Annotated in this window: 33 protein-coding genes (1 of these 33 running past the window's edge); 17 read left to right on the top strand and 16 right to left on the bottom strand. The window is 60.1% G+C overall.

The annotated features are described in order from the left end of the window. Positions 1–827: the 3' portion of a dihydroorotase gene (locus WAW39_RS24665; RefSeq protein WP_422321819.1), read on the top strand. The gene continues 268 nt to the left of window position 1, outside the view; only the last 827 of its 1,095 coding nucleotides appear in the window; the start codon falls outside the window, past its left edge; it ends in the stop codon at positions 825–827. A gap of 83 nt (positions 828–910) precedes the next feature. Next, positions 911–2,758, top strand: coding sequence for a CocE/NonD family hydrolase (locus WAW39_RS24660; protein WP_422321818.1), 1,848 nt, complete (start codon positions 911–913; stop codon positions 2,756–2,758). A 12-nt stretch (positions 2,759–2,770) separates the two neighbouring features. Here WAW39_RS24660 and WAW39_RS24655 read toward each other — a convergent pair whose 3' ends face one another. The 5 genes from WAW39_RS24655 to WAW39_RS24635 form a co-directional block, all read right to left on the bottom strand. Beyond that, positions 2,771–3,745, bottom strand: coding sequence for a hypothetical protein (locus WAW39_RS24655; protein WP_422321817.1), 975 nt, complete (start codon positions 3,743–3,745; stop codon positions 2,771–2,773). A gap of 193 nt (positions 3,746–3,938) precedes the next feature. After that, positions 3,939–5,327: a DUF1549 and DUF1553 domain-containing protein gene (locus tag WAW39_RS24650; RefSeq protein ID WP_422321837.1), complete on the bottom strand. Its 1,389-nt coding sequence runs from the start codon at positions 5,325–5,327 to the stop codon at positions 3,939–3,941. Further along, positions 5,305–5,778 carry a DUF1549 domain-containing protein gene (locus WAW39_RS24645; protein WP_422321816.1) on the bottom strand — a complete coding sequence of 158 codons (474 nt, stop codon included), beginning with the start codon at positions 5,776–5,778 and terminating at the stop codon, positions 5,305–5,307. The genes WAW39_RS24650 and WAW39_RS24645 overlap by 23 nt, the downstream gene beginning before the upstream one ends. Further along, positions 5,775–7,148, bottom strand: a complete 1,374-nt coding sequence (locus WAW39_RS24640) for a DUF1501 domain-containing protein (RefSeq protein ID WP_422321815.1) — start codon at positions 7,146–7,148, stop codon at positions 5,775–5,777. The genes WAW39_RS24645 and WAW39_RS24640 overlap by 4 nt, the downstream gene beginning before the upstream one ends. 85 nt (positions 7,149–7,233) lie before the next feature. After that, complete coding sequence (locus WAW39_RS24635; RefSeq protein ID WP_422321814.1) at positions 7,234–7,725, bottom strand: GNAT family N-acetyltransferase; 492 nt, start codon at positions 7,723–7,725, stop codon at positions 7,234–7,236. A 187-nt stretch (positions 7,726–7,912) separates the two neighbouring features. Between WAW39_RS24635 and WAW39_RS24630 the strand changes: the two genes are divergently transcribed. The 3 genes from WAW39_RS24630 to WAW39_RS24620 all read left to right on the top strand — a co-directional run bounded on the left by WAW39_RS24630 (position 7,913) and on the right by WAW39_RS24620 (position 10,836). Then, the gene (locus tag WAW39_RS24630; protein WP_422321813.1) at positions 7,913–8,995 is read left to right on the top strand and encodes a Gfo/Idh/MocA family protein; all 1,083 of its coding nucleotides are present in this window, start codon (positions 7,913–7,915) and stop codon (positions 8,993–8,995) included. Between the two features lie 77 nt (positions 8,996–9,072). Continuing rightward, on the top strand, positions 9,073–9,465 hold the full coding sequence (locus WAW39_RS24625) for a hypothetical protein (RefSeq protein ID WP_422321812.1): 393 nt from the start codon (positions 9,073–9,075) through the stop codon (positions 9,463–9,465). Positions 9,466–9,549: 84 nt separating this feature from the next. Further along, entirely contained in the window at positions 9,550–10,836 is a 1,287-nt protein-coding gene (locus WAW39_RS24620; protein WP_422321811.1) for an RNA polymerase sigma factor, read from the top strand. 71 nt (positions 10,837–10,907) lie between these two features. Here WAW39_RS24620 and WAW39_RS24615 read toward each other — a convergent pair whose 3' ends face one another. From WAW39_RS24615 to WAW39_RS24605, 3 genes are all read right to left on the bottom strand, one after another. Further along, entirely contained in the window at positions 10,908–12,134 is a 1,227-nt protein-coding gene (locus WAW39_RS24615) for a Gfo/Idh/MocA family protein (protein ID WP_422321810.1), read from the bottom strand. A gap of 286 nt (positions 12,135–12,420) precedes the next feature. Continuing rightward, positions 12,421–13,242 (bottom strand): helix-turn-helix domain-containing protein, encoded by an 822-nt coding sequence (locus tag WAW39_RS24610; protein WP_422321809.1) that lies wholly within the window; start codon positions 13,240–13,242, stop codon positions 12,421–12,423. Between the two features lie 587 nt (positions 13,243–13,829). Further along, a complete protein-coding gene (locus WAW39_RS24605) occupies positions 13,830–15,287 on the bottom strand; it encodes an AlkA N-terminal domain-containing protein (RefSeq protein ID WP_422321836.1) in 1,458 nt (485 codons plus the stop codon). 176 nt (positions 15,288–15,463) lie between these two features. Between WAW39_RS24605 and WAW39_RS24600 the strand changes: the two genes are divergently transcribed. Continuing rightward, a complete protein-coding gene (locus WAW39_RS24600; RefSeq protein WP_422321808.1) occupies positions 15,464–15,937 on the top strand; it encodes a methylated-DNA--[protein]-cysteine S-methyltransferase in 474 nt (157 codons plus the stop codon). 9 nt (positions 15,938–15,946) lie between these two features. Here WAW39_RS24600 and pbpC read toward each other — a convergent pair whose 3' ends face one another. Then, complete coding sequence (gene pbpC, locus WAW39_RS24595) at positions 15,947–18,265, bottom strand: penicillin-binding protein 1C (RefSeq protein WP_422321807.1); 2,319 nt, start codon at positions 18,263–18,265, stop codon at positions 15,947–15,949. A 5-nt stretch (positions 18,266–18,270) separates the two neighbouring features. Beyond that, positions 18,271–24,129: an alpha-2-macroglobulin gene (locus WAW39_RS24590; RefSeq protein ID WP_422321806.1), complete on the bottom strand. Its 5,859-nt coding sequence runs from the start codon at positions 24,127–24,129 to the stop codon at positions 18,271–18,273. Positions 24,130–24,299: 170 nt separating this feature from the next. Here WAW39_RS24590 and WAW39_RS24585 point away from each other — a divergent pair, with 170 nt between their 5' ends. From WAW39_RS24585 to WAW39_RS24565, 5 genes are all read left to right on the top strand, one after another. Next, positions 24,300–25,268, top strand: coding sequence for a hypothetical protein (locus WAW39_RS24585; RefSeq protein ID WP_422321805.1), 969 nt, complete (start codon positions 24,300–24,302; stop codon positions 25,266–25,268). Positions 25,269–25,369: 101 nt separating this feature from the next. Then, complete coding sequence (locus tag WAW39_RS24580) at positions 25,370–28,054, top strand: DUF1592 domain-containing protein (protein WP_422321804.1); 2,685 nt, start codon at positions 25,370–25,372, stop codon at positions 28,052–28,054. A gap of 20 nt (positions 28,055–28,074) precedes the next feature. Continuing rightward, positions 28,075–29,373: a DUF1552 domain-containing protein gene (locus WAW39_RS24575; RefSeq protein WP_422321803.1), complete on the top strand. Its 1,299-nt coding sequence runs from the start codon at positions 28,075–28,077 to the stop codon at positions 29,371–29,373. Positions 29,374–29,390: 17 nt separating this feature from the next. After that, complete coding sequence (locus tag WAW39_RS24570) at positions 29,391–30,494, top strand: hypothetical protein (RefSeq protein ID WP_422321802.1); 1,104 nt, start codon at positions 29,391–29,393, stop codon at positions 30,492–30,494. A gap of 59 nt (positions 30,495–30,553) precedes the next feature. Then, on the top strand, positions 30,554–31,444 hold the full coding sequence (locus WAW39_RS24565; protein ID WP_422321801.1) for a ThuA domain-containing protein: 891 nt from the start codon (positions 30,554–30,556) through the stop codon (positions 31,442–31,444). Positions 31,445–31,703: 259 nt separating this feature from the next. Here the strand turns inward: WAW39_RS24565 and WAW39_RS24560 are convergent, their stop codons facing one another. The 3 genes from WAW39_RS24560 to WAW39_RS24550 form a co-directional block, all read right to left on the bottom strand. Next, the gene (locus WAW39_RS24560) at positions 31,704–34,190 is read right to left on the bottom strand and encodes a DUF1592 domain-containing protein (RefSeq protein WP_422321800.1); all 2,487 of its coding nucleotides are present in this window, start codon (positions 34,188–34,190) and stop codon (positions 31,704–31,706) included. A 5-nt stretch (positions 34,191–34,195) separates the two neighbouring features. Further along, positions 34,196–35,467 (bottom strand): DUF1552 domain-containing protein, encoded by a 1,272-nt coding sequence (locus WAW39_RS24555; RefSeq protein WP_422321799.1) that lies wholly within the window; start codon positions 35,465–35,467, stop codon positions 34,196–34,198. Positions 35,468–35,530: 63 nt separating this feature from the next. Beyond that, positions 35,531–36,853: a hypothetical protein gene (locus tag WAW39_RS24550; RefSeq protein WP_422321798.1), complete on the bottom strand. Its 1,323-nt coding sequence runs from the start codon at positions 36,851–36,853 to the stop codon at positions 35,531–35,533. Positions 36,854–36,964: 111 nt separating this feature from the next. Between WAW39_RS24550 and WAW39_RS24545 the strand changes: the two genes are divergently transcribed. The 4 genes from WAW39_RS24545 (at position 36,965) to WAW39_RS24530 (ending at position 47,144) form a co-directional block, all read left to right on the top strand. After that, positions 36,965–37,753: a 3-keto-disaccharide hydrolase gene (locus tag WAW39_RS24545; RefSeq protein WP_422321797.1), complete on the top strand. Its 789-nt coding sequence runs from the start codon at positions 36,965–36,967 to the stop codon at positions 37,751–37,753. Between the two features lie 15 nt (positions 37,754–37,768). Further along, the gene (locus WAW39_RS24540; RefSeq protein ID WP_422321796.1) at positions 37,769–39,265 is read left to right on the top strand and encodes a sulfatase; all 1,497 of its coding nucleotides are present in this window, start codon (positions 37,769–37,771) and stop codon (positions 39,263–39,265) included. An 89-nt stretch (positions 39,266–39,354) separates the two neighbouring features. Continuing rightward, complete coding sequence (locus WAW39_RS24535; protein ID WP_422321795.1) at positions 39,355–43,833, top strand: PVC-type heme-binding CxxCH protein; 4,479 nt, start codon at positions 39,355–39,357, stop codon at positions 43,831–43,833. Between the two features lie 122 nt (positions 43,834–43,955). Further along, positions 43,956–47,144, top strand: a complete 3,189-nt coding sequence (locus WAW39_RS24530) for a PVC-type heme-binding CxxCH protein (RefSeq protein ID WP_422321794.1) — start codon at positions 43,956–43,958, stop codon at positions 47,142–47,144. A gap of 19 nt (positions 47,145–47,163) precedes the next feature. Here WAW39_RS24530 and WAW39_RS24525 read toward each other — a convergent pair whose 3' ends face one another. Both WAW39_RS24525 and WAW39_RS24520 read right to left on the bottom strand, forming a co-directional pair. Next, positions 47,164–47,955: a hypothetical protein gene (locus tag WAW39_RS24525; RefSeq protein ID WP_422321793.1), complete on the bottom strand. Its 792-nt coding sequence runs from the start codon at positions 47,953–47,955 to the stop codon at positions 47,164–47,166. A gap of 8 nt (positions 47,956–47,963) precedes the next feature. Continuing rightward, on the bottom strand, positions 47,964–50,606 hold the full coding sequence (locus WAW39_RS24520) for a DEAD/DEAH box helicase (RefSeq protein ID WP_422321792.1): 2,643 nt from the start codon (positions 50,604–50,606) through the stop codon (positions 47,964–47,966). Between the two features lie 141 nt (positions 50,607–50,747). Here WAW39_RS24520 and WAW39_RS24515 point away from each other — a divergent pair, with 141 nt between their 5' ends. Then, complete coding sequence (locus tag WAW39_RS24515) at positions 50,748–54,269, top strand: DEAD/DEAH box helicase (protein WP_422321791.1); 3,522 nt, start codon at positions 50,748–50,750, stop codon at positions 54,267–54,269. A gap of 558 nt (positions 54,270–54,827) precedes the next feature. Here the strand turns inward: WAW39_RS24515 and WAW39_RS24510 are convergent. Further along, entirely contained in the window at positions 54,828–57,209 is a 2,382-nt protein-coding gene (locus WAW39_RS24510) for a DUF1549 domain-containing protein (RefSeq protein ID WP_422321790.1), read from the bottom strand. 258 nt (positions 57,210–57,467) lie between these two features. Between WAW39_RS24510 and WAW39_RS24505 the strand changes: the two genes are divergently transcribed. Then, positions 57,468–57,671, top strand: a 204-nt coding sequence (locus WAW39_RS24505; protein WP_422321789.1) for a transposase, incomplete at its 3' end; no start/stop codon positions are given.

Raw genomic sequence — 57,671 nt, 5'->3', positions numbered from 1 at the left:
CAGCGATGATTGCGGAAGGTGCGGCCTCGGGTCTGCTGCGTGCCTGCAAATATTACCCGCCGCACGGCACCACGAATGCGGAACACGGGATGCCGATGGATGACCTGATCGGCGGGGAAGTGCTGCGCGCGATGGAGGAACACGGCATCGTGCTGTGCATTCACGGGGAACAGCACGCACTGAGCGGTCCTGATTACATCGATGCGCAGCAGAATGCGGAGACGCGGTTTTACACGGAGCGGATGCCGCGCTTGATCGCGGCGCATCCCAAGCTGCGGATTGTGTGCGAGCACATCACCACACGCACAGCGGCGGAGTTTGTGGCGCGCGCGCCGGAGCATGTGGGCGCGACGATCACCCCACAGCATCTGCTGTACACGTTGGGGCACCTGATCCAGGGGCTGAAGTACCATCTCTACTGTCTGCCCATTGTGAAGTTTCGGGATGACCGCGCAGCCTTGCGGCAGGCGGTTACGACTGCGGGGCAGACGAAGTATTTCGCGGGCACGGACAGCGCGCCGCACACGACGAAGGCGACGGCCTGCGGCTGCGCGGCGGGCTGCTTCACAGGAGGCTGTGCGCCGCAGCTCTACGCGATGGCGTTTGAAGAGGCGGGCGTGGATCTCGGCACGGCGGAGGGTCGGGCGCTGCTGGAGCGTTTTCTCTGCCTCAATGGCCCGGCGTTTTATGGCTTTCCGCCATCGGAGAAGAACTTCCAGATGGAGAAGGAGGCGCAGCCAATGACGCTGCTGGAGACACCTGCGGGGCCGGTGACGCCGCTGCCGGTGGGGATGGGCATGGAGCTGACGTGGCGGATGGTGGGGTAATGCAATGCCTGCGCTACTGAGAATGCGCCCAGCTTGTCATATGAACGCGTGTGTGAGATCACTCAGCAGCCTACACGTTATCTATGAAAAATTCGTTCCTGCTGCTAGCTGCCTCGGTGTCTCTTCTTTCGTGCCATGCTTCGGCGGATGAGGCGCTGGCAGGGAAGATGCGGGCCTTGTTTACAATGGCGGATGTGGATCACAACCGTGCGCTCTCCACCGAGGAGCAGGCGCGGGCGGTTGAGTTTGTGAAGAAGACCTATGGCGAGCAGTGGGCGCTGCAGATCGAAGGGATGCTGAAACGTGCTGCGGCAGACAAAGTGGTGACGTCTGAGAGCTGGCTGAAGCAGGTTGGGGAACACACGCGGCCGGTGGAGAAGAAGACCGAGAAGCTTGCGATGAGAGATGGAGTCAAGCTGGCGACGGACATTTTCCTGCCGCGTGGGGAGGAGCCCTTTCCGGTCATTCTCGCGCGCACGCCTTACAGCCGGGTGAAGGGCAGCGGAAGCGGAGCTGGCTTCACCGCTGCCGGTTATGCTTTCATCATTCAGGACATGCGCGGACGCTTTGATTCCGAAGGGGAAAACATCCCCTTCGTCGGCTGCGGCTGGGGTGAGCATCAGGATGGCCTGGACACGGTGGAGTGGATCAAAAAACAGCCGTGGTGCAATGGCAGCATCGCCACCATCGGTGGCTCGGCAGGCGGCATCACGCAGAACCTGCTGGCAGGCGCGGCACCCGGGGCCTTGAAGGCGCAGTACATCAGCGTGGCGCCGGCGGACATGTACACGGACGTGAGCTACATCGGCAGCGCGTTTCGCAAGGCTGACGTGGAGAACTGGACGCAAGGGAACAAGTTTGATCCGAGGGCGCTCTCGATCATGCACGAGCACCCGAGCTACGATGCCTACTGGCGCGGGAACGACACGAACACGAAGTTTGAGGTGATGAATGTGCCCGCAGTGAACATCGGCGGTTGGTTTGACATGTTTGCGCAGGGGACACTTGATCAATTTGTGGGACGGCAGCAACGCGGTGCGCCGGGCTCCAAAGGCACGCAGAAGCTCATCATGGGACCCTGGCATCATGGCATTGGGCAGATGCCTGCCGGGCAGCTTACCTTTCCGAATGCGAAGCCGCCGCAGCAGTACAACTCGGGCCGCTGGTTTGACCATTACCTGAAGGGCATCCAGAACGGCATCGAGAAAGAACCTGCCGTGGCCTATTACGTGATGGGAGACACCAGCACGCCCGGCGCTCCGGGCAATGAATGGCGCTATGCCAATGACTGGCCCATCCCGGCGAAGGAGACGCCTGTGTATTTCATGGCGGATAAGAAACTGGCACTGGAAGCTCCCGCTTCAGGAGCCGCCCACCACGAGTACACCTTTGATCCCGCCCACCCATGCCCCACCATCGGCGGCAACAACCTTACCATCGAGCGTGGGCCGATGGATCAACGCAAGGTCGAGAGCCGCGAGGACGCTTTGGTGTTCACCAGTGAGGCGTTCGACAAGCCGGTGGAAATCACCGGTCGTCTGTGGGCAAAGATTTTCGTCTCCTCCAGCGCGGCGGACACGGACCTCTCCGTGCGCATTTGCGATGTGTATCCCGACGGCCGCAGCATGCTCATGGCCGAAGGCATCCAGCGCCTGCGCTACCGCAAATCCCGCGAGAAGCCCGAGCCGCTGGCGCCCGGGCAGATCGAGGAAGTCACCGTCGATTGCTGGTCCACCAGCCTCATCGTCAACACCGGCCACCGTGTCCGTGTGATGATCACCTCCAGCAACTTCCCCCGCTTCGATGTGAATCCCGGCACTGGAAAGCCCTGGAGCGATGACGGGGAGAAGATGAAGCAGACAAACCGCATTTATTGTGATGTGGAGCATCCGTCACGGTTGCTGGTGCCGGTGGTGGGAGAGGCAGATTAATTTAAAGACCGCTCACAAGCCCAGATCACCCTCAGCCATGATGGTATGCTTGGGGGCCTGACGGAGGGGTTCGGGTAAAAGGAAGAAGTGACAGACGTGCTGGTTGCGGGAGAGGATGGCGGGGGGCGGATCCCAGGTGAGGTCGTCTGGGAAGGCGGCGGCGGTGACGAGGACGGCACCGCCGGGGAGCAGGCCGGGCTCTTTGACGAGGAGGCCTATCAGGGCGTAAAGTTCAGATTTGTCCCCTTGGGTGGTGAAACTTTCCAGCACATCCCAACTTCGCATGCCACGTACAGGCCGGGGGGTGACGAGGAGGTAGGAGCTGAGCACACCCGCAGCATCGACAAGGCCGAGGAAATGATGCTTGCGCGTGGGGGCGCTGCAAAACCACCGCAGGTAATCGGGGGTGATCCATTTCTCAATGCGATCTGCGCGCTGGTAGGGGCGTGCGATGGAAGTGACTTGGGCGGGATCAGTTACCACGCGCTTGTTCGAAGGCAGGGAGGGCCACCAAGAGTGTCCATACACATGTGAAGCGAGTCCAGCAGGGAAGAAGCGACGTGTCACAGTCTGCTCCGCGCGTGCTCCCATCTTGAACAGAGCCTCCTGAACACGGGGGCTGGGGGTGGTGTGGGTGATCATCTGCTGCTCCGCGACCTCGCGCTGCTGCAGGAAGACGAGTGCCGCTGCTTTGGGGAAGTGCTCGTCTACGCAGAAGGTGGTGGCGTACACGGTCTGACAGATCCGCTCCTGCCAGACATGCAGGGCGGGGATGGATCCGCCGTAGGCCACCAAGCGCCCTTCCGCATGTGCCCAGCGCCCGCGTTCAGGGTTGATTGCTGCGGCGGGGTTTTCATCCCACCAGTGGCGCAGGCGCTGCTCCCAGCTGTGGCCGTTTTGCGGGGGTAGCTGCCGGTTCAGAAATTCGACCAGCTCCGACCGTGCCGTGGGGGTGTCGGGGTAGGGGCTGATGTCGAGTTTTGGCATGAGGTTCGCTGGGAATTGCTAAGATCCACCAGCAGACCTGTCATTCAAGTGGCTTGATTCAATACGGTATTTATAAAATGCGTCATGTTATGCGCTACTCCAATTCTAGGGCAAATGCCTTTGTAGCAGGGCGGCTGGCGGAAACTCCTGATAATGAACGCGCCGCTTTCCTGCCGGGTGGTTCGTGCATTGATCAGTCCACGTACACAAACTCGTTGGAGTTCAGCAGGGCAAGGCAGTAATCTGACAAAGCCTCACGAAAGCCAGGAGTGAGGGATGTTTGTTGGAGCAGGAATTTCTGGCCGATCTCGATCTCTTGCGACGTGGGCTGGCGTGAGAGGCAGCGCAGGGTGGCGGCGGTGATGAGGGCGGTGGGATCGGAGCCGTGCTGTTCGTTCAATTGCGTGGCGATCTTTACGGCGATGCTGTGGGCGAACTCGGAATTGAGCAGCATGAGGGCCTGTGGCGCGGTGGTGGAGTCACTGCGGCGGGCGCAGGAGATCTGGGCATCCGGGCGGTCAAAAAGCTCGAAGAGCGGGTGGCGCAGATTGCGCCGGGCGAAGGTGTAGATGCTGCGGCGGGTGTGCTCGGTCACGTCCTTGGAGGCTTCAGCCTGGCTCTTGATCAGGGTGCTGCCGATCTCCTTGGGCAGGGGCAGTTTCACGCCGGGGCCGCCGGTTTTGAGATTGAGCTGGCCGCTGACGCTGAGCATGGCATCGCGCAGCATTTCTCCGGTGAGACGCGTTGGAGCGGAGGTCTTCTGCCGATAGGTTCGTGACATCACGATGGCCTTGTGCAGGCGTTTGAGACTCCAGTTTTGGCGCGGCAGTTCAGCGGCCAGCCAGTCGAGCAGGGCAGGATTCGTGGGGGCTTCACCCTGATGACCGAGATCCCCGGGAATGGCGGCGAGTGGTTTGCCAAAGTGCTGCTGCCAGAGGCGGTTGGCCATGGTGCGGAGAAAAAGGGGATTGTCTTTGCTGGCGAGCCATTGCGCGAGTGCGGCTCGGTCGGCCTTGGGTGGTGAAACACCAAAGACGCGGGGAATGGCGGGCTGAATTTCGGGGCCGGGACGTTTGAAATCACCACGCACGAAGACGGTGCTGGCGGGGATGCCTTCAGTGAAGATGCGGACGGCGGGGCCGAGGGGCTTGCTGTTTTTGGTCAGCACGGTGTTGTCGAAGAAGGCGCGCAGGCGGTAGAAGTCGGCCTGGCTGATGGGATCGTAGGGATGATCATGGCACTGGGCGCAGCCGACGGTCAGGCCAAGGCCCACGGCACCGACGGTGGTGGCGATGTCATTGAGCAGGACGTGGCGGCGCTCGTTTTGATTGTTGAGGTCCGGCATGTCCGGGCAGGAGAAGAGGAAGCCGGTGGCGGTTTCGTCTCCCATCAAATCTCCTGCGATCTGATGCTGCACGAAGGCATCGAACGGCATGTCGCGATTGAGTGCGTCGATGACCCAGTCGCGGTATTGCCAGGCACGGTTGCGTTCGGCGTCGTATTCGAAGCCATCGGTGTCCGCGTAGCGTGCGAGGTCGAGCCACCATTGGGCCCAGTGCTCACCGTAGCGGGGAGAAGCCAGCAGGCGGTCGACTAGTTGCTCGATGCTTGATTCTGGATGCTGGATGCTGGATGCAAGCTTTCGAAAAAGCTGCGACTTCCTCGGGAGTGGGGGGCAGGCCGGTGAGATCGAATGTGATGCGGCGGATGAGTGTGGCGGGATCTGCGGGCGGCGATGCAGGCTTGGCGAGATCGTCGATGCCTGTTTTGCCGGGTGTGGTTTGCAGGGGTTTGAAAGCCCAGTGCTCTTGATCCTTCGCGGTGATCTTTGGCTCATCCTTCACGGGATCGGCGGAGGCGTGAATGGAGACAGCGTGGGTGCAGAGGGGGACGAAGAAGAGACTTAAAGCGAGGGCAATGAAGAGACGCTGAGGACGTTCGGATTTGCCGCAGAGGGGCAGAGAGGCAGAGGGGGCAGAGCTTTTGGAAATGCTCTGCTCTTGTGCTCCTTTGATCTCATCCATCTTATTCATGAGAGGATGCCTTTGACGACACCGCTGCCTTCCACGCCGGTGAGGCGTTGATCGAGACCGTTGAGGCGGAAGGTGAGGCGCTCATGATCGATGCCGAGAAGGTGCAGGATGGTGGCGTGGAGATCGTGGATGTGGACTTTGTCCTGCGCGGCGCGCAGGCCGAATTCATCCGTGGCACCGTGGATGTGGCCATGCTTCACACCGGCACCCATGAGCACCGTGGTGAAGCCCCAGGGGTTGTGATCACGACCCACGCCTTTTTCGCTCATGGGCATGCGGCCAAATTCGCCGCCCCAGATGACAAGCGTGTCTTCAAGCAGGCCGCGCTGTTTGAGATCGCGCAGCAGGCCGGCCACGGGCTTGTCGGTGAGGGCGCAGTAGTCGGTGTGGTTCTTGAGCACGTTTTCGTGCGCGTCCAAGCCATTCGTATCGCCAGAGTAGAGCTGCACAAAGCGTACGCCGCGCTCGATCATGCGCCGTGCCAGCAGGCAGCGGGTGCCGAATTCTTTCGTGGTGGCGTCATCGATACCATAGAGTATTTTCGTGGCCTCGGTTTCGTGTGAGATGTCCACCGCCTCCGGTGCTGCGCTTTGCATGCGGAAGGCGAGCTCGTAGCTGCGGATGCGGGCGTCGAGCTCGCTGTCGGCGGCGTGATTGGCAAGATGCTGCGCATTCATCTGCTGGATGAGATCCAGCGTGGCGCGCTGGCGTGCGCTGCTGTGCGGTCCTTGCAGATCCAAGATGGGACTGCCGCCCGCACGCATGGTCGTGCCCTGATAGGTGGCCGGCAGGTAGCCGCTGCCCCACGCGGGTGGTCCGCCCTTCAAGCCGCCGCCGGGATCAGGCATGACTACGAAGGCGGGCATGTCGGCGTTTTCAGAGCCAAGGCCATACGACACCCAGCTTCCCATGCTCGGCTTGCCCATCTGGATGGATCCCGTGTTCATCTGATAGACGGACTGCGGATGATTCACGCTGTCGCCATGGCAGCTGCGGATGACGCACATCTCGTCTGCCAGTTCCGCCATGTGCGGGAGAAAGTCGCTGACCTCGATGCCGCTCTGGCCGTACTTGCGGAAGGGCTTCACCGGTGCGAGCAGCGGATTCTGCGCGACCTTGCGACGTGTCTCGACGGCTCCGTAGCTGTCTGGCAAAGGTTTGCCTGCTTGGCGGATGAGCTCGGGCTTCGGGTCAAACAGATCCACGTGGCTCGGTCCGCCGTGCATGAAGAGCCAGATCACCCGCTTCGCCTTTGCCGGGAAATGCGGGCGCGAATCCGCCAGCAGATCCGACAGGGCTACGCTGGACAAGCCCATGGCCGTGCTGCTGAGGAAGCGGCGGCGGGACAGGGGAGCGAGGTCGCTGGGCATGGCGTGAAGACGTTGGCAGTGGGCCCGTTCTAGCGGGTTGCTTGGAAACGTCAAGACTACGGAATGCGTACGGCTTCGTGAGCAGCTACAGCATCTTCTGCATCCACAGCACATCCAGCCAGCGGCCGTGCTTGTGGCCTACTTCCTTGAGATGGGAGACTTTGACGAAACCGAATTTGGCATGCAGGGCGATGCTGCCCGCTTGATCCGCATCGATGCCGCCGAGAACGGTGTGATGACCGATTTTTTTGGCGAGTTCAATGAGTTCTCCGAGCAGCAGGGAGCCGAGGCCTTTGCCCTGATGCTCGTGGTGTAGATAGACGGAGTCCTCCACGCTGTGGCAGTAGGCCTGGCGCGGATGGAAGCGGCTGAGCGAACCCCAGCCGATGACGATTCCATCTTCCTCGGCCACGATCACGGGATGCTCCGGGCCGTGCGCGTCAAACCAGTCCTGCCGTTCCTGGGCCGTACTGGGCACCGTTTGATAGGTGCAGGTGCTGTGCTCCACGTAGTGGTTGTAAATGGCGTTGATGGCCGGGAGGTCTTCAACGGTGGCAGGGCGGAGGGTGGCGGACATGAGGCAGGAAGCTGTAGGTGCAGGACGAATGGCAGGTGCGGCGGCGTAGCGCAAGCCTCCGGCTTGCAGGGTTGGTGCGGTGGCGATCAGCCCGCTCTGTTTTCAAATCTTGACTCGGTGGCGGGGAATCTCCATTCTCGCGACCTTCAGTCAGAATTCACCAATCACTTAACGAACACATTTATTTATGGCCATCAAAGTCGGAGTTATCGGAGCAGGCGGCATGTTGCAGTATCACGCGGCGGGGTTCCGCCAGGCTGGCGCGGAGATCGTGGCCGTGGCCGATGCGGCCCCCGGAGCAGCAGCCAGGGCGGCGGAGAAGTATGGCATCGCCACATCGTATGAATCTGTGGAAGCCATGCTGAAGGGTAGCCCGGAGATCAAGGCAGTGAGCGTCATCGTCCCGAATAAATTTCACAAGCCGCTCGCCATCCAGTGCCTCAAGGCCGGCAAGCACGTCTTCTCCGAGAAGCCGCCGGCGCTGAATGCGAAAGAAGTGAAGGAAATCATCGCTGCTGCGGAGAAGGCCGGCAAGAAGGTGCTCTTCAACTTCAACAACCGCGCGCGTCCTGAGTCCCAGGCGATGATGAAGTACATCAAGGACGGCGTGGTGGGCAAGATCAACTCCGCGCAGGCCAAGTGGATTCGCCGCACGGGCATTCCCGGCTTTGGCGGCTGGTTCACCACCAAGGAACTGGCCGGTGGTGGAGCGCTCATCGACCTGCTTCACATGGTGGATCTGGCCATGTATTTCATGGGCTACCCTGAGCCTGCCCACGTGATGGGACAGGTCTTTACGGACTTCATTCAGGACAAGCAGTTTAAGGGCCCCTGGGGCATTCCGGACCGCGTGGGCGGCACCACCGATGTGGAAAACGCCGCGCACGGTTTCGTGACCTTCAAGACCGGACAGGTGCTCAGCCTTCAGGTCTCCTGGGCGGAGATGATCAAGCGCGAGGAAGTCTCCGTGGTCTTCCAGGGCACCAAGGCCGGTGGCAAGGTGGAGCGTCTCTTCGGCATCGATGGTCTGGACAACACCGCCATCGACACCTGCGAGCTCTACGTGCAGGAAAACGGCAACAGCGTGAACCGCAGCATCACCGTGCCAGCCTGTGAAGACATGGGCCGCATCGGTTCCGCCACGAACTTCATCGAGGCCATTGAAGGCAAGGCTGCCGCCCTGAACACCCCCGAGCAGGCTCTGCGCCTGATGCAGGTGATCGACGCGATCTACGCCTCCGCCAAGAACGGCAAGCCCGTGGCGATCTGAGTATTGAGTGATTTGTCAAAGCGGGGAGAACGAGCGCAGGCTTGTTCTCCCCGTTTTGTTTTGAGATGATCTGAGTCATGAAAAAGCTGACGCCTCTTCTACCACGTCATCGAAAGGCGGCGGGCTTTGCCCCGTCGGGGCTTATTGAGATGCTGCTCCTGGCCTACATCGTGGCGGCTGTCTTAAATTTGGCCTTGGGAAACTGGATCTTCGCGACGGCAATGATGGCACCGTTGGCCGGGCTTTTCTTCTGGATACAGTATACAGACCGAAGGGGCCGCTGCAGGATAGGTGATCAGGTTCGCTTGAGCATGGGATCTCATGCAGGAAAGGAAGGAGTGATCATCGGAGCGAATGAAACTGGAACGAGATTCACGGTGCAGATGTCTTCCTCGGATCATCCCGATCCCCTGGACTTTTCCGGCTATCAGCTCACGAAGATGAAACCGGTGGCTCTGCCATCTTCGTGACCCTTTGGGCGCGAATTCTCCCAGAAAAAATCCAATTGGCTGCATAAGTCACACATCGGAGGTGTCTTCTCTGCACACAGCATCATGGACTCGCATCTGCTCTCACGCTACCATCGCCATGGCGATGCGGCTGCATTCGGAGTGCTGGTGCGGGAGCATGCGGGCATGGTCTTTGCCACGGCGAAGCGGGTGACGGGAGACGCTGCGCTGGCTGAGGACGTGGCGCAGGAAACGTTTCTCGAACTGGCGCGCAGCGGGCAGGACACAGTGCAGTCTGTGGCGGCGTGGCTGCACCGCGTGGCCTGGCGCAAGGCGTGCAACATGACCAGGGGGGAATCGCGCCGCAGGCGGAATGAGCAGCAGGCAGCCGCGGAACTGCAGTCGGACAATTTCGAAGCAGCATGGGAAGATCTGGAGCCGCAGATCGATGCCGCGCTGAATGATCTCCCAGCTGCGCTGCGGGAACTGCTGGTGGCGCATTTCCTTGAAGGCCGCGCACAGCAGGAACTGGCCCTGCACATGGGAGTGAGCCAGTCCACCGTGTCGCGCCAGCTTGAAGCGGGAGTTAGCGAGTTGCGTGTGCGCTTGCGCAGCCAGGGGGTGATCTGCGGCGCGGGCCTGGCAGTGCTGCTAGGCGCTCAAAGCGCGCAGGCATCGCCCGCATCGCTTCTTCATTCCCTCGGTAAACTTGCCCTCAGTGGTGCCGGTGCTGGCAGCACGGCTTCGACCTCGGCCATCACTTCCACCGCCCTCATCACCATGAGCACCACCACCAAAATCCTGCTTGCCGCCACGGCTGCTGCGGTCCTCACCGTGCCCTTGGCAATTCAACAATGGCCAGTGAAGAATCCGCGCCCGCAGATGGCTCCCGCAAAACCGCCGGTGCAGGTCCAGCAGGCTGCGGTGGGCCCGACGCAGCCTGCTGCAAGCCCACGCCATTACCGGCCTGCACCGGTGTCCGCAAAGACAAGGCAAAGGGTGGACGCCATCTTGAAACGCCACGCCGGCATGTCAGCAGAGCAGTTGAAGAAGAGCAAGGAGCTCAATCAGCTCATGGATCGTTTCATCGCCGTGCTGAGTGCGCCGGACTTTCAGTCGCGCTTTGAAGAGCGTATCGCGGCTCTGCCCGCCAAGGGAGAGCGCGGCATGGTGACCATGAATTTCAACCTGCTCGATGATGCCAAAAGCCGCGCCTGGCTGGAGGCTGCGGTTTCGGAGGATGAAGAGCTCATGCAGGAATGGGTGCTCAACACTCTTGACGATGCCATTTTTGAGTTCGCCTTCGATCCCGACCTCGAACGCACCAGCAACGGGGTGAGCGTGCTGCCCAAGCCTGCACCAGCCGCAGTGCCGGCGGAAACGGATGAGTGAGGCATGTGCAAAAAAAAGCGATGCCAGCTCACACCGGCATCGCCTCATGATTTCAGCTTTCAGACCTGCACTTACGAGAGCCCGCCGCGGTCGCTGCTCAGCGTGGCATCGCCGTATTTCCCGCGTGTGGTCGGGGTGTAGTCCAGCGGAGTCCAGGCGGCGTTGTTCGCGGAAGAGGCGACGACGGCCTCGATGAAGGCCATGCCGGCCACGCCTTCTTCGATGGTCGGGTAGTCCATGTCCAGCGGGTTGGGGGTGGTGCCGTTGATGACGGCGCGCACGTGGTTGGCAAAGTTGCGGTAGATGTTCGCAAAGCCTTCCAGATAGCCTTCGGGATGGCCGGAGGGTGTGCGGGTGGCGGCGGCGGCGGCGCTGCCGAGGTAGCCGAGGCCGGTGCGGTAGATCTGCTTGGGCTTGTCCAGGGAGGTGACGATCATCGTGTTCGGATCGAGCTGGGACCACTCGATGCCGCCGAGGGAGCCATAGACGCGCAGGCTGAGATTGTTCTCACAGCCGATGCTGATCTGGCTGGAGTGCAGCACACCTTTGGCACCGTTGGTGAAGCGCAGCAGCACGTTGCCATCGTCTTCCAGACGGCGACCTTCCTTGGCCAGGAAGATGGTGAGGTCGGCGGCAAGTTCCTTGATGTGCAAACCGGTGACGTATTCGGCGAGGTTGATCGCATGCGTGCCGATGTCCCCCATGCAGCCGGCGGCGCCGCAGATGGCGGGGTCCACGCGCCAGGAGGCCTGCTTCTGCCCGGTGTTTTCCAGCATGGTGGCCAGCCAGCCCTGCGGGTATTCGACGACGACTTTGCGGATCTCGCCGAGCTTGCCTTCTTCGATCATCTGCCGGGCCTGGCGCATGAGCGGGTAGCCGGTGTAGTTGTAGGTCACGCCGTAGAGCTTGCCGGTGGCCTTCACGATCTCCGCCAGTTCCTTGGCTTGGGCGAGGTTGAAGGTGGCGGGCTTGTCGGAGAGCACGTGGAAGCCGGCCTCCAGCGCGGCTTTGGCGGCAGGGAAGTGCAGGTGGTTCGGCGTGACGATGGAGACGAAGTCCATGCGCTTGTCCGCAGGGAGGGCGGCCTCGGTGCGGATCATCTCTTCGTAGTTGGCGTAGCAGCGCTCGGCGGGCAGGAAGAAATCGGCACCGCTGTCCTTGGAGCGCTGGGGGTCCGAGGAAAAAGCGCCGCAGACGAGTTCAATCTGCTGATCGATCGATGCTGCAATGCGATGAACGCCGCCAATGAAGGCGCCGCGTCCGCCGCCGATCATGCCATAACGAATTTTCCGGCTCATAAACAAATTTTCGGGGTTCTAGGTTCTCGGTTCAGGGTTGGGAAGAGTGAAACGCGAGTGTGCGCAGAGGGTGCGGAGGGTCAAGTGCATCCGCGCGCCGGGTGGAGAACATGAGGGGGGAATCCTGTTTCCTCCATGCCTATGATCCCCTCTTCCACGTTCTGGCCAGCCACCTCCCCATCCGGGCACAAAAAACCCCGGAGAGGGTAGCCCAACGCGCTCAGGCGGCCTCTCCGGGGCAATTGTCGTCGAAACACCGCAGAGCGGTGCGCATGGCGACAAAGGGTTATGCGGCCATCAGGGCCGGACCGCTGTGCTTCATGCGGCTGCGGAATTCCGTGGGGGATTCATCAGCGATGCGGCGGAAGCTGCGGTTGAAGTGGGACAGGCTCTGGAAGCCCACGTCATAGGCCACTTCGGTGATGCGGGCTGCCGGCTTCATGAGCATGCGCTTGGCCTTTTCCACGCGGGCGCGGTTCACGAAGTCCGTGAAGGTCAGGCCGGTGGCGCGCTTGAAGAGCTTGCAGAAGTGGAAGGGGCTCACGTTCACCGCGCTGGCCACGGCTTCAAGGGACATCGGCTCGGCCAGATGGGCGTGGATGAAGGTCTTGGCATTGCGCACGGCTTCGGGCTCATGCGTGGCGGTGGCAAACAGCATGCGGTGCGCGCTGTCTCCCAGCTGAAGAGCAAAGGACTGCAGGATGGCCACGGCGGCCTCATAGCGTGCGGGCTCCATGACGGGGGCGTGTTCAAAGTGTATCTTGGCACCACGGATTTCTGCAGCGGTGCGGTTGTCATCCAAGAGAGCCTTGGCCACGGGGGCGAAGTTTTCGGCATTGGCAGGCTGGAGGCGCACGGCGCCAGTGAGCATGATGGCGATGGTGTTTTTTCCCACGCGCACCGGAACCTGCGTTTCCACCACACCGGCCACGCCCTTTCGTGTGATGATGCTGTCGATGGGAGAGTCATCCTTGGTGGCTTCCAGACTCAGGGGCAGGCTGGTCAGCGTGTGGAAGGCTTTTTGATAATGCTGGAACAGTTCGCTCTCCGCGAGGTTTTGGATGAAACGTTGGCGGGGGGAGGTGTGGGCAGTTGAGGTGGTGTTCATAGCGCGTTCGTGGTTTGTGTTCACGGCTGCTATGATGCCCTCCCGCAGAATTTGCGATATTGTCGTCCGATACGGTACGTGCCGTCGTGTACGACCGCAATTTTGGCATAGTGGTTTCCAGTAGTACTGACTGTTCCTTGTGCCGGGTGCGTGGATATTGCTGTGTGGTTCAGTCCGTTATGACCCTATGCGACCGGAACCCTGAGGCCAAGGTTTGCTGGCTGAACGCCATTCCATTCACGCCCGGCATCAGGCAGGTGAGCCCGATGGTCTTCGGCGCTGCTCAGGTGCCATGTCAAACATCACCGTCAGGTGCCGACGGTCCACCGTGCAATACGCCCCCGGATGAATGGTGAGCTCACGGGCACGCTTCCAGTCTGGCGCAAACAATACGTCCCCACCGCACACGGGGCAGAGCAGGCGCAGCGTTTCTTGAGGTGTTGCCCATAGTATTTCCAAGAAAGCGGGATCGGTTTTAAAAATGAGTTCTTCCATCGGGGCTCGCCAAGCGTGCTATTCGGGCCACGCTAGGCAGAGATGAACATAGCAGAGAGCGTGCAATGTATGAGCGCCAATGAAGCTGAAGTTCATTTTGCTGCTGGGTTGTTCCACACATGCATCACGGCATAGCTCCGCCACGGACGCCAGGGCTGGGACAGTTCCTCAGCCTGCTTTGCGGTGACGCCTCCCAGGTTGTTGCGCACGGCGATGTCTTCTTTGGGAAAAGCATCCGGCCAGCGCAGGGCACGCATGGCGATGTAATGCGCGGTCCAGGGGCCGATGCCGGGAAGGGCTACCAGTTGAGCAATGGCGGTTTCGGGATGGGAGCCGGGGGCGAGCTTGAGGCAGCCGGAGTGGAAACCTTTGGCCAGAGTGAGGATGCAGGCGGAGCGGGTGCGGATGATGCCGAGGCGGGCGATGTCATCGAGGCTCGCACGGGAGACATGGTGAGCCTGGGGTGTCAGGCGAGTAAGCTCGGGAAACGGAGTCTCGATTTTCTCACCGAAGGCTTCGGCATAACGGCAGGCGATCTTCGTCGCTGCCTGTACGGTGATCTGCTGGCCCAGGATGGCGCGCACGGCCAGTTCAAAACCATCGAACGCACCCGGCACACGCAGTCCGGGATTTTGCGAAACGCTTTTTCTCAAAGTGGCATCCAGCATCAAATGCGTGGCGATGATATCGGGACGGGCGGCGAGATCAAACATGTGGCGCAGCCGACCCAGCAGCGCTGGCAGGACAGGCGTGAGTGAATGAGTGAACTCCACCTGCAGGGCATTCTTTTCCGGCGTGTTCGACACTTTGATCCAGCCGGTGTGGTTGCCGAGACGCACGGTGCGTGAATAGGTGCCGTCGGCGACGAACTCCACCTCGCGGATCGTGCGTGCGGCGAGAAATTTGAGCATGCTCTGCCAGTCATAGGGCGGGCGGTAGCCGAGCTGCAGCGTGGAGGTGTCGGTGGCGTGCATCTTGCCCGGATTCGCGGCTGCCTCTTTGCGCAGGCGGGTGGGCGGCATGCGGTAATGGCGGCTGAAGGCGTCATTGAACCGGCGCAGGCTGGAAAAGCCGCTGGCAAACGCGATCTCGATCACCGGCAGTCGAGTGTCAGTCAGAAGCTGTTTGGCCAAAAGCAGACGGCGGGTCTGGATCAGTTCAATGGGCGAAACGCCGAGTTCCTTCTGCACGATGCGCCGCAACTGGCGCGAGCTGAGGTCTAACTCAGCGGCGATCTCTTCCAAACCTGCACCTTCATCCGCGACTCCCTCGTCTATGCGGAGCATGATCAAATCTGCCAGCCGATGCGCGTGGTCCACCGGAGCATGCCCGGGGGCCAGTTCTGGCCGGCAGCGCAGGCAGGGGCGGAAAGCTGCCTTCTCCGCAGCGCCTGCACTTTCAAAGAAGAGGCAGTTCTCCCGTTTTGGCACTTTCACCGGACAGATGGGACGGCAGTAGATGCCCGTGGAGGTGACGCCCACGAAAAACACGCCGTCAAAGCGTGAGTCACGGGATTTCAGCGCGGTGTAGGCGGCATGGTCATCGATCAGGTTCATGGGGTGCAGCAGGCTAGTCCATGCAGGCCTTCTGGACTCGCCGTTTTCGGACATGAGGTTATTTTATCTTCATGTCCGAAAATGGCCAGCAGCCGTTGCCAGTGTGAGCCATGATCTGCCCGAACGAAAACCGCACTGATATGACATCCCACAGTTATTTCTATAAAACCATGACATCTCCGGTGGGCCTGCTCACGCTCGTGGCGAATGATCACGCACTGGCGGCGGTGCTATGGGAAAACGATGATCCGAAACGCGTGCGCCTCAGCCCGCTGCATAAAGACACCAAGCATCCGGTGCTGCTGGAGGCGGAGCGGCAGCTGCAGGATTACTTCGCAGGCAAGCGCGAGACGTTTTCACTGAAGCTCGATTTCAACGGCACTGAGTTTCAAAAAAAGGTCTGGCAGGCGTTGCTGACCATTCCCTTTGGAGAGACGCGGAGCTATGCGCAGATCGCGGAGCAGATTGGAAATCCCAGTGCTGTGCGCGCCGTGGGTGCGGCCAATGGCAAGAACCCCATCTCGATCATCGCGCCCTGCCATCGGGTGATCGGCTCCAATGGCAAGCTGACTGGGTTTGCGGGGGGCATGGAAGCAAAGGCGTTTTTGCTGAAGCTGGAGACGAAAGATTTTTTCCTGCAATAGCTGCGAACCTCACGGCACCATCTCCACGCGCACCTCCACCGCAGCGCTGCGGCCTTGATCATCCAGTACATGCACGCGCCATTTGCCGGCGGCGGCGGCCCACATGATTGGCGTGGCTGGGTCACTGGCCCCGAGAAAACGCGGTCCGGCAAACCAGAAGACGCGGTTCACGCCGGGAGCGGTATCTGCACGGAGTGGGATTTTCTGCCGTGCTGCATCGGAGGCTTGCAGGGTGTACACCAAGGCGGCACGTGGTGAAACAATCTTCGGCACAGCGCCTGCATCGGCCGCGACAAGTGATTCGGCGTTCGCTTCCAATGGTGGCGGTGTTTTGCGCGGCACACCAGCCAGCTTGAACATCTCCAGCAGGTCCGGCGGCCAGAATTCGAAGACCTCGTGTTTCAGCGCACGCTTGCCATCATCACGCGCCACGCGCAGTCCGCTGGCGGCATCGATCAGGACTTCGCGATGGATGTCGCAAGGCGTGATGGGTGACACACCGGGAATGAAGCCACCCTGCACACGATGCTGGCAGTGAGGTGTGGGCAGCTGCCCGGAGACCGCGCACAGTTCCACCTGCGAGACACCCGCAGGCGGCTTTTCTCGCTTCATTGGCAGGCGCAGATGCCGGAACGTTTCAAACAGCAGTGGTGCGGCGCACTCGCGGGCGATGAAGGCGGGATTGGCCTTGCCATTGAAATTGCCGATCCAGACCACGAGCACATAGTCGCCACGCATGCCAGCGGCCCAGGCATCGCGAAATCCATGTGAGGTGCCTGTCTTCCATGTGACTGCCGGGTCATCCATCACAAGCTCGCCTTCACGTGTGCGCAGCATCTCGCGGGTGAGATAACGTGCCTCATCAGTGAGCAGCGGCTTGGCTTCCATGGCCTGCTCCGCATTGAAATAGATGAGCCGCCGAGCGCTGCCATCGCTCGCCAGCAAAGCATAGAGTTCGGCAAGCTCCTCCATTGAAACCTCTCCACCGCCGAGCGGCAGTGAAAGACCATAAAACTCCGCAGGCTGCGGCAGCGCCACGCCCGCCTCTTTGAGAAAGCCGTACAGGCCGGGGGCATCCAGCTGTTGTGCCAGAGCGACGGCGGGAATGTTGCGGCTGTGATACAGCGCATCTCCGGCTGAGATTGGGCCGGCAAAGTTGCGGTCAAAATTCTCCGGGTTGTAGCTGCCGAAGGACATGCGCCCGTCGCGCAGCAGTGTGTGGGGATGGATCAGCCCATGCTGCATTGCCAGTGCATAGATGAAGGGCTTCAGTGCTGATCCCGGCGAACGCCGCGCCAGCACACCATCCACCTGGCCTTGAATCTTGCTGTCGAGAAAGCGGCTGGAACCCACATAGGCCAGCACTTCGCGTGAAGGCGCATGCACCAGCAGCGCGCATGCATTGGTGATGCCCACCTCGCGCTTGCGCTGCACGTAATCATTCACCGCCTGCTCCACGCCTAGCTGCCGGTTTACATCCAGCGTGCAGCGCAGCGGCACCCCGGAGCTGGAGCGATCTTCCACCGGCTTTCCGGCAAACAATCGCCGTGCCAGATGGGGAGCCTCGCGGGGCACCGGCATCAGCTGCCGTAGCGTGAACGCCGCATCCAATGGGTCGGCAGGCTGGCCGCGTTCTTCGCGCAAACGATCCCACAGCCGGTGCTGAGCGGCAGCCAGGCTCGCATTGTCACCCGTCGTGCGTGGCCGCCGAGTCGTTGGACTTTGGGGTAGCACGGAGAGTGCCACGGCCTCGCGCAGGGTGAGTTCCTTTGCCGGTTTGCCACACCATAGCAGGCCTGCCGCGCCCACGCCTTCCACATTCCCGCCATACGGTGCCTGATTGAGATAAGCCTCCAGGATATCATCTTTCGAATGGTGTTTTTCGATCTGCACTGCACGCAGCATCTGCCACGCCTTGCCCCAGGGAGTGCGTGTATGTAGATCGTAACGCAGACGCGCCAGCTGCATGGTGATGGTGGAGCCGCCGCCGCGTGCCGAACCTGAAACCACACCCCAAGCCGCGCGCAGCATGGAGAGCGGATTCACTCCCGGATGATCGTAAAAATGCCGGTCCTCCAGCGTCAATGTCGCCTCGATCAAGGCAGGGCTGATCTCTGCCAGCGGCGTGTAGCGGCGATACTTGCCATCTGGCGTCAGCGCGAGATGCAGCAGCCTGCCATGGCGATCCTCCAGCGTGCGCGAGAAACGAAACTCAGGTGGGTACAGCTCCGGCTGCGGCAGCAGCAGCCAGACCACCGCCACCAGCAGAAGTGCCGCGCCCGACCAGCGCAGGAAACGCATTCGCAGCAGACGGTGAAGCGTACGCATGGCCGTTACTCCACATTCACCTTCCCGCCGCCGTCGCGTCCTTTGGTGCCGCGATCGTACATGCTTTCGGCGAACACCGGCGGAATCACGTAACTGCCTGCGGCGATGGGTTTGATGCGATAGCTGAAGGTCTTCACTTCACCCTTGCGCAGGCGGCAGAAGAACACGTTGCGGTCTTCGCGCACATCCACGTAGTCCGCTCCCGGCATCGTCCCGCGTCCGGGTTTGAGTCCGTTGGGTTCCAGCTCAAAGCTTCCGGGCATCAGATCCAGCACGGCGATGTTGCTCAGCGCATTGGGAGAAACATTGCGCACGGTCAGGCGCACCAGCGCACCTTCACCGACTTTGAGCTTCGCCACCGCTTTGCCGTCTGCTCCGATGATTTCGCGGAACACTTCCAGGCCATCCGCGATGCGCTGAGTCGGCAGGCCAGTGTCAAACCCCGCTTCCGTCACCTGATAAAACGCACCCAGATCGCGACCGCCGCCTTGCGCGAGTCCGAAGCGCAGACCACCCGCCTGCGCGCTGAAACTGCTCTGGATCAGTCCGGTGGTTTCCGGCACCAGCGGGATGGGAGTGCCGCCTGCGCGGGACAGTTCAGTCAGTGAGACTCGCACGCCCGATTGCTTGGCGAGATCCGAGTAGGCCTTGAGCGCGAGAATCGTGGTGGCGGCGCTGATGGTGTTGAAGCGATTGCGTGCCAGCGGCTCGGTGACAATGGCGAGATCATCGTAGCCAAAGTTTCCAGCCAGTTCCGGGAAGTGCTTGCAGGCCACGGCGAAGCCCTCCGCCTGGCTCACCTGCGGATCGAGATAGTACCAGCCGTTCCACGCTCCCAGCGCCTTGCCTTTGCGCACCGCCGCCCAGTAGTCCTGCATCAGCACCACGGCTTCCGGGCGCTTCTGCAGCAGTGCATACGTGCCTGCGAGATACGCGGCGGTGAGATGGCCGCGCCATGCCTCTTGATGTTTCTGGCGCAGGTTGTCGCGCAGATTCAGCACAAAGGTGGAGGTGTTTTCGCCTTGGCGAGTGAGCAGATAAATCGCCGCCGCTTGGATGGCCGCGTCATCGAGGCTGTCCACCTGGCTGCGTGCCATCTGCTGCAGGCGATTGCGTGCGCCTTCGAGCAGTGCGGAGGGCACCGCATGCCCTGCATCACGCGCTTCCGTGAGGAAGCGTGTCACATAGACCGACAGGTAGTCCATGCCTGTATCGGCATCTGAATCCCAGTAGCCAAAGCCGCCGCTGGAATTCTGGCGGCTGCGCAACAGGGCAAAGGCATCATCCAGCTGCCGTGCGGACTCGGCTGCATCAAAACCAAAGTCTACCTCCTTCGCCAGCAGCAGGCGTGAGACAGCACGGCTGGTGATCTGCTCGGAGCAGCCATAGGGATACTCGTGCAGGTAGGACTCCAAACCACGCGCAAGACCCAGCGGCAGGGCGGACACGTTCGCGTTCAGTTTGCGATATTGCGGGAACATCTCGCGTGTGATCTTCACCTCATGCGTCTTCTCACGGAAGTAACCGCTCTGCACGTTGGTGATGAAGGGCGCAGCAGGCCGCACGCTCAGTGTGGCACGCCGCAGCACCACCTGACCGGCGGCTTCCGCTTTGAAGGTGATCTCCGCCCCGCCGAGTTCCTCTTTCACCCGGATGCGGAAGCGTACCGTGTCTTCCTTGCCAGCAGCCACATTGACCGCGCCCTGCGGTGTGGCGATCACTTCCAGATGCGGCGTGACCTGCGCCACGATGCTGATCGGCGCATTCGCCTCTGCACCTTCGAGATTGTTCGCCACGGTGAGCGAGGCGGTGAATTCATCTCCCGGCGCGGCAAAGAACGGCACATTGGGCGTCAGCACCAGCGGGCCGCGCACGATGCTGCTCGTTTCAGCGCGGCCCACCGCATCCTCAGCCACGGCGACGGCCATGACGTTGAGTTTGCCGGCGAAGTAATCCGGCACCGTGTAGCTGACTTCCTGGCGTTCGGGGCCTGCGGTGATCAATCCCGACCAGAACACCACTGGTGGTTCTTTGCGACGCTTGAACGGATTCAGGTTCAGGCGCAGCGGCTTGTCGGCATCGCCCCCAAAGGCCTTGTTCTGCGCGATGAGAGAGAACTCCGGCAGGATCAGGTCCATGAGCTGCTCTGTCTCGACTTCGAGCGCGCGTTTGCGGTTCAGGTAGGCGAGCGGGTCCGGCAGCTTGTAATCCGTGATCTGGTGGATGCCCGCATCCACGGCATAGATGACGATGCGGCATGGCTTCGCAGTTTGGTAGCCGATCTTCATGACATCCCCCGGCTTCACTTTTTCAGGTGCGTCGATCTTCACCTCGATGCGTCGCTTGTCGGGATTCGCCACGAAATGCTCCACCGCATAGCTCAGCGGGGAGGTGAAGATTTCCTTCGAATCAAGCGCCCGCACAAAGGAGGCGTTCACATAGGCGGAGCCTTCGATGTCATTTGGCACTGTGATGTGCTGCACGCTCGAGGTCGTGCCCGCCTTGAACCACTGCCAGCCGAGCACGCGCTCGCGCTCGATGGTGATGAGGCCCGCGCCGGTGTAGGTGGCGCTCAGGCTCGCTTCCAAAGCTTCACCGCTGTTCCAGGTGCCGCGCGCCAGTTTGATGCCCAGCTCTGCATCACGCTCCATGCTGCGGTCCAGGTCTCCCTTGCCCACTACGGTGAATGCTGTGGCGCAGACGACGTTGTTTTCCGGGTCGCGCAATTCGAGGCGGAATTCACCCGCCGCATTCGTAGGCAGCGCGTAACTGGCTCCTTCCGCCGGCAGAGAAAAACGGGCCTCCGAAACCATGGATTCACGCTGCGTCGAGACATAGGCATAGCTGCCGCTTTCCAGCTTGGTGAGCACGGACACGTGTTTGATCTGAATCAGACGCGCCATGAGATCCTTCGGCACATAGGGTTTCAAATCCGGTCCCACCGCCATGAAGCGCACATTGGCCGCTGTGTCCTTGCCAAGGTAGTCGAGCTTGGTATCCGGCTTGTAGCCGATGACGTACGGCAGCGCGGCGACGAGGAAGTTTTTCCCACTGCGCACACTGCGTCCGCCATCGGCTTCAAAGCCTTCGATCAGCAGGCTCACCTGGAAGCAGCTCTTGTCGAAACGTTCCAGTGCCAGATCAAACTGCGCCGTACCAGCGTCATCCGTCTTCTGCTCGCCGAGATTGATCTTCTGGCCGGCCTCCGTCTCCTCGGTGTCTTCCGCTTCCGGCAGCCGGTTATGGAAGATGAAATCGGGGAACTGCGCAAAGGCGAAAGCCCCCGGGCTTAATTCCATGCGCGCTTTGAGCAGACGCTTCGCTGCCGGAAATCCAAACAAGGTTTGCAGAGAAACGTCCGCCTTGATGTCACTCGGCTGCAGCCATCCGGCGAGTTCGTTGCCGGTGAGCGTCACATCGATCTTCATGCGATCCGGCTGGAAATCCTCCACCTTGAACAAGCTCTGCCCAAGACGGATGCGCGCATCAATGCCTTTGACCAGATACAGCCGCGCAATGTAGCGGCCCGTGGGATCAGACTCATCGGTCTTCATCTTCACATCCATGAAGCCGTCCGCGGACAGCACGATCTTCTGGGTGTCGATCACTTCGTCCTTCGCATTGACCAAATCCATCTCCAGAGGCAGCCCCGCGAGGCCCGCGGCCCAGTCACGGCGCTTGAGCACCGCACTCACATGGATGTCATCTCCGGGACGATACACACCGCGTTCCGTGAACACGAAAGCCTCCAGCGCCTCCTGTTCCGATGCCTGCACGCCGCCGATGTCGAAACGCGAAAAATCCAGCAGGCGGTCGGGGCGCTCGAACGGCAGGAAGGACAAATCATTGCCCAGCGTGGCGACGATGGCCACAGGGCGCTTCTCCCGCTGAAAATTGCTGACGTCCGGCAGCAGCACATGACCGTCGGCGGTGGTTTGCTGCAGCAGATACTCGCCGTTTTTCGCCATCACCGTAATCACAGCGCCGTTCACCGGTTCGCCGCTCTGGATGCTCTGCACAAACACATCGCGCGAGCCGTTTGCGTTCGTTTTCACCATCAGGCCCAGATCGGTGACGAGCACAAAGCGGTTTGTCGTTGCCTGGCCCATGACCCGCCAATCGTCCTCCACGGCATCGCCTTCCATGGTCTTCTTGCTTTCCGGGGTAGGTTGCACGCCTTCCGCGGTGAGGAAAAACAATCCGCGCGAAGCATCCGCATCGGCGGGATCCGGCGCCTGCAAGGCGCTGGCGAAATCGATCACCGAGTAGCAGGCCTGAAATTCGTTCTTCATCGCCACCGGCTGCACACGGCGCAGGAAGTGGGCGATGTTGGATTCATCAAAGCTGTCGTTCATTGTGAAGTAGGGATTGGCGAAGTCGCCTTCCGTCATCACCACCAAGTGGTTGACCTGCCGAGCAGGCACACGCGCCATTTTCACCCGCAGAAACGGCACGCCGCGTGACTGCAGCGACAGCTTGCGTTCGCCATTGAGAGCCAGGATGCCGCCCTTGCCCAGCAACTGCACTTCCTTCGGGAAGCGTGGTGCTGATTTAAAGGTGCGAAACTCCCGGCTGAGCCGGAAGCCGCCCAGCGCCTCCACTCCCTGCGTGATGCGCACAAACAGCCGCCCCTGCTTCTCCGTGAGAAATTTGAATGCATGCCGCGTCGTCGCCGGGTGATCATCGCTCAGCTCCAGCTCGACCGGTTTCAATGACACGGGCGCATACTGCCGCAGCACATCCTCCGTCACATCATATTCCCTTGGAGGTACGCGCCGGCCATTCACATCCGTGATCCGAAAATTCGGCGGCTCCTGCCAGACACCGAGATGTTTGAGCAGATTCTCTGTCGTGACATAGCCCTCGGTGTTGATGAACAGAAACTGTTCCGGCTCGCCATCATCGGCTTTCAGAATCTCGGTGTTTGCATCGGCGATCTTGAAGCCGCTGTCCACGTCTGGCACGCGCACCTTGGAGATGATGTCGGCCGCCAGCGAGTTGCCGCCGACCGTGCTGATGAGTTCCTTGTGCAGGGTGATCTTCACGAAGTCCTCCTTCGCCGGCACCTGGATCCGCGCGGTGCGAATCCAGAACTCGCGCTGGAGCTTTCCTTCCGTGACCGAGAACAGCGCATCCGGCTTCTGCCCTTTCCAGTCGAAGATCTTCGCGCCACCCACCACCTCCAGTGAGACCAACTGCTCGATCTGCGCCTTGTCGAGCGGATGCGTTGAGCTGAGACCCACCACGACGTTTTGCATCGAAGGATCGCGTGGATCGATCTCAAATTCTGAACTGGTCACTGAGAGCACCAGCGGCTGTGTCTTCCCCTTCCAGACGGGTTCTTTCACCACCACTTCCTTGGGCAGCTGTGCCGGATCAAGCCGCACAGTGTACTCCTGACCAGCTGGCCAGTCCTTGGCTGGAGTGAAGACCAGCAGCTTGTCGGTGCTCCATGTCCACACGCCAGAATGCGCAGGCGTGAGTGTGACGCCGGCAGCCGCTTTGCCCACAACCTCCAATTTGGCCACCGAGACATTAAACTGCACCGCCATCGGCTGTGGCTGCGGTTTGTTTTTGATGATCGGTGTGAGCGCCGGCATCAGGAGCAGCCCCTTTGCCTCACGCACTTCAGTGCGCACCTGAGGGCGAGGCCGATGCGCTTCTCTATAATGGCGCACTTGCGGCACGATCAGAAACATCAGCCCGGTGATCACGATGGCGAGAGCATAGCAGCCCGGATGTTTCCGTGCCTGGTCATCCGCCGCAGAGGCAAGACGAGGCACCCAACTAGGCGGCTGGTAGTGAAATTGCCCAAACAAAGCACGCATCAAGCGCGCAACCCATGAACCGGAGGAGTCGGACATATATGTATAAATTGGTGACTGAGAGTAATCGACCGGCTTTCCCGTGCGCGGGGAATCTTGAGCCAAAAATTGAATTTTATTCCCTTGATTCTATCCAGGTTCCCGCACGGCCTCCCCCGACAGTTCGGGGGTGCTGCATGAACTCTCTCGCAGCGCCGTATGACTGGCCAATGCCCCATCGCACCCTGCTCTCCAGCCTTGCCGCCCTGTCCCTCTCCGCTCTTGCCGCGGACACGCCTCAGGCCAAGCCCATCCCTGTGATCACACCGGGCCAGGTGATCATCCCGTTTGAAAAAATGCGCCGCATCTGGGGCGAGCTCATCAGCCTGGACCTCGTCACGCGAACCGGCAAGTTTCGCAACGAGAGCAACGACGAAGTGATGAACTTCACCGTCATGCCGTATGCCGAGTTGCTGCACCATGCCACGCTCGGTGACTTGCAGGATTTCAGAGCGGGCGAGCGCGCCATCTTCCGTCTGCATGTGGATGAAAAAGAGCAGTGGGTCTGGCTCACCTACATCCAGGACGAGATGAACATGATGAACGGCCACAAGGAATACTTCTATGTGGACCAGATCGACGCCGCAGCGGGCAAACTCACCTGCACGTGGGCAAACGCTGACCAAAGCTTCGTGCGTGAAAAGAACGTCGTAATCGAAACCGATAAAGACACCCGCTTTTGGAAAGCAGCGGAGCCTGCGAAATTCAGCGACATCAAGTCCGGAGATAAACTCCGCACCAAGACGCACGGAATAGGCAAAGGCAAAACCCGCATGGCTTGGGAAGTCTTTCTCGATGACGAAAGGCTACTCAAATTTCAGGCGGAGCAGAAGGCCGTGCACGCTAAGCGAATCCTCGAAGAAGGTGCTCCTGGCTACGTCGATGCATCAAGCGGCACCCAGCTCACACTGACGCTCTTCAACGAAGGCGAGGAGCAGATCAAACGCCTCAAACAAGGCACAACCGTCCAGGTCGCTCCTGCAGGTGTGGATCGCAAGCCCACTGCCGCTCGCATCACCGGCAAAGTCTCCACGCTCGGGAAAAACGGCCGCCAAACTCAGGTCACTCTCGAACTGACCGCCAGTGGAGAAAAGTTTCAGCCTTCTGGCATCGCGCGACTGTGGGTGGTGCAACCGTGACGGGGCCTCTTCTGATTGATTTGAAGCAGCGTTTTTTCGTCCGGTTTTGACGCTGATGGCGAGATACATTGATCGTCCCACTGCGTTTGTTTCTTCCCCTGATGAACCGTCCGTTTCTGCTCCTCGCCGCCCTGCTGTCTGCCTATTCTCCCGCTCACGCCGCTGACCGCGCTGTGATGGATCAACGTCACAAGGCATTGTTTCAGGAGACTTGTGTTTCCTGCCACGGCCCGGAAAAGCAGAAAGGGAAGTTCCGCGTGGATGATCTTCCATTTGAGATCAAGGACATCGAAACGGCGGAGAAGTGGCAGAAGGTGCTCAATCAGATGAACTCGGGCGACATGCCGCCGGAGGATGAGAAACAACCGGCCAATGCCGCGAAGGCCGATTTTCTCGATGATCTGGCGAATGTGATGGTCGCGGCGCGGCGCACTTTGGGAGATCAGAATGGTGTCATCACCATGCGGCGGCTGAACCGTCGTGAATACAAGAACACGTTGCGGGAGCTGCTGGGCGTGGACGTCAATGTATCCGACCTTCCCGCAGACAGCGGCGCGGGTGGTTTTGATACGGTGGGAGCAAACCTATTCATGTCGGCAAACCAGTTTGAGCAATACCAGTTGCTGGGACGCGAGGCGGTGGAGGAAGCGTTTGCGTGGCAGGCAGCAGCAGGCGTGGAGAAAAAGCTGCACTACGAAGCGGAGACGACGACGCCCATCGTGAAGAAGTTTGTGGAGTATCAAATCGATGCCAAAGCCCGAGCGGAACGCTGGGTCAAAGCAGTGGAGGAAGCAGCGGCCAAGCCTGAGAACAAGGACATCGTCGCGAAGATCCGCAAGGAGTCGAAGAATGACAGCATCTTCCGCCGCGAATGGGCCCGGATTCCCGGCGCACCGAACCCACGCACCTTTGGCTTCGACAAGAAGGGCGAAAACGACGCCGATCTGGCCAACGATTCACTGGGCGCAGGCTGGCTGAAGTATCACCAGTATTACATGGCGCAGCCTGCTGTGGACCAGGGGGCCTATCTAGGCACGCAGACACGGCATCCGGCGGAGCTGAACGTGAACTACATCGAGCTGCTGGTGCCGTTTGACTGGCCGGTGGGCGATTACATCGTGCGCGTGAAGGCCGCAGCGACCAAGGATGCCCCACCGGAGCGGCGCTTCCTCGACTTCGGCATCTATGCCCGGACGGGTCGTGTCATGGCCACCCATGAAATCACGGGCACGATCGAAAAGCCGCAGGTGATCGAAATTCCGCTGACTCTGACACGCAGCAACATGACGCGGGAGAACCGGCTGCTGTTTGTGCGTGAAAAGGGCAGCTGGGATACCAATGAAGAAGGCGGTCGCAAACGTGCTGAGGCGGTGAAGCGCAATGGCATCGGGCCGGAGCTGACGCTGTGGGTGGACTGGATCGAAGTGGAACGTGTGCTGAAAGTCGACAAACCCAAGCCGCCCGGCATTGCAGCACTTGGCATTCCATTGGATGACAAATCTCCTGCGCCTGCCGCGCCCGAACTGCGCACGGCGTTGGAGCGGTTTGCCACCGAGGCATTCCGTGGCACAACGCCACCGGCAAACTACATTGACCGCCTGCTCAGCCTCTATGATGTGCGTCGCAAGGCGGGTGACAAGCACAGCGCGGCGTTGAAAGAGGCGCTGGCCGTGGTGCTGTCATCGCCTATGTATCTCTACCTCGCGGAACCCACACCAGACGAAAAGCGTCGGCAGTTGACGGGAATGGAACTTGCCACCCGTTTGTCCTATTTCCTTTGGAGCGCACCGCCTGATAAGCAGCTGCTGGATCTGGGACGGAATGGTGATTTGCAAAAGCCGGAGGTGCTCGCCGCGCAGACGGAACGCCTGCTCAATGATCCGCGTTCCGCAGATTTCCTCGAAGCCTTCACGCATCAGTGGCTTGGGCTGGATCGGATCGATTTTTTTGAGGTCAATCGTTCACTGTATCCGCGCTTTGACACCGGCACGAAGGTCGCGGCCAAAGGGGAAATCCATGAAACCATGGCGCACATCATGCGAAACAACGCCAGCCTGCGCGACCTCCTGAAGTCTGATTACGTGATGATCAACCGCGTGCTCGCCCATTACTACGGCATCCCGGGAGTGAGGGGAGATGGTTATGAAAAAGTGTCACTGCCCAGAGACTCGCCACGTGGCGGATTGCTCGGCATGGCGGCCATCCATTTCATGGGTGGCAATGGTGAGCGCACCAGCCCCGTCGAACGCGGCGCCTGGGTGCTGCGCAAACTGCTGCATGATCCGCCACCACCCGCCCCTGCCAACGTTCCTGCGATCACGCGCCTCGCCAGCAAAGTGCTCACCACGCATGAGCGTTTGCTCGCGCATCAGGAAGACCCGCAGTGCGCCAGCTGCCACCGCAAGATCGACCCCATCGGCTTTGGCTTGGAAAACTTCGATGCAGCCGGACAGTGGCGCACCGAAGACAGCTACATGGCCATCGACGCAAACGGCAAACCCGATCCCAAGAGCAAAAAGACCTGGACCATCGAAGCCGTCGCCGCGCTCTACAAAGGCCCGGCGTTCAAAGACTTCTTTGGGCTGCGCGATATCATCGCCTCCAAATCAGACGCCTTTGCCCGCAGCTTCAGCGAGGCCTTGATTGAGTTTGCTATGGGCCGTCCGCCGGGCTTCCGGGATCAACCACTTATAGCCGGCATGATTCAGCAGGCCGGTAAAAAAGACCTCGCCATTCGCGAGTTCATTCACGCATTGGTCGCAAGTCAGGAGTTCCATACGAAGTAATCTCTCAACGAAAAAGCATCATGAGCACCTCACCCATCCGGCGCCGCCACTTCCTTCAATCCAGCACCGCGCTCATTGCCCTGCCGGCACTGGAGTCTCTCGGCTTCCGTCGCTTTGCCTCGGCGGCTGCTCCAGCAGCTCCACCAAAGCGGCTGGTCTTTCTCGGCTTCGGCTGGGGGATCACGACAGAGAGCTGGTTTCCGGACATCAAACAACCCGGTGCGGATTACACCCTGCCTGAAGGATTGAAGCCGCTGGCACGGCACAAGGCGGACTTCAGCGTCGTGCAGGGGCTTTGGAACAAGTACAGCAATGACGGCCACTGGGGCAGCACCATGTGGCTCACGGGGGCGAATCGCTTTGGCGAGCCGGGACAAAACTTTCACAACAGCATCTCCGCAGATCAGGTGGCGGCGGCAAAGCTCGGACTCGACACGCGTTTTGCCTCATTGCAGCTTAATGGTAGCGAGAACGCTGAAGCTTCAGGGCATGGCCCCGGGCTTTCGATGGCATGGGATGTCAGCGGCAAACCCATTGGCGGGCACAAGGGCCCCGTGGAAGCCTACCACCGGCTCTTTTCCAAAGACACCATGCCCATCGAGCAGCAGAAAGCCATGCTGGCGCAGAAGCGCAGCGTGCTCGACACGGTGATGGAGAATGCCCGCGTCATGCAGCGCGGCCTTGGCAAAACGGACAAGGGCAAGCTCGATGAATACTTCCAGGGCATCCGCGACATCGAAACACGTCTGAGCAAGGACGAGCAGTGGATCGGCGTGCCGCAGCCCAAGGCACCCATTCCTGAGCCAGCCCCCGGCCTCGCTGGAAAAGAAGAGATCAAGATCATGTATGACATCATGCTCGCGGCGATGCAGACAGACAGCACCCGTGTGCTCACCTACCGCCAGCCGGTCAGCACGCTGCTCACAAGCATCGGCATCAAGGTGGCCCCGCATGACATGAGCCATTACCACTCGACCATGGGTGAAAAGTTGGAAGCTTCCAAGCAGCGCGACCTCACGCAGAGCGATCTGCTCGCGGGATTCATCGACAAACTCAAAGCCACCAAGGAAGCCGACGGCAGCCGTCTCTTTGACAATATTGCCCTGGCCTACGGCAGCAATATCCGCACCGAGCACAGCCTGGACAACTGCCCCACGCTGCTCACGGGTGGTGGCGCAGGCATCAAGCTGGGCCACAACATCGTCGCGCCGAAAGACACGCCGCTGTGCAATGCGTGGCTGACGCTCCTCCATGGTCTGGGCGTGAACGTCGAGCGCCATGGAGACAGCTCCGGCGTGCTGAAAGAGCTCATCGCCTAGACTCACTCACCCATTTCATGAAGCCGTTTTTTCTCGTCGCCGCATTGCTGCTGGCAAATCTCCACGCCGCTGACATTGAGCTCACTGAGACGCTGCAACTGCCCGAGTGCCACAGCCTCGGCTGGGTGCGGGGCAACACTCAGGTGAAGGGCCAGAAGAACTGGGATGGTGTGCTCGATGAAGCCAAATGGGGCACGCCCTCGCCGCAGCAGGCTGTTGAAAGAAGCTGGGACTGGAAGCTCACCGATGAGCAATGGCAGCAGGCCGTTAAGGAAAAAGGCGAAGGCAAAAAGGAGGATGTGAAGTTTGACCTCTGGGTGCCAGAGCAGACCACCGTTGCCAAGGGGATCGTCGTCATGTCCGGTCATGGCAGCGGCGAGGCGCTCTACAAACATCCAGAGCTGCGCAAGATCGCCCGCCAGCTGCATCTCGCGATTTTCAAATTCGTGGGCAATCCCATGCAGCGCGGCTTCTGGCCACGGAGCCTGCTCTATGAGCGGCTGAAGACCTTCGGGCAAAGAGCCCAGCACCCTGAGCTCGAAAATGCGCCGCTTTTTCTCTACGGCCACTCAAACGGCACCGGCTTCTCTGCCATTTTTTCCGCTGAAAGCAGCCGCGTCTGGGGCTGGGTTTCCATGCGGCCGGGGACCACGTATCAAGTCTATCAACCCGGTGCGGCTCAAATCCCCGGATTGGTGATCTTCGGCGAGGTCGATGACTTCTTCGCCCGCCCCTCCAAAGCTGAGAACATGGGTGTCGTGGAAGCCATGAGGAAGAAGCACAACGCGCTGTGGAACTATGCCGTCGAACCGAAGACAGGCCACGGCCCCGGTGACAAAACCTGGCCGCTGGTGTTCTCCTTCTTGCGGCACACTTTCGCTGCCCGAGTTCCTGCGGATGTGGACCCACTCCAAGGTCCGGTGAAGCTCACTGCTCTAGCAGTTGAGAGCGGATCTCTCGGCAAAAACTGGGATGTCACGCAGGGCGGCTATCAAACCCTGGCCACGGCACCCTTCGCCACATTCTCTGGGGATAAAGCCACCGCCTCCTGGCTCATCAATGCCGACTATGCTGCTGACTGGCAGATGTTTCAGCGCGATGGCCAGATCACCCGGCCGTGAAGATTGGGAGACATTTCCCGGTGAGTGCGTTCGTTTAGACTGCCTTCCACCTACCCACCATGATTTCCCGCTCACGTTTTCTTCTCTCTCTCGCTGCTGCAGGCCTGTGCACTTCTTCCTCTTGGGCTGCTGACAGCGTCAAAATTGTCCTCGTCGCCGGCAAGGTGAAGGAGGTGGACAAGGTCGGGCATCATGATTACCTCGGCGGCTGCCGCCTGATGCAGGCGCTGCTGAAGCAGACACCGGGAGTGGATGCGGTGCTGGTGAACGAAGAATGGCCTGCCGATGAGAAGGTGTTTGAGGGCGCGGCTGCCGTTGTCTTTTACACCGATGGCGGCGGCAAGCAGGCCTACCTCGCCTCACCGGAGCATGTGGCCACCGTGCAAAAGATGGCGGATGGCAAAACCGGACTGGTGAACATTCATCAGGCGGTGGAGTTCACACCGGCGTTTGCGCAGCAGTCGATGAACTGGATTGGTGGTGTGTATAATGCGCTCTCAAGTCGCGGCCACTGGGACAGCGTGCATGACACCTTTCCCAAGCACGCCATCAACAGCGGTGTCACTCCGTGGAAGATCAATGACGGCTGGCTGAACCATTTTCAATTTCCAGCGGAGATGAAGGGCATCACGCCGCTGGTCTGGTCCGGTAAAGAGAAGCTGGGCTCGCCCGAAGGTGGCGACAAGGATGTGGTGGCGTGGACTTACGACCGCCCAAGCGGCGGGCGTTCCTTCAGCTTCAGCGGACTGGATGCGCACTCAGCCTGGGAGCAGGCAGGCATGCGCCAGTTGGTGATTAATGGGGTGCTTTGGTCTGCGGGTGTGGAGATTCCGGCAGCAGGTGCCAAGTGCGAGGCGGACAAGGCGCTGATTGATTCTTTTCTGACGCCTCGTGTGGCGCCGCCGAAGAAGGTGAAGGCTGAGGCGGCTGCGACGCCAGCGGTGAAGTAGGAAGCCAAGATCCGGCTACTCCAGCGCTCACGCGAGTGCGAAGCGTCTTGGAGTGCGTGCGGCAAGCCTGGGCGCGACGCCGCCTTTCGCAGGCCGGACGGCGGGATGGGAACTGTGAATGTTCAATACCCCGCGAAAGCGGTGTCGATGATGCAGGCTTGCGCCGTGCATCTCTGCCACCGCACTCCAAGACGCTGACGCGTTGATTGAATGCCCGCAGGCGGGAGAACAAACACGGACGTTCGTTTTACTATCAAGGTTACCGCGAGCGAAACACCTCGCTCATCAGGCACTCGGTGAGAAGAGTGTTCAGGCCGAGGCCCTGCTTTTTCACTTTGTCGTGAAGCTTGTCGATGATGAAGTCATCGTTGAGCTCCATGGTGCGGCCGGTGGTGTAGGTGAGGATCTGTCGGATCAGGTGCCGGCTGAAAAGATCGGCACGGGTGTCCTGGATGAGTTTCTTGAAGCTGGCGAAGTCGGTGTAGGTCTCGCCGGAGGGGAATTCGCCCGTGGTGTCAATGCTGGGCGCGGGGGCTTTTTTATTGGTCTTCGGGTAAGTACTGCGCCAGCGGCCGACGGGGTCGAAGGATTCGAGACTGAAACCGAGTGGATCAATCTTGCGGTGGCACTCGGCGCAGGCGGCGTCGGCGCGGTGTTTGGCAAGGCGGTCGCGAATGGTGGTGGCTCCGCTGACATCGGGATCAATGGCGGGCACCACATCCGGCGGCGGTGGCGGTGGGACGCCCAGAATGTTTTCTGTGACCCACACACCGCGCGTGACGGGCGAGGTCTCGACACCGTTCGCGCTGACGGTGAGCACGGCAGCCATGCCCATGAGACCGCCACGATGCGCATTGCCTTTGAGGCTGACCTTTTGGAAGCCATCGGCCAGGCGCAGCGTCTTCTGCTCGGGCAGTTCGTAGAGTTTGGCCAGTTTCTTGTCCACGAAGCTGTGGTCGCAGTCGATGAACTGAATGACGGAGCCGTTGGTCTTCAGCAGATCGCGGAAAAAAAGCTGGGCCTCGGTTTTCATGGAGGTGGGAAGGTCCTCCGCATAGTAGGCACGCACCACTTCGCGCGGCGGCGGCATGCCGCCGAGTTCACGGAGGTTCAGCCAGCTGTCCAGAAAGCCGTTCACAAAGCCGCTGATGCGTTCATCGGACAGCATGCGCTGGATCTGCTTTTTCAGCTCGGCATCCTGTGTGAGCTTGCCTGACTTCGCGGAGGCGAGCAGCGCTTCATCCGGCGGAGCAGCCCAAAGGGCAAAGGAAAGGCGCGAAGCGAGATCGTAGGGACTCAGCGCTTTCGCGGACTCCTCAGTGATTTCGCTCAGGTAGAGAAAGGAGGGGGAGCAGAGGATCAGTTTCAGCGCATCAAGCGCGGCCTGGCGCGGTGAGGCTTTTTCGGCCAGCCGTTTGTCGTAAAGAGCGCGGATGGGCTTGCGGTCTGCATCGGTGAGCGGACGGCGGTACGCTTTTTCGGCAAAAGCCTGGAGCTGTTCCATCGCGTGCTCTGCCTGAAAACCGTCTTTGCCAAACACTGCAATTTCCTCGGCACCACCGTTTTTCTCGGGCACCGGGCCGTTGATCTTGATCTCGCTGATGCGGATGTGCGGCAGCTTGCCTTCCAGCAAGATGTGGGCGCGGCCGACGCCGGAGGATCCCGTATCCGCCTTGAACTCGTCCTTGTAGCGTTTGTTGATCGTCACCACCGAGGCACGGGATTCATACGGACCGTTCGGGAAGATGAAGCGCGGTGTCTGCCCGGCCTCCAGCCAAACGCGGAATTTGAACCAGGTGGGCGTGTTGTCCGGCACCACGGTGCTGGCCAGCAGCGGCTCAATGGCCTGTGGATAATGAATGTGGCCTTTGGTGACATCTCCCGGCACGACCCCGAGGATGAAGGGTTCAGAGAAATCGATGCCAAAGATGGTGGGATCGTAGTGAGTGTCCCGGTGCATCGCGGCGGCTTCCACTTCGATGTCATAAAGACCGGAGACGGGCACCCCCTGCTTGAAGTCCTCAATGTGGCCGTAGCCGCCCTGGCGGGTGTCGGTGTTCGGCTGCTCGTAGAGGCAGAGGTAGCGAAAGTTGAAGGCTGACTTGTGCGAGCCGGTCAGCTCTTCGTATTGCACGAAGTGGCTGTTGAAGCGCCAGCTCTTCGGCTCGGTCGCCGGTTTGCCGAGTCGCGTCTCGACGAGGCGGTTCGCGGACTGGAAGTATTGATCCACGAGAAAGCCCGAAGTCACCAGTGACTTGCCGATGTTGTCCATGTGCTGGCTCGTCTTCTCCTTCGGGAAATCGGCGGTGAGGCCCAGTGTATCCACCCGGCGGCCAAACAACACGGCGAGAGTGTTTTCATACTCGCGGCTGGAGAGGCGACGCATGACCGTGCGGCTGCCAGTGCTCTGAAATTTGCCATAGGCGGCCACCGTGCCCTCGCGCAACGCGCGGATCATGGCGAGGCGCTCGTCATCCGTGGGCTGATCCGCCTTTTTCGGCGGCATCTCCTTCAAGGTCAGCTGGTCGATGATGTCACGCGCATCAATGAGATCAGGGACGGATTTCAGCGGCAGCGCAAACTTCTCAAAGGCACGATCGCCCTTTTGTACATCCGCGTCATGGCACTCCAGGCAGTACTTCCCAAGGAACTGCTGGGCAATCTTGGGTGCCTCGTCAGCCGACTTAGCAGTGGTAAGGAACGCGAAGCAAAGCAGCGTGCTGAGACGCGTGGTCGGAGCCATCATGCTCATCACGCGAAACGCCCGGTGCTGTTGCCAAAGGACTCCGTTTCCACACCCATCTTCTGCGCGATGTCCACGAAGAGATTGCAGAGCGGCACTTTGTTGATGCCCTCACGCGGCACTTCGCGGAATTCGCCGTGCTTGTAGCCGCCGCCCGCGAGGATCACGGGCAGGTCGGAGTTCTTGTGCGAATTGCCATCGCCCATGCCGCTGCCGAAGAGAACCGTGGTGGAGTCCAGCAGCGTGCGGTCGCCATCGTTCATCTTCGAGAGACGTGTGACGAATTTGCCAAAGTGCTCGATCTGATACTTCTCCAGCGTGATAAGGCTCGCGATGGCTTCCGGGTCATTGCCGTGGTGGGAGAGGCCGTGCCAGTCTTTCTTGATGCCGAGATGCTGCGGCATGAAGTCACCACCGATTTCCAGCGTGGCGATGCGCGTGCTGTCCGTCTGCAGGGCCAGAGCGATCAGCTCATAGAGAATCGGCAGGTCTTCCACGGCGTTGTGATTCGCGGGCTTGTCAAAAGGGGCCTTGGGCTTCGGCTGGGCAACCCAGCGCTGGCGCAGTTCCAGGCGCTTCTCCACATCGCGCACGGAAGTGAGATACTCATCCAACTTGTCCTTGTCCTCTTTGTTGACCCGCTTGGAGAGGCGGTTGGCCTCGTCCATCACCGAATCGAGAATGGATGACTGTACCCGGTTTTCCTGCACCCGGCGTGCCTGACGTTCCGTGGAGTCACTGACGAATAGCTTCTCAAACAACTGCGACGGATTCGTGACGGGAGGCACGCGCACGCCCGACTTCGTCCAGGCGATCTGGCAGCCGCCGTGAATGCCGCCTTCCGAGCCGACGGTCAGCGAAGGAAACCGCGTCTCGAAGCCGATCTCGTCCGCGAGATACTGGTCGATGGTCACATTGCCATCCGGGCGGTTTTGCGCCTCGGAGTTCAGCACCCCGGAAAGAAACGAATGCACTGCAAAGTGCCCGCCTTTCACGCCATGGTCCAAGCCACGAAAGACCGTCATCTGGCTGCGATTTTCCCAGAGCGGCTCCAGCAGTGTGGTTTTCTCATAGTCGCGGCCCTTGGTGGTCGGAAAAAGCTGCTTCGTCTGATAGCCCAGCAGGTTGCCAATCGCCACAAACCGACGCGCTCCGGCACCTGCTCCTTTGGCGGTCTTAACGGCGGAATTACCGCCCACAGTGCCAGCCATGAGTGAGGGTAGTCCCGGCAGGGCGAGGGAGGTGCCCAGAGATTGGAGAATGAAACGGCGTCTGTTCATGATTTGGGGGTCTGACTAATACGTAGCCAGAGCACCCCGTGTTGCAGCAGGAAACACGCCCTTTTACTCGGATTTCAGCCCCGCCGTGTTGACCGCGATCACGCGATACTGGTGCTTTTTACCGGCCTCAGGCGCTTTATCGGTGAAAATCATCTCGACCAGCGGGTTGGTGGGCGTGTCGCTGTATTGCAGACCCTGGAAAACCGGACGGCCAAAGGGGTTCTTCGGCTGCTCCGGCACGGTGCCGATCTCTTTGCCATCGCGCTCGATGATGAAATGGGCCAGACCGCTTTCGAGATCGGCTTTTGCCTTCCAGGTAAGCACGTTGTCTTTCACCTGCAGCCCAGTTGGCGCAGGCGGCGGGGTGGTGTCGGGGACGGTGGTGTCTTTGACATAGACCTCCCAGTCCTTGGCGACCGCCTCATTCGGCAGCCACACGGACTTGTCTTTTTCGCCCGTAAACTTGGCAGCAGGCACGGCTTCAGTGCTCAGCAACGCTGCAAGCCAGGCATTTTTCGTCGGCATCGGCTTCAGCGCACCTCCGCTCTTTTCCGGCAGTCTTGCGGTGAGGCAGGCATCCAGCCAGCGGATGGTGAAATAGCGCTGATTGCCGCACTCATGCGTGGTCAGTGGGTCCACTGACACGCCGATGAGACCACCCTTCGCACGCACGGCGGTGAAGAACGTTTCGTTCGAAGCCCAGGCTCCGGCAAAGCGCCCTTCCTTGACCGTCACACCTTCCTTGGTGCCCAGGTTGCACATGATCGGCACCCCAGCGACCGCATCAGACAGAGTGTAAATCTTGATCGTGGGCCGGGCCGGATTGGCCTCCAGCATCGGCACGCCTGAGCGCAAGCACGCTGCTGCGACACGATCCGGATGCAGCAGTGTCATGCCACCCGCCCAATGACCGCCGCCACTGTGCCCCCACAGCGCCCACGGCACCTTGGCGAGTTCGGGATGGCCGGACTTAGCACCGAGATCCGTCAACGCCTTTTGAAACGCCGCATCCGATCCATTGCGGGGATCACACCACATTTGGCAATCAGCCTTCTCCGGCTGCTCATAGGATGGGGCCAGCAGGGCGCAGTCATGCTTTCTAGCCAGCGCCTGCCAGTGCAGGTCATAGGCACCTGTGAGACCGGATTTGCACGAGCCTTCACCGCAGCCGTGTTGGTGCACGATCACCCCGCGCAAGGACTTCACGCCGGGCGGAACCCACACGGTGTAATTCACCGGAAAGATCAATTCCCCGGGCTGGGTGGAGGCCTCATAGCGCACGCGGTAGTAGGGCGGATCAGCCGCAGGAAACACATCATAGGGCGGCTGCTGCGCAGACAACGAAGCTGTCAGCACGAAAAAAGAGAGGAGGGCAAGGGATCGCATGGAAGCAAACCAACAGGGAATGAAGTGAAAAAGTTGCAAGCGAGACGAGAAATCACAGTGCAGCGCCCGTTCTTCCTGCCCCCCCCCCGATCCAATTCCCCACCACGCCTCATGAAACCTGCAGCACTTTTTTCCCTTTTCATTTTCGCCGTCGCTGCTTCCGCTGAGGACGGCTTCACCTCCCTGTTCAATGGCAAGGACCTCACCGGTTGGGATGGCGACCCCAAACTTTGGAAGGTGGAAAATGGCGAAGTCATTGGCACCTGCACCGGGCCGGATGCCATGCCAAACAACTCCTTTCTCATCTGGCGCGGCGGCCAGGTGAAGGACTTCGAACTGCACGCCACCGTGCGCGTGGAAGGCGACAACAATTCCGGCATTCAATACCGCAGCCGAGAGCTGCCCGAGGTCGCCCCGTGGGTCATCACCGGGTATCAGATCGACATTCATCCCGCCATCGAACACACAGGCATGACCTATGAGGAAAAAGGGCGCGGCATTTTCGGCCTCAATGGCACCAACGTCATGCTCGACACCTCAGGCGCACTCTGGAAGCTTTCCGAGCATGAGCCGGTGAAGGTGGATGTGTCGCAGTGGAATGAGTACACCATCATCGCACGCGGAAACCACCTGGTGCACAAGATCAACGGCAAGGTCACCTCCGAACTGACTGACTACGATGTGAGCAAGCGCGCCCTCGCAGGCCTGCTGGCCATTCAGCTTCATCGCGGCAATGCGAACAGCGTACACATCAAAGACCTCCGCCTCAAAGTGCTCCCGGTCACGGAACCGCAGTCCTTTGATCCCGCAAAACTTCCCGCTGGAGCGGTGAAGATCGAGAAGCCACGGACGAAGAGCCCGCAAGGCACCGGGCCTGTGGTGCCGCCGACGAAGAAGTGAATCACTGCTGCTCTGATGAAACGCCTCCTTCTGTCCCTCCTCGCGGCAAGCTGCATGCCGCAGGAATCATTCACCGCAGAGCCACGTCCGAACATCATCCTGATGATGGGTGACGATCACGGCTGGGAGGAGACAGGTTACAACGGCCATCCCCATGTGAAAACGCCGGTGCTTGATGACATGGCCGCGACGTGTTTTCGCTTCGAAAACTTCTACGCCGCGCATCCGAGTTGCTCGCCCACGCGCGCCAGCTTTATGACGGGTCGTCATCCGAACCGCATGGGCACCTTCAATCCCGGCTTCTCAATCCGCCCGGAAGAAGTTACGATCGCTCAAATCCTCGGCAAGGCCGGTTACCACTGCGGCCATTTCGGCAAATGGCATCTTGGCCCGGTCAAAGCATCTTCGCCGACGAGCCCCGGCGCGATGGGATTTCATGAGTGGGTGTCACACGACAACTTTTTCGAGCTGAACCCGTCCCTCTCGCGCAACGGCGGCCCGCCTGAAGTCATTCGGGGCGAAGGCTCCGCCGTCGTCATCGATGAAGCCATCAAGTTCATCGACCGCGCTAGCAAGAATGGGAAACCCTTCTTCACCGTCGTGTGGTTTGGCTCACCGCATGAGCCCTACAGCGGCCTGCCAGAAGATCTCGCGCTGTATGATGACCTGCCGGCCAAATATAAAGACAAGAAGGTCAGGCTCACCTCCAATGAAACCGGCGGCCCGACCACACGTCCGCAGGGTGAAGTGCTGCGCGAACGCTATGCCGAAATCACCGCGATGGACCGCTCCATCGGCACGCTGAGAAAGCATCTCGCCGCCAGTGGCCTGCGCGACAACACCCTGCTCTTTTACTGCGGCGACAATGGCACTTCTCCAGATGCTTCACTCGTCCTCCCTCACCGTGGTGTGAAAGGCCAGGTCTACGAAGGCGGCGTGCTTGTTCCTGGTCTCATCGAATGGCCTGCTCGCATTCCCCAGCCGCGCAGAGCGAAAGTCCGCGCCACCACCAGCGACCTCCTGCCCACGCTCTGCGCCCTCACCAGTCAGCCGCTGCCAGATCGTCCCATCGATGGCACCGACCTCCTGCCGGTGATTGATGGAAAAATGACCGAGCGCCCCAAGCCGCTTTGGGTTTGGCAATTCGACGCCGCTCATCTCGACAAGGCCGAGCCCTACATCGACCAGCAGCTGCAGCAAGGCACCACACCTCTTGCCAAAAAGGCAGCAGGCAAAGCCACGCGCGACTTCAGCAACTTTCGCCACACCACCATCACCGACGCCGATTACCTCGGCCCACGTGCCATCATCGACGGTCGCTACAAGCTGGTGATCCATGAGCCGAAGAAGGGCGCGCCGAAACAGGAACTCTTCGATCTCGCTGAAGACCCCGCCGAGAAAACGAATCTGCTGGAGCACCAGCCCGACATCGCCAAAAAGCTGCAGTCAGAACTTCACGACTGGCAGCAGTCCGTGCTGCACAGCCTCACCGGTTCGGACTATCGCAAGTAGGGATATTGCTCGTCTCAAAAATTTATTGTCCGGTTTCACTGCCCACCGCGAGATACCATACCGCAACTCCACGTTTGTTCCAACCTGTTATGACCAACCCTGCCGCACTTCTCCTCACCCTGTTCTCGCTCGTGACCTTCGCGAGCGCCGCACCACTTGTCTTTGAAGGCACCGAAGGGCCTGGCAAAGGAAAACACATCGTCTTCTTGGCTGGAGACCATGAATACCGCTCCGAAGAGTCGATGCCGGCTATCGCACGTCTGCTGGCCAAACATCAGGGCTTCAAGTGCACCGTGCTGTTTGATATCGACAAAGAAGGCGACATCGTGGCGGGCGAAGTCGCGAACATGCCGGGGATGGAGGCGCTGGACACGGCGGATCTCGCGGTGGTCTTCCTGCGCTTTCAGCAGTTCCCGGCGGAGCAGATGAAGCACTTTGACGCCTACCTTGCCCGTGGCGGCCCGGTGGTCGGACTGCGCACGGCCACGCATGGTTTCAAGACGACGAAGGATGATCCCTACGCGAAGTATTCTTATGACAGCAAGGTCGCCAGCTATGAGTTGGGCTTTGGCCATCAGGTGCTCGGTCAGACCTGGGTCGGCCACTACGGCACCAATCACAAGCAGAGCACTCGCATCGCCATCGTGCCGGACAAGGCTGCGCATCCGATCCTCCGTGGTGTGAAGGACATCTGGGTGCAGGCGGGCGGCTATGTGGGCAACCCAACGGATGGCGAGATTTTGACGATGGCCCAGCCACTCAATGGCATGACGCAAGATTCACCTGCGGACGCCACCAAGCCGCCGATGCCCAGCGAGTGGACGCGCACCTACAAGTCAGCTTCCGGCAAAACGGGCCGCGTCTTCACCACGCTGTACGGCACATCGGAAGACATCACGAATGAAGGCTATCGTCGCATGATCGTGAACGGCATCTTCTGGACGCTGGGCTTGGAAGACTCGATCAAGCCCGATCTCGATGTGTCCTTCGTCGGTCCCTTCAAGCCAAACACCTTTGGCGGCGGTGCCTATGCCCATGGCGTCAAACCTGAGATGTATGCAGGCTTCACCTCGCAGATTCCAGCGAACAACAACACGAAGCGCGCCGCCAATAAATCAAAGCCGGAAGAGAAGTCGGCGGCAAAAGCGACGACCGATGCAGCATCCAAGGTGACCATCGCCACAGGCAAGCCTGCACGCTATGTGCGCATTGAGCTTCCCGGTGACAAACGCTGCCTGCAAATCGCAGAGATCGAAGTGATGAGCAGCGGCAAGAACGTGGTGAAGGGCGGCAAGGCAACACAATCAACCACAACCAACGGCGGCGCACCAGAACGGGCCATTGATGGCAACAAGGACCCGGAATGGGGCAAGGGTGGCCAGACGCATACGAAAGAGAACCAGCCGAATCCATGGTGGGAAGTCGATCTGGGCTCCAGCCATGCCATCGACACGATCGGACTTTGGAGCCGCCGGGGCTTTTCGGACCGTTTGGGCGACTTCACGCTCCAGTTGCTTGATGAAGCTCGCAAACCGGTGTTTGAGATCAAAAACGTCGCCGGTCCGGATTCGATGACCATCGATGTCAAAGGCGGCAGTAAACTAACCTACCTCACCTTTGACGGCAAGCCGGGCAAGCCTGCGCAGAAGAACTCCGGCGGCGGCGCTGCTCCTGTGAAGGAACCTGAACTGGCCGAAGTGCCTTCGGACTACAAAGACCCTGCGCCATTCGCTTTTGGCAAAGGTGACGTCGTCGCCATCCTCGGCAACGGCCTGCCTGACCGCATGCAGCACGATGGCTGGATGGAAACCCTGCTGCAAAGCCAGCTGCCGGACATGCAGGTGCATTTTCGCAACATGAGCACGAGCGGCGACCGCCCGAACAGCTACCCCCGCAGCAGCGGCGCGACGCACATGACGGACTACCTGCGCCATGTGCAGGCGGACGTCGTGTTCGGCTTCTTTGGCTACAACGAATCCTATGACAACAAGCCTGAAGAGTTTCAGAAGCAGCTCGTCGAGTTCGTGAAGAAGACCCGGGGCAGCAAGGCGAACGGTAAATCCTTCCCACGCATCGTTCTCTTCAGCCCCATCGCGCATGAAGACACGCGCAATGTGAACGTGCCAGACGGCAAGGTGCACAACGCGCAGCTCGAAGCTTACACGAAAGCCACTGAGGCAGCCGCGAAAGAAGCGGGCGTGGCATTTGTGGACCTGTATCACCCATCGCTGGAGCTGTTCAAAGCCGCGAAGGAGCCTCTCACCATCAATGGCGTTCATCTCTCCATTGAAGGAAATCGCCAGCTCGCAGAAGTCATCGCAAAGGCGCTGATCGGCAAGCAGGTGACCGCATCGCCCTCCATGGAACCGCTGCGCGAAGCCGTGATGGACAAAGACCTTCACTGGTACAACCGCTACCACGCCTCCGACGGCAACGACGTCTGGGGCAGCCGTTCCACGCTGAGCTTCACCAATGGCCAGACCAATGCCGTCGTGCTGCAGCATGAGCTTTCCATGCTCGACGTCATGACCGCGAACCGCGACGAGCGCGTGTGGGCTCGCATCATCGGTGGCGACAAAAAAATCGACGACAGCAACGTGCCGAAACCCGTGCCCGTCATCTCCAACGTGGGAGGCGGCAGCAAGAGCAGCAGCGCACAGAAGGAAGGCATCCTGAAATACATCAGCGGTGAAGAGGCCATCAAACACATGGCGGTGAAAAAAGGCTTTGAGGTTCATCTGTTCGCCGATGAATTGCGTTTCCCGCAGATCGCCAACCCGGTGCAGATGCAGTTCGACACCAAGGGGCGCCTGTGGGTTGCCGCATGGCCGACCTATCCGAAGTGGGAACCGCTGAAGGAGATGAACGATGCTCTGGTCATCCTCCACGACGACAACAACGACGGCAGTGCTGATCGCGCCACGGAATTTGCCCGTGTGCAGAATCCGCTTGGATTTGAGTTCTGGAACGGCGGAGTGCTCGTCACGCGCCAGTCAGAGATCCTCTTTCTCAAGGATACCGATGGCGACGACAAAGCGGACGTGCAGACCATCATGCTCATGGGCCTCGACAGCTCAGACTCACACCACGGCGCAAACAATCTCATCTACGGGCCCGACGGTGGTCTCTACTGGCAGAGCGGTGTGTTCATGCAGCACAACCACGAACATCCCTGGGGCCCTTCGCTGAACACCGGGGCCTCCGCCATGTATCGCTTTGATCCGCGCCGCTTCACCATCGCCAGGCATGCAGACAATTCACCGAACCCTCATGGCACCTCATTTGACTCCTGGGGCTACCAGTATGCCACGGACGGCACCGGCGGTCGCGCCTATCAGGTGCGCCCCGAAGGCAACGGCTTCAAAATGTATGAACTGCTCAAGAAAGAAGTGCGCCCCGTCACCGCCAGCGAGGTCGTCAGCAGCACGCACTTCCCTGAGGCCATGCAGGGAGACTTCCTCATCTGCAACGTCATCGGCTTCCTCGGCGTGAAGCACTACCATCTCGAGCGTGATGCCGACAAGGGCACTGTCTGGGGAGAACCCGCAGGCGACGAACTCACCGTAAAAGTCACACAGGCCGATGGCACCGTCACCGAAGAAACCTCCCGCGGCTTCCTCATGAGCGGAGATAAAAACTTCCGCCCCAGCGACGCAGTCTTCGCACCGGACGGCTCGCTCTATCTCAGCGACTGGCACAACGTCATCATCGGCCACATGCAGCACAACGTGCGTGATCCGAACCGCGACCACGCGCATGGCCGCGTCTATCGCATCACCGCCACCGGCCGCCCCTTGCAGCAGGTCGTGCCAGTGGACGGTCAGGCGATCCCCGCTCTGCTGGAAAATCTCAAACACCCCGCCGACGGCGTGCGCCATCGCACCCACATCGAGCTCAGCGAACGCGACACCAAGGAAGTCATTGCCGCAACACAGGCCTGGATGAAGCAGTTTGATCCAACCAAGAAGGAAGACGCTCACCACCTCCTCGAAGCACTGTGGATTCATCAGCAGCACAACGTGCGCAATGTCGAGCTGCTCGCTCAGTTGCAGAAGTCTCCTGAGCTGAACGCCCGCAATGCGGCGAATGTGGTCCAGCATCTCTGGTTCAACGTCGAAGCCTCCATGCACGGCGGTGTCATCGCAGCAGAGGCCGAAGAGAAAGCGAAGAAGTCCGGCATCCTAAGCGACACGCCCGAACTCACCACCATTCGCGTCGCCACCATTCCTGAGCGCATGATGTATGATGTGAAGGAACTCAACGTGAAGGCCGGCAAGAAAGTGAAGCTCACCTTTGCCAATCCCGACTTCATGCCGCACAACATCCTGCTGGTGAATCCTGGCAAAGCCGAGGAAATCGCCATCAAGGCCATGGCCCTTGGTGCCAAAGGTTTCGACACCGGCTTCATCCCTGAAAGCCCCGACATCCTCTGGCACAGCAAACTGCTCGACCACGGCAAAGAACAAGTCATCGAGTTCACCGCCCCCACCAAGCCCGGCGACTACCCCTACGTCTGCTCCTTCCCCGGCCATTACCTCATCATGCGTGGGGTGATGCATGTGAAGTAAGCCATTCGTGAATTTCCACATCAGGCTCTCCTCTTGAGAGCCTTGCAGCCAGCATCCTTCGTTGTCCGGTTTTGCACCGCAATGTGAGGTGAATCCGTGCGTTCATCCAAGTCTTCCACCTTATGATCAAGCCCGCCGCTCTCCTTCTCGCTCTGGCGACCCTCGCTTACGCTGCAGACGCGCCGAAAACGCCGGCCCGCAAACCTGCCATGGCTGTGAATCCGCTGGACGCGAAGAACACGGACACAGGAAAGCCTGCGCCTCCTGAGGACCCGGCGCTGGCCAAATACTACATGGAGGAGAAATCCGCGCCGCTGCCACCGGTGACAGCGGCCGTGGATACAGCGCTACCGCTGTCTCTGGCAAAGGGGGATCATGTGGTGTTCATCGGCAACACGCTGTTTGATCGTGGGTCGCAGTTCCCGTATTTCGAGGCAATGCTGCTGAAAGGGCATGCGGACAAACAGCTCGTGGTGCGCACGCTGGCGTGGTCGGCGGATGAGGTGGACTTGATGCCACGCCCGACGAATTTCGGCACGCTGAACCAGCACCTGCATGCACAGAAGGCGGATGTGATCTTCGCGGCTTTTGGCTTCAACGAATCCTTCGGCGGGCTGGAGAAGCTGCCGGATTTCAAGCTGCGGCTCACGGCGCTGGTGCAGGAACTGAAGACACATGCCTACAACGGCAAGATAGCGCCGCGCGTGGTGCTGGTGTCTCCCATTGCCAATGAGAATGTGAGCGGTGTCCCGGCGGCGGACATGAACAACTCCCGGCTTGCCGCTTACACGCAGGCGATGAGTGAAGTCGCCGCCGCTCAGAAGGTCGGCTTTGCCAATGTGTTTGAGCCGATGCTGCCAGCGATGAAGGGGCTCACATTCAACGGCGTGCATCTTGAGGACAAAGGCTACGCGGTATTCGGCGAGGCCCTGTATCGCGCCACCTTCGAAGTCAGCGCCCCAGAAACCACGCCTGAGCTGCGTGCGACCATCGCAGACAAGAACCGGCAATTTTTCCAACGCTACCGGCCGCTGAACGGCTTCTACTACACGGGCGACCGCAATAAAGACTACGGCTATCTCGACTTCCTGCCCGCGATGCGGAGCTTTGATGTCATGGTGGCCAACCGTGACCAACGCATCTGGGCCATTGCGCAGGGCAAAAACTTCGCCGGTAAAAAAGTCGATGACTCCAACGTCCCGGCCATGCCCGAGACCAAGGAAAGCAAAGGGGCGAATGAATGGATGACACCTGCCAATGAACTCGCCGCTTTCAAAGTCGATCCACGTTTCGAAGTGAACCTGTTCGCCAGCGAAGAGCAGTTCCCCGAAATCGCGAATCCCATTCAGATCCGCTGGGACACGCAGGGTCGAATGTGGGTGAGCACTTCGCAGGCCTACCCGCATCTCTACCCCGGCCAGGAGCCGAAGGACCGCCTCATCATTCTCGAAGACACGGACAACGATGGACGAGCCGATAAATCAACGGTGTGGGCGAACAATCTGCACATCCCGCTGGCCTTCGAGTTTGGCGACGGCGGTGTGTATGTCTCCGATGAACCACACCTCACCTTTCTCAAAGACACGGATGGCGATGGCAAGGCGGACTTCAGCCGTCAGGTCTTCACGGGTTTCGGCACGGAGGACTCCCACCATGCGCTGCACGATTTTGTTTGGAGTCCGGATGGCGATCTCATAATCCGCGATTCGATCTTCCTGCACTCCCAAATTGAAACCGCCTACGGCCCTGTGCGCCTCGACAACTCCGGCTGGTTCCGCCTGCGCACCGACACGCAAAAACTGAGCACCTTCGGCAGCTACCCAAGCACGAACCCCTGGGGGGTGACCTTCGACGACTGGGGCCATCACATGGCCAGCCATCCCATCTTCGCCAGCGCATTCCACGCCACGAATCCCCCCTATCCCGAACAGCATCCCGGTGCTGGCAAAATGCCCGTTTACTCCGGCACCTGCGGTCAGGAGTTTGTCGATTTCGATTTCTGGCCGCAGGAACTGCAGGGCGGATTCATCAAGGCGCGCTACAAACCCACGAACAACATCGAGATGCATCAGTGGATCGAGATGGACGACCACTACGAGGAAAAGAAACTCGGCGATCTCATCTTCTCCACCAATCTCAGCTTCATCCCCACCGATGTTAAAGCCGGACCACGTGGCGATTTCTACATCTGCGACTGGTACAATCCCATCAAAGGCCACGCGCAATACTCGTTGCGTGATCCTCGCCGCCTGCGCACCAGCGGCCGCATCTGGCGCATCGTGCCGAAGGGGGCTAAGCTCGCCGAACCGCCCACGGTGGCCGGAGCACCGATCCCCGCGCTGCTCGATCTTTTGAAGAGCCCGCACTACCGCTGGCGCTACCAGGCCAAGCGCGAGCTGCATGAACGCTACGCCGCCGAGGTCAAAACCGCGCTGGATGCCTGGGTGGTAAAACTCGATCCCAAGGATTCCCGCTTCCGCCATCATCAGCTCGAAGCCCTGTGGACCTACCGCACCCTCAGCACAGAAAACACAGCCTTGCTCAAAGAACTGCTCAACTGCGACGAACATCACGCACGCGCTGCCGCGACAACTCAACTGCGTTACGTCGATCTGCCGGATCGCATCGCGCAACTGCAGGCCCGCGCCAATGACGACAATGGGCTCGTGCGCATGGAAGCCGTCATCGCCGCAAGCTACATCGGTACGCAGGACGCGCTGGATGCCGTGCTCGGGGTTCTCGACAAACCCATGGGCGAACACCTGACCTACGCCGTCCGCACAGCGCTCGGCAGCGAGGCGCTCTCGCGGCACTGGAAAGACAAGGAGAACGAGAAGATTGCCGCATTTATGGAAGCCTTCGCCGCCACCTACAAACGCGGTCCTTTCGAGAAGAAAAAGACCGTCGAAGAAACCGCTTTCGATAAACAACCCGGTGTCGCCAAAATCACCATCAACTGCGTGCGCGAGCGCATGCTCTTCGACAAAACCGAATTCAGCGTGAAGCCCGGCCAGCCAGTGAGTCTCGTCTTCAACAATCCCGATGCCACCGCCCACAACCTCGCCATCTGCCAGCCCGGCAGCGTGGAAGAAATCGGACTCGCTGGCAATGAGATGGCCAAGGACCCCGATGGCATCAAAAAGGATTTCATCCCACCGACGGACAAAATTCTGCACCACACCAAGCTGCTCAATCCCAACACCACTGAAACCCTGCGCTTCACCGCACCAAAATCACCCGGAGACTACCCTTACCTCTGCACCTTCCCCGGCCACTGGGTGATCATGCGCGGAGTCATGCATGTGAAGTGAAGGGGGGGCTCTTCTGTCGTCAGCTTTTCTTCGCCTTTTTTGCTGCTTTCTTAACTGCCTTTTTCTTCGTGGATTTCTTTTGGGCAGGTGGAGGCGCTTCAATCGCGATATCTGTGCTCAGGTCGATTCCAAAGATCGCAGAGAGATCGACACCGGCTAGATCACCTTCAGAGGCGGATAGATCGGTGATAGCGGCGCTGCTGGCATTGGAGAGCAACTCGGCTTGATCCACGCCACGCAGGGTGAAGAGCAGCTCCGGTCTCGTGTCGAGCAGCACCCCGACTCCGTAGAGCACGGCGGAGACATGCTTGCACATGTCCGCATGGTCGGGACAGGAGCAGATGAAGCGAATCTCTTTTGGCTTCGGAAACAAGCCTTCGTCGGGATCGGTGAGCACCTTCATCAGGCCATCTCCGAGTTTTCCCGCGAGCAAATCCAGCATGGAGCCGATCTGCCCTGCGCTCGATTTCACGATCTGCTGCCACTGCTTCTTTGGCAGCGGTTGGATGGTGATGCTCGTGTCATACAGTTCTGATCCCGCCACCACCGCGCTGAGCTTGCCTGATTCGATCTTCAGGTCGTACACCTTACCCTGCCGCAGGTAGCTGCGTCCACGCGGAAGCCGCGACTCATAGTCCTGATACGACTCCAGATTGCGGCACCAGGACTGTCCCCAGAAAGTCGTGCTCAGTTTTTTCTGTCCCGCTGGAGCCGGCAGTACTTCAAATTTTTCCCCACGCTTCTTTCGCTTCGCGATCTCGCGCTGCACCTGCTTTTTTTGTTCTTCGACATCTTGGTAGGACCACCACATGGAGTTTTTTACACGACAGCGGAGTTCACATCAAGAGCGACCAAGCTCAGCAATTCCTCCGCACCCATGTCGGTGAGCAGTTTTTCGGCGCCGCCGTCGCCGGTGATCAGGTCGTGGGCGAGGCTCATCTTTTCTTCGATCAGGGCGTCGATGCGTTCTTCAATGGTCCCCTGGCAGACAAATTTGTGAACCATGACGTTCTTTTTCTGCCCGATGCGGAAGGCGCGGTCGGTGGCCTGGTTTTCGACGGCGGGGTTCCACCAGCGGTCAAAGTGGATGACGTGGCTGGCAGCGGTGAGATTGAGTCCTGTGCCACCGGCTTTGACGCTGATGACCATGAAGGGCGGGCCGTCGGGCTGTTGGAAGGACTCCACTAACTGCGGGCGCTTCTTCACGGCAGTGCCGCCATGGAGGATAAGGCCCTCGCGGCCAAAGACGGTGGCGAGGAATCGGGCGAGTGGATCGCAGGTCTCTTGAAACTGTGTGAAGATGAGCGCGCGTTCGCGGCGCTCGGCGAGTTCGCTGCAAATTTCCGCGAGCCGCGTGAATTTGCCGCTGTCTGCGGGGTTCCAGGCACCGTCGCCGTTCCAATGACTTGGATGATTGCAGATTTGTTTGAACTTGAGCAGGAAGCCGAGCACAAGGCCCTGACGCTTGATGGGTTCCATCTCCTTGTCGGCGAGCATCTTGGCGAGTTGATCGACGAGTTTTGCGTAGATGGTGGCCTGACGTTTCGTGAGGCCGCAGAAGGCCTTGGTTTCGATTTTGTCGGGCAGGTCGCTGATGATGCTGCGGTCCGTTTTCATGCGGCGCAGGATGTAGGGCTGCACCAGTTTGCGCAGCGGTGCAAAACCTGCGCTGCTTTTGGCACAGCGTTTCACCGCATCGGCAAAGGCGGCGGAACCGCCGAGCAGGCCGGGATTGAGAAAGTCGAAAAGGCTCCAGAGATCGCCGGGACGGTTCTCCACCGGTGTGCCCGTCAAAGCAATGCGCGTGGTGGCTTGCAACCGCTTCACAGCCTTCGTGCTTGCGCTGCCCGGATTCTTGATCGCCTGCGCTTCATCCAAAATAACGACGCTCCACGGGTGCTGCTGCCATGACTCGGTGCGTTGCAGAAATTGGTAGGTGGTGAGCATCGCATCGCACCCGCGCAGAGCTTCGGCAGGATGCTGCACCGCGTGATCAAGATTTTCGCGCGAGGTTTGCGACGGATGGGCTATGAAGAGTTTTAAATCCGGCGCGAACTTTGCCACCTCGGCCTTCCAGTTTCCGACGAGTGAGGCGGGAACGATCAGCAAGCCGGGCGCTTTTTTCTCTGTTTGCCGTGCGAGCAGCAGCGCAATGACTTGCAGTGTTTTGCCGAGGCCCATGTCGTCTGCCAAACAGGCACCGAGGCCAAGTCGGGTCATGAATTGCAGCCAAGCGAAACCCTTGAGCTGATACGGGCGAAGGGTGGCGCAGAGATTGGACGGAGTTGGCGACGCAGCGGGATCTCGCATCTGCTGGAGCACGGCAGCGAGATTCTTACCAGCAATGATGTCACTCCAGTCATGGACAGCTTCCGTGCCCGCTTCCTCCACGGCCGCCAAACGCGGATCAAAGCCCGCGAGCATGCGCATTCCGTCGAGGAAACCGATGCCGCCTTCGCCGGTGGCATGCTGAACCCTTTCCCAATGCGACATCACCTCCTGGAGTTGGGCGCCATCGACCTCGATCCAGCGGCCGCGGAGTGAGACGAGGCCGGTGTCGGCGCTGAGGAGTTTTTCCCATTCGGCGGCGGTCAGGGGCTCGCCTTCGAGGCTGGCGGCGATTTTGAAGTTGAGCAGGGCTCCGGCATGGAGGGAGGATTTTTTTGGGGCATCGATCGTCACGGAGACGGCGGGGCGGGGGCCTTTGCCGCTGCGCCACCAGTCGGGGAGTTTCATGACGATGCCGCTCTCTTGAAAGACTGTGGTCTCACGCAATACGCGAAAGGCCTCCTGAGGCGACATGGCCATGGGTTGAAAGAGGCGCTTTGTTTCCAGCCACTCTCGGAGGAGTTTGGATTTCTCGGCGGCGGTGCGGACTGGTGCCAGGAGGGCATTGAGGGCGGTTTGATCTTTCTGGCCGGAGTAAAGCTGGAGCGCACGGGCCAATGGCAGGTGCTGTGGCTGGCCGGTGGCGCTGAGTTTTTCGGTGAAGGTGGCCAAGAAGGCGAAGGGGCGCTGGGTGTCGGTCTTGTTTTCGGCGAGGTGGAAGGTCACGCGGCCGACGACATGCCATGCGGGGCATTCCTCGCGAAGCCAGGACTCCACGCCGTTGGTGGCCAATTGATTGATGTGCTGGGCGAGATCGTGCCACCAGCGTTCGAGGACTTCCAGAGTGAGGTATTCCGCGCCAGCGAAGGGTGGTGCCGCGGCCATGAAGTCGGTCAGGGAGGGGGCGGGAATACTCAGGGCATCCTTGGTCTGGCAGAGGCGGGTGAAGAACTGCTGGGCAAACTCCCGGAGCCATTTCCAGGGGGGCTCCAGTTCGGCGGTGAGCAAATCCGTGCTCAAAACTCGAAAAATGGCGATGGGAGAGCCGGCGGAAGAGATTTTCCTTTCCGCCGCCGATTCCGCCACGCCTTCGTGGGAAAGAAAACCTGCGGGGGTGAGGACGGGGGTGAGCATGGGATGTGTGTGGACGAGGAAGCGTTGTCAAACAAGGAGTGGGAATGTGGAAATTCAGCAATCCTCGTTTCCCAAAGGCCACTCTCCATGCTATCGCTCCGGTTCCCCCGCCGCTGACCGGCGTGGGCCTCAATTCCTCGCATGTCCAGCCTCATCACCGACCTTCCCATTCTGCTCCGACCGTTCGATGCACGCACCCGTCAGGAGGCGGAACGCCTTGCAGACGATGATGCCGTGAGGGGACTGGAACTGCTGGAAGATGAAATGATGGCCGAGGTTCGGCTGGATGACCGCCCGGCCCAGGTGCGCTGGCTGCGGGGCGAGCATGGCTGGCACGGCGAGACTGACGTGGACGACGATCAGGAACTGGAAAATCTGGCCCTGTGCACCACGCTGGTGGCCGTGCAGCGCCGTGAGGCCCGTGGCACGCTGCCGATGATCCCGGTGGAGGAAGAGGACTTTGAGCACCTGCTGACTGCCAAGCTTGAGCGTCCGCTCACGCCTGATGAGGAGAATTATCTGAGCAAGATGGAGAAGCGCTACGAACGTGTGCGCCTCACCGGCAAGATTTTTGACCAGGACATGGTGCGTCTGCATCCGAAGTGGGCGATTCAGAGCCTGGAACCCGTTGCGCTGTGGCCTGAAGCGCCCAAAACCTTGCGTGAGTTCTGGAACTACATCGCGCTCGCGCTTGCTGACAAAGGACTCGCTGTGCCGGCCTTCCTGCGCGGCATGTCCGACATCGACGGCACCCGTGAAGCCCTGCGCGAATGGCGGCACGCCAGTACGGTGCCGACCTGGCAGAAGCGCATTCGTGAATTCATCGATTCACGTCAGGATGACCGGCAGGCCCACCGTCAGCCGCCGCGTGTGTGCGACTTCCGTCTGCTCATCACGGTGAATGATGCTCGCCTGCAGATGCGCCTTGAAGGTGAAACGCCGTCCCCGTACACCACGGTGGATGCCGCGCTGCTCGACAACCTGCGCCGTGAATACCGCGATGGACGCATCGTGACTTCTGGCGGCTCGGAACTGCTGCTGGTTTCCTGTTTGTCGCAGAGCGATGAGAACTGGAACGACTCTTTCCGACTGGAATCCAAACATCATGCGCTATGGCTCGCGACGCTGTTCCAACAGCCCGCGTTGCAGGAGCGCATGATCACCCTGGATGAAGTGCCTTTCCAGCGTGCGGCCGAGCCTCTGAGCTGGGTGGCGCGCCTGAGCGAGAACGGGCTGAATCTGACCCTGCAGCTTGAAACAGCGGACGGTACTCCCGCTCCACTGCCGCTGCGCATTCTGCGCGGGGTGCAGACGTTGTACCTGAGTTCCGACACTTTGTTCAGCGGCCCCGTGTGGCTGCATGATGAGTCCCGCATTGATGCCAGTGTGACCATGCCGCTGGAAGCGCTGGCCACCGCAGAGGGCATCTCCTTCATGCGTGAGATCGACATCCCGGTGCCCGACGCGATCAAGAGCCGTGTGCGCCACGAGGATTTGCACGTGAACATCACCGCCGCCTGTCTGGCCAAGACCTCGCACTCCGGCGGAGCTGAGTTTGTCACCCTCAAGGCCGAGGCGGTCGATGGTGAAGGGCGCGTGCGTGAGATGCTGCGCTTTTCCGGCTGGCAGCCGGTGGATGAAAAAAAAACGGCTGAAAACGACGACACCATCGTCTGCCGCGACCGCCGAGCCCTGCGCGACGCCGAAGAGCTGATGAACCAGCTGCGCCGCACCTGGGACATGGAGAATGACGCCTGGCGCGTGCGCATGGCGAAAGACTTCCCGGATGTGTTTCATGCCTGGGCCGGGCAGCTCCCTGAGAACGTCAGTCTGAAGACGGATGAAAGCCTGCAGACCATTCTTGCGGATCCGCTGATTGCCCGCGTGCGCATCGAGGCCACCCAGGCCGGCAGCATTGACTGGCTGGACCTGCGTCTGGTTTTTGACATCGAAGGGATGGACCTCAAACCCGCCGACATCCGGCGCCTCATCGCCGCGAAGGGCGAGTTTGTGCGTCTGGCTGATGGCAGCTGGCGCCGTGTGAAGCTGGAGCTCAGCGATGAGCAGCAGGAGATGCTCGACCGTCTGGGCATCGACCTCAATGAGAACAGCGACGAGTCTCACCGTCTGCACTGGCGGCAGCTCGCGCAGGAGAATGCCGCGGAGATCGTCAATCCGAAGGCCTGGAGCAAGATCGTGGAACGCATGGAGGAGGCGAAGCTCGATGCGCGCCCTGACGTCCCCGAGGGGTTGAACGTCACGCTGCGTCCTTATCAGGTCGATGGTTTCCATTTCCTGACCTACCTCACCTCGAATCGATTCGGCGGCATCCTGGCGGATGACATGGGTCTGGGTAAAACTCTGCAGGCCATCACGTGGGTGCTGTGGCTGCGCTCACGCAAAAAGGTCGACGGACCGCACCTGCCGGTGCTGGTGGTCTGCCCGAAATCGGTGCTAGACGTTTGGGCGCTGGAATTCAAGAAGGGCTCGCCGGATCTGCGGGTGCTCGTGCTGCATGACCGCGATCTGTTTGATCTGAACCTGGTGATGACGCAGATCGACGTGGTGGTGATGAACTACGCGCAGATGCGTGGTTTTGATGGCGAACTCGCTGCCGTCCGCTGGCTTGCTGCGATTCTCGACGAAGGCCAGCACATCAAGAACCCGGACTCGAAGGCCGCCAAGGCCGCGCGCCAAATTCGTGCGGACAACCGTCTTGTGCTGACGGGTACGCCGCTGGAAAACCGCCTGCTCGACCTTTGGAGTCTGATGACCTTTGCCACACCCGGAGCCCTGGGTGAGCGCGCCTACTTCCACCGCCACTTTGACCGTCGCAAAGATCCGCGTGCCTCAGAGCGTCTGGCTGCGCGTCTGCGTCCGTTCCTGCTGCGCCGCACGAAATCCCAGGTGGCCCGCGACCTGCCTTCACGCAGTGAAGAAAACCTGCTCAGCGAGATGAGCGGCCGTCAGGCAGAGCTCTACAAAGAAGAGCTGGCCCGTGCGCAGCACATGGTGCTGAACAGCTCCGGCTTTGACATGGTGAACCGTCGCCGCTTTGCCATTCTGCAAGCCCTGACGCGCCTGCGGCAGATCTGCTGCCATCCGGGTCTCGTGGACAAAACGGCGGAGAATGAAGAGAGCGCCAAGCTCACCTCGACCTTGGAAGTGATTCAGGGACTGCATGATGAGGGCCACAAGGTGCTGCTCTTCAGCCAGTTCGTTTCCATGCTGAAGATCATCCGCACGAAGCTGGAGGAAATGAAGCTGCCTTACCACTGGCTCACCGGAGCGAGCACGGACCGTGCGGGCATCGTCAGAGCCTTCCAGGAAGATGAAAACGCCAGTGTGTTCCTGCTGTCTCTTAAAGCCGGCGGCAGCGGTCTGAATCTGACCGCCGCGTCCTACGTCATCCTGTACGATCCATGGTGGAACCCTGCGGTGGAGAACCAGGCGATTGACCGAGCGCATCGTATCGGCCAGACGCAGCCCGTCATGGCCTACCGCATGCTGACGAAGAGCACGATCGAGGAGAAGATCATGACCCTGCAGCACAAGAAGAACCTCATGGTCAACAATGTGCTGGGCGAAGGTGGCTTCACCAACCTGCTGGAGAAGGAAGACTTCGACTTCTTGTTTGATATTGAGGCGGAGAAAGTCGCCTAATGCAGACCGTCCATGTTCGGCATGGACGGCGGTATGGTGGAGCGGAAGAACGTGCTCCAGCGCCCCTTCAGGACGCTTCCTGAAGGAACGATGCGCGGTGGTTCATGAGACCCAGGGCTTGTCGCTCCGCTCCTGCGCCCTGAGCTGACTCCGTGGGTCTTTCAGACCCGGTGCGGAGCGGTGCTTGAGGGGGGGGCATTCTGCAGGGTGTTCGGCACTGGCTGCTGCTTTCGGGCGTCTTGTGGTGTGCGTAAGGTGACCGGCATGCGAAGAATCATCGGCTGCCGCTTTCGAGCATTTTCTGGCACTCGAGCGTCATCCAGTCCGTCGAAAGCGGCAGCTGCGTTCGTTCCTCACTGCGCGACCGCAGTCCATATAGGGGCGTGGCCAGCTACAGGACGCGGCATTGATGCTGTGACGACGATGTGCAAAGAAGGTATTCGATTTTGATCAACACCCAGAACGATCAAGTCGCCAGGTTTACAACCGAACGCCGGCGATCTTGCCTGCTGAGTCTTGGCAGGGTTGGCTCGATGGGAGAACGCCGACGGCAGTTACTTACTGATTGAAGATGAACTGCCGGGTGTTGATCAGTGCGTAGATCAGGTCCTCCACGGTGCTGAGGCCTTTGTCCTGGGCCTGAAGGCAAAGGTCTTTTTCCCTGGCGGTGGGCTTGCGGGAAAGCACGGCCATATAAGCGGCGTCAATTTTTTCGTCGGCAGACCGGGCCCTGCCCACGGTGAGCATGAGCTGGCTGTAGCGGTCAGCGATCTGCGGCAGGAGCTCTCCATTCATCAATGCCAAAGCCTGGGGGACGGAGGCTTCACTGTTGCTGTTCTCAATGAATTCCCGGTCGCTCTGGCCAAATTCGCGCAGGAAATGACCGCGTGGGGCGGGGCTTTCGATTTCCGCAGCGCGCAGCCACTGCTGGGACTGCCTGGCCCGCGAACGGAAGTAGTCCCGCCACTGCTTGCGGGGGATGGCATAGTACATGGCCTCTTCGCTCCAGACCTTTATCTCAGCTTCGGCGACCTCCGTCTTGGTCATCTTGATCTTGCCATCATCTCCAGCAGCGGCCATCGCGCGCTCGTCGCTGGCAGCGCCGGCCGCCTGCATGCTGGCACTGGGGGCGGCTTGAATCGGAACCTCCCGATTGGGTTCATAAGCAATGGTCTCGAAGGGCTTGCCGGTGACCTTCTCGAACAGCTTTTTTTGGCCGGGAATGATCACGTCCGTCATGACAGTACGGCGGGCCTTGTTATAAAGGGCCGTGATCTCACGGTTGATGGATTTAACTTTCGCATTGCACTCAGCAGCGCGGGTGATGGCAGCCTTTTTTTCAGGTCCGGTGACTTTGGCGGCGATGGATTGGTATTTTTTGGCCTCATCGTGGGCCTCCGCCATCAGCTTCTTCATGGCCTCCAGACCTTCCGGTTGCTCCTGGTACTTCTTGGCGGCCGCTTGAATGCTCTTGAGCGTCTCAGCCGGATCGGCGATTTTTCCCACCGCCAGCCTGCGCTGCTCCAAGTATTCGCGGGCGGTCATGTTTAGCATGTCGGGATTCGGGTTGATCAGCGTCACAAAGCTGTCCCACAGTTGCTCGGCGGTCATGCGGCGCAGCAGCGGGCCGGTGAAGTGGCAGGCAGTCCCGGGCGCCAGCTCTTCTTGGGAGGCCTGGCGCTGGTAGGTGCTCGTGTTGAAAAGGATGCGCAGATACGCCTTCATGTCGTAATTCAGGCTCACCATGAGCTTTTCAAGATGGCTCAACAATTCGGGATTCACCGCCACGGTATTGTCCGTGAGATCGTCGAGCGGCTCGATGAGGGCGAGGCCGAAGGCCTTTTTCCACAGGCGATTGACCACGACCTTGTTGAAGCGGTCGTTGTCGGGATTCGCCAGCCAGCGTGCGTAGGCCTGGACCCGTGTTTCACCTGGCAGAGGAGTACATGCATGGCCCGTCATGGCAGCCGCTTCGACGACGGATTTGGGCTTCGCATCATCATACCTGTAATCCTTTGGCAGAGTGAGCTTGCGCTTCTCGTCAAAGGTCACCTTGGGATAGTGCGGGTTGCCACGATACAGGGCCTGATTGAATAAACGCTCAGCCTGGTGCAAGGCCTCCTCAGCCTCCTGGCGTGCCCGCCTCACTTTCTCCACCTCCGCCCAGTAAGCGAGGCGTTCGGCCTCAGCAGCCGTTTTTTTGGGCCATTCAGGCTCTTTGAACATGGTATGAATGGCCATGCCTTGATCACGCACAAGGTCGCTGATGCCGCCCGCGACACCGCCGCCGTAGTCTCTGATCTCCGCGCCATAGGTGAAGGCGGCCATCTCGTAGAACTGCTTCTGTGTCCATTTGTCAAAGGGGTGGTTGTGGCACTGGGCGCATTCGATGCGGGTGCCCAGGAAGACGCGCACCGTGCTTGCCGTGTTGTCCAAGGGCATGCCACGATCACGTTTGTAGTAGCCAATCGCACCATCGGACCAGGCCTTGCCCTCTCCGGCGATCATCTCCCGCACGAACATGTCGTACGGCTTGTTGCTGCGCAGGGCATCCTTGACGAAATGAACATACGCGGGGCCTGTTCGCTGGGCCTTGGATTGAACACGCAGCACATCCGCCCAGTAATGGAAGTAGTTCTGCACATAGCCCTCGGAATCGAGGAGCTTGTCGATCAGTGCCGCCCGCCTTCCCTCTTCTCTGGAAGCCAGAAAATCCTCAGCCTCACGCGCGGTGGGAATCCGGCCCACCACATCCAGATAGATGCGGCGCACGAAAACATTGTCATCCGCCGGGGCGTTGGGCGTCAAGTTGTTAGCCGCCCAGTCCCGAGCCAGAAGCGCGTCAATTTCGGCGGCGGCGGAGGAAACTTCGGTGTCGGCCCGGGCGAGAGTGCCAGGCCAAAACGTGACGATCATTGAACATGCCAGGAGGCTTCTCATGCGAGGTGAAACGCAGAATCACGCCTTGCTGTTGCAGACGGCTACGTCGTCCCAGAACTATGAGTTGGGAAAAGCACAACTTCAGTGCGGTCCCCACTTTTGGAAAACATGGGGTTCTGCTATTACAATCGTCGTCATTGAGGCAACGAGGTGCGGTGGCTTAGGCAGTGTTTTAAAACCAGTTTGAAGGAAAAAAAATTGTGCGCCCGGTGAGTTTGAGCCACTGGCAAGTCTCATGCTCAATCAACGATTCTCTTGGTGGGGGCCGCTCAAGCAGCGGCTCTTAAAAAAAGTCGCGTTGTGAAACAGGGTGGCCGGCCACAGGCTGCCATGGCTCTGGTGCTCGACGGTTTGTTTTACCGCCTTCGCAATTGCGGGCCATGGCGCGACCTGCCGCCCCAGTTTGGTCCGTGGGAGACGCTCTACGGCTGGCATCGCAAGCTGGCGCGCGCTGGAGTGTGG

Origin of the sequence: Prosthecobacter sp. (assembly GCF_049294395.1) — a bacterium.
In the GTDB taxonomy this organism is placed as follows: domain Bacteria; phylum Verrucomicrobiota; class Verrucomicrobiia; order Verrucomicrobiales; family Verrucomicrobiaceae; genus Prosthecobacter.
This window is presented reverse-complemented; position numbering and strand designations above follow the sequence as displayed.

What these genes read in the sequence shown, in the direction of transcription:
- WAW39_RS24660 (WP_422321818.1), top strand. Translation starts at nt 911, where the DNA reads ATGAAAAATTCGTTCCTGCTGCTAGCTGCCTCGGTGTCTCTTCTTTCG.
- WAW39_RS24655 (WP_422321817.1), bottom strand. Translation starts at nt 3,745, where the DNA reads ATGCCAAAACTCGACATCAGCCCCTACCCCGACACCCCCACGGCACGG.
- WAW39_RS24645 (WP_422321816.1), bottom strand. Translation starts at nt 5,778, where the DNA reads ATGAATAAGATGGATGAGATCAAAGGAGCACAAGAGCAGAGCATTTCC.
- WAW39_RS24640 (WP_422321815.1), bottom strand. Translation starts at nt 7,148, where the DNA reads ATGCCCAGCGACCTCGCTCCCCTGTCCCGCCGCCGCTTCCTCAGCAGC.
- WAW39_RS24635 (WP_422321814.1), bottom strand. Translation starts at nt 7,725, where the DNA reads ATGTCCGCCACCCTCCGCCCTGCCACCGTTGAAGACCTCCCGGCCATC.
- WAW39_RS24630 (WP_422321813.1), top strand. Translation starts at nt 7,913, where the DNA reads ATGGCCATCAAAGTCGGAGTTATCGGAGCAGGCGGCATGTTGCAGTAT.
- WAW39_RS24625 (WP_422321812.1), top strand. Translation starts at nt 9,073, where the DNA reads ATGAAAAAGCTGACGCCTCTTCTACCACGTCATCGAAAGGCGGCGGGC.
- WAW39_RS24620 (WP_422321811.1), top strand. Translation starts at nt 9,550, where the DNA reads ATGGACTCGCATCTGCTCTCACGCTACCATCGCCATGGCGATGCGGCT.
- WAW39_RS24615 (WP_422321810.1), bottom strand. Translation starts at nt 12,134, where the DNA reads ATGAGCCGGAAAATTCGTTATGGCATGATCGGCGGCGGACGCGGCGCC.
- WAW39_RS24610 (WP_422321809.1), bottom strand. Translation starts at nt 13,242, where the DNA reads ATGAACACCACCTCAACTGCCCACACCTCCCCCCGCCAACGTTTCATC.
- WAW39_RS24600 (WP_422321808.1), top strand. Translation starts at nt 15,464, where the DNA reads ATGACATCTCCGGTGGGCCTGCTCACGCTCGTGGCGAATGATCACGCA.
- pbpC (WP_422321807.1), bottom strand. Translation starts at nt 18,265, where the DNA reads ATGCGTACGCTTCACCGTCTGCTGCGAATGCGTTTCCTGCGCTGGTCG.
- WAW39_RS24590 (WP_422321806.1), bottom strand. Translation starts at nt 24,129, where the DNA reads ATGTCCGACTCCTCCGGTTCATGGGTTGCGCGCTTGATGCGTGCTTTG.
- WAW39_RS24585 (WP_422321805.1), top strand. Translation starts at nt 24,300, where the DNA reads ATGCCCCATCGCACCCTGCTCTCCAGCCTTGCCGCCCTGTCCCTCTCC.
- WAW39_RS24580 (WP_422321804.1), top strand. Translation starts at nt 25,370, where the DNA reads ATGAACCGTCCGTTTCTGCTCCTCGCCGCCCTGCTGTCTGCCTATTCT.
- WAW39_RS24575 (WP_422321803.1), top strand. Translation starts at nt 28,075, where the DNA reads ATGAGCACCTCACCCATCCGGCGCCGCCACTTCCTTCAATCCAGCACC.
- WAW39_RS24570 (WP_422321802.1), top strand. Translation starts at nt 29,391, where the DNA reads ATGAAGCCGTTTTTTCTCGTCGCCGCATTGCTGCTGGCAAATCTCCAC.
- WAW39_RS24565 (WP_422321801.1), top strand. Translation starts at nt 30,554, where the DNA reads ATGATTTCCCGCTCACGTTTTCTTCTCTCTCTCGCTGCTGCAGGCCTG.
- WAW39_RS24560 (WP_422321800.1), bottom strand. Translation starts at nt 34,190, where the DNA reads ATGATGGCTCCGACCACGCGTCTCAGCACGCTGCTTTGCTTCGCGTTC.
- WAW39_RS24555 (WP_422321799.1), bottom strand. Translation starts at nt 35,467, where the DNA reads ATGAACAGACGCCGTTTCATTCTCCAATCTCTGGGCACCTCCCTCGCC.
- WAW39_RS24550 (WP_422321798.1), bottom strand. Translation starts at nt 36,853, where the DNA reads ATGCGATCCCTTGCCCTCCTCTCTTTTTTCGTGCTGACAGCTTCGTTG.
- WAW39_RS24545 (WP_422321797.1), top strand. Translation starts at nt 36,965, where the DNA reads ATGAAACCTGCAGCACTTTTTTCCCTTTTCATTTTCGCCGTCGCTGCT.
- WAW39_RS24540 (WP_422321796.1), top strand. Translation starts at nt 37,769, where the DNA reads ATGAAACGCCTCCTTCTGTCCCTCCTCGCGGCAAGCTGCATGCCGCAG.
- WAW39_RS24535 (WP_422321795.1), top strand. Translation starts at nt 39,355, where the DNA reads ATGACCAACCCTGCCGCACTTCTCCTCACCCTGTTCTCGCTCGTGACC.
- WAW39_RS24530 (WP_422321794.1), top strand. Translation starts at nt 43,956, where the DNA reads ATGATCAAGCCCGCCGCTCTCCTTCTCGCTCTGGCGACCCTCGCTTAC.
- WAW39_RS24525 (WP_422321793.1), bottom strand. Translation starts at nt 47,955, where the DNA reads ATGTGGTGGTCCTACCAAGATGTCGAAGAACAAAAAAAGCAGGTGCAG.
- WAW39_RS24520 (WP_422321792.1), bottom strand. Translation starts at nt 50,606, where the DNA reads ATGCTCACCCCCGTCCTCACCCCCGCAGGTTTTCTTTCCCACGAAGGC.
- WAW39_RS24515 (WP_422321791.1), top strand. Translation starts at nt 50,748, where the DNA reads ATGTCCAGCCTCATCACCGACCTTCCCATTCTGCTCCGACCGTTCGAT.
- WAW39_RS24510 (WP_422321790.1), bottom strand. Translation starts at nt 57,209, where the DNA reads ATGAGAAGCCTCCTGGCATGTTCAATGATCGTCACGTTTTGGCCTGGC.